This is a genomic window from Pseudomonas sp. MOIL14HWK12:I1 (genome assembly GCF_000510705.1).
Lineage (GTDB): Bacteria > Pseudomonadota > Gammaproteobacteria > Pseudomonadales > Pseudomonadaceae > Chryseomonas > Chryseomonas oryzihabitans.
The window spans coordinates 1-55,565 of sequence record NZ_AZNY01000009.1; the positions used below are offsets into that span (position 1 = coordinate 1).

Below are 55,565 nucleotides of genomic sequence, written 5' to 3' on the forward strand. Positions count from 1 at the left end.
CAGTTGGTTGCGACCGTGTCGCTAACCGAGGCGCGCATTCTACGCTGTCCTCACATCCTGTCAAGCGTTGATTTGAACTTTTTCGTTTCAACTCAACCACTTGCGCTTGCCTGACCGGTCTAACCAATCTCGGCAGCGGGAGGCGAATCCTACAGCATCCCAAGACGCTGTCAACCCCCTCCGCTTCACTTCGCTGTCACCCGAAGGTGAGAACCAAATGGCGAAGAATCCATGGACCCCTCACCCGACTCAGACCTAAGTGCTTGATTTTCAAGCCGCTTCAGCGTCTGCGCCGGAAGTGGGGCGCATTATAGGGGAGTTTTGGGGCAGGTCAACAGGTTATTTCAAGAATCTTTCAGCAGGGATGAAAAAGGCCACCAAAAGGCGAGCTGTCACCTGTGCGAGGTAAGATGCCGGCAGACCATGTTTCGAGGACTGCATGACTTCCATCCTGGCTCGCTATCGACAACAGCTGAGAAACACCCTGGGCGACTGGTTTCCCCGTACCACGCTCTTCCTTAAAGGAGAGCAGGCGCCAAGCGGCCAGAAAAAGGTGCAGCCGACCAAGGCCCGCAAACGGCAGGCCGAGCCCAGAGTCTCGGTCAAGGCGGCGAACGGCGAGCAATCCATTATACAGGCTACCCCGGCCATCCCCTCCCCCGCCGGCATCTATGGTCCCGCACTCACCATCAAGCGCTCCCAGGAGCAGCGGATGAAGGTACGTGTCGAGCAGGCCGTGGCTCAGGGCATCATCCAGCCACCCTCACCTGAGCAGTGGAAGATGATCCTCGCGCGGGCTCCGGCTACCCGTATCTTCGCGGGGGCCGGTTCGGGCAAGACCACGACGCTGGTGCTGCGAGTGGTGTTCATGCTGTGCCATCTCGACATCCCGCGCGAGCAGCTGACTGTCATCTCCTTTACCAAGGCGTCCTGCGAAGAGTTGCGCGCCCAGCTCAAGCGCGTCCTGGCCTTCTGGGAGGCCCCGCTGGATGACGAGGCGGCACGCGAGCTGGTAAGAACCTTTCACTCGGCCCTGGCACAGTTGGCGCGCACCGAACTGAGGGCGACGCAATGGTTCGAGCAGTTGTCCAGCCAATCGAAAGGTGACGACGAACCGGACAACGGCATGCTGGCTGGCGCCAGCCTGAACGAGGCTCAACGGCAGCTCCTGATACAGGCCTACGAGCATAGCTACCGCGAGGACGCCGGCTTTCGGCGTCGGGTACATCTGTTGCTGGAACTGGCGCCGCCCGATGAGGAGGAGCCACCCGGCGCGCCACCCTTGCAGCCCTTCGTCCTCAATGGCGAACGTCAACCGCAACCGCTGCCCGACCTCTTCTATGGCCAGGCCTCATTCGCCGAGACCCTGGGGCTGCGGGTCGGATCTATAAAGAGCAGTCAGCTGGAGTGCTCGACGCGGGACCGGATCTTCCTGGAGGCCATGCAGCAATTCTGGCGACACTTCGGCAAGCTGCTGAAGGAACAGCGGCTGATCACCTTCAATACCGCCTTTGCCGTGCTGACGGATCGCCTGGAAAAGAAACCCAGTCGCGCCCTGATTGCCCGTCTGCAGCCCTTCACCCATTTGCTGATCGATGAATTCCAGGACATCTCGCCGCAGATCGCCCTCTGGCTGCAGCAGGTACAGCGCAGGCTCACCGAGGAGCAGGTTGCGCCTTCGCTGATGGCCATCGGTGACGACTGGCAATCCATCTACGGCTGGAGGGGCAGCTCGCCGGAGCTGTTCATTCACTTCGACCGCTGGTTTCCAGGCCAGACGCCCAGCCAGACGCTGATGCTGGGGACCAACTACCGTTCTTCACCGGACATCGTGGCGGACGGCGAACGCATCCTGACGCAGGTACGCCACAAGCAGCCCAAGAAGACCCAGGCCTTTCGCGCGGCGGATGACCAGGGTCATGGGGTCAAGGTCGTGCCGCAATTCGATATCGCCCGCCAGTTGGCTGCGTTGCTGAACGAGATCGAGGCGCAACGGACGTATGCCGCGGAACGAGAGCGGCCGGAGCGGTGCGCGGTCATGGTGATGAGTCGCCTGAACGCGCCCTTGAAAGCCATCAACGAGCAGTTGGGACGTCAGCCAGGCGTACGCACCTGCACCATTCACCGAGCCAAGGGCCTGCAGGCCGAGGTGGCGATCGTGCTGGACGATGGCCAGCCCCAGCAGCCCCACCCGTTGCGCAACGCCCTCTATGCGACCAGCGGACATTTCCAGCAAAGCTATGACGACGCCATGGCGGACGAGGCGTTGCGCCTGAGCTATGTGGCGGTGACCCGTGGGGTCAGCCGGGTACTGTGGTACACCCGGCAGCCACGGGGTGCGGCGGCGATATTGGCGGGTTGAGTCAGGTGGCGTGGCGAGTGCTGTCACCCGCCGCATGAACGCAGGATGGCTGCCGCACAGCACGGGCGGCAGCCAGACCAGACCAGACCGCTACTCGATCACATCGAAATCTTTGAGGTGCTCTTCGGACAGTTCCAGCCCCAGGCCGGGTTTGTCGTCGTCGAGTTGCAGGTAGCCGCCGACGGGCTGGGGTTCGCCCTTGAAGACGTAGTAGAAGAGTTCGTTGCCTACCTCCACGTCGAATACCGGGAAGAACTCGGCCATGGGCGACGCGGTGCTGGCCATGGTCAGGTGGTAGTTGTGCATCTGGCCGGCGTGGGGGATGACCGGCACCGACCAGGCTTCGGCCAGGGCGTTGATCTTGCGCGCGGCGGTGATGCCGCCGACGCGGTTGGTGTCGTACTGGATGACGTCCACGGCGCGGCGTTCGAGCAGATCCTTGAAGCCGTAGGAGGTGAATTCGTGCTCGCCGCCGGAGATAGGCATGATGCCCATCTTCTTGAGTTCGACGTAGCCTTCGATGTCATCGGCGATGACCGGCTCCTCAAGCCAGCGCGGTTCGAATTCGGCCAGCTTGGGCAGCATGCGGCGGGCGTATTCCAGGGTCCAGCCCATGTAGCACTCCAGCATGATGTCGACGTCGGGACCAGCCAGTTCACGCAAGGCGCGCACCTGCTCGATGTTACGGCGCATGCCGGCGGGGCCGTCCTTGGGCCCATAGCCAAATCTCATCTTGAGGGCATCGAAGCCCTGGTTGAGATAGCCCTGGGCCTCTTCCAGAAACAGATCCAGATTGTCATTGGCGTAGAGCTTGGAGGCGTAGCAGGGGATCTTTTCCTTGGTCCGGCCACCCAGCAACTTGAACACCGGCTTGTCTACCGCCTTGCCCATCAGGTCCCAGAGCGCCAGGTCCACGGCGGAGATGGCGGCCATGCCGATGCCCTTGCGGCCCCAGGCGTGGGTGCGGCGATACATCTTCTGCCAGAGGTATTCGTTGTCGAAAGGATCCTGGCCCAGGACGATGGGGGTCAGGTAGAGGTCGATGATTTCTTTGGCCACCCGCGGCGCCAGGGCACAGTTGCCAAGGCCGACCAGGCCGCTGTCGGTTTCGATCTCCACCACCAGCCAGCCGTGGAAGCGGAAGGAGCCCATGGCGTCGCCGCGCTCATAGAGGATGTCGGTGGCGTTGGTGCAGAAGTGCGCCTGAGGCGGGACGACCTTGCCCTTCCATTCGAAGACGCGGGTGCGAACGCTGGTAATTTTCATGGTGAGGTTCCTTTTTCGAGCATGAGTAAGGCCGTCCGGCCCCAGGGACCGGTTCGGCGGATTCGGGAGGCGCCTGGACGCCGCGGCAGCTATCAGTGGCGGGAAGCGCCCAGGCGGCAGGCGATCTCGAAGGCCTGACGGGTCGCACCGACATTGGCGCGGCCCTGACCGGCGATGTCGAAGGCGGTGCCGTGGGCGGGCGTGGCGATGGGAATGGGCAAGCCACCCTGCACCGTGACCCCACGGGAGAAGCCCATCAGCTTGATCGCGATCTGGCCCTGGTCGTGGTACATGGTCACCACGGCGTCGAAGGCGCGGGCGTCGCCCTGGACCTTGAGAAAGATGGTGTCCGCGGGATAGGGGCCGTCGGCGGCGATGCCCAGCGCCCTGGCGCGCTCGACGGCCGGGCCGATGAGGTCGATCTCCTCGCGGCCGAAGCTGCCGTTGTCGCCATTGTGCGGATTAAGGCCGCAGACACCGATGCGCGGTCGCGCCAGGCCGCTGCGCTTGAGTTCGTTGTCGATCAGCTGGATGGCTTCGATCACCCGCTCCTGGCTGAGCAAGCCAGGGACATCCTTCAGAGCGACGTGGGAGGTCACCCGCGAGGTCCAGAGATCATCGAGCACATTGAATTCGCAAAATGGCCCCTGGTAGCCGAGGTGCTCGGCGAACCAGTGCAATTCGTCGTTGTGGCCCATGCCTGCCAGGTGCAGGGAGCTCTTGTTCAGCGGACCGAAGAGGATGGCGTCGGTGTGACCCGCCTGAGTCAGGTCGAGGGCGACGGCCAGGGTGTCCAGGCTGTAGCGGCCGCCGACGACACTGGCTTCGCTGCGGGGAAAGGCGCCTTCCGCAGCGCCCCGGTAGGGATACAGCAGGGGTACGTCGTCCTGAAAATCGAGGGCATCCAGGCTATCGATGGGGCGGTAGGGATATTCGCAACCGGCGATGCGCATGCCGGTACGGGCCTCCTCCTCGTCGGCGATCAGCACCAGGCGGGCGCGGCTGCGCACCTCGGGATCGGCCAGCAGGCGGGCGATCAGCTCGGGGCCGATGCCGGCCGGATCACCCAGCACCAGGGCCAGGCGGGGAAGCGTGGAATTGCTCATGCGGAAGTCCTCAGGTAGGTGTCCAGGCGAAAGACGTCGGCCACCGGGCGATACAGACGCCGGGCGGTGTCGTGGAAGAGTTGGCGCTGGGCCGTGATGGGCAGGTCGGCCACCAGATGCTTGAAGCCGCCGATGATGGTGTCGTAGCTGCCGCACAGACGATCGACGGGAAAGTTGCTGGCGAACATGGCGCGTTCCAGGCCGAAGACGGCGATGGCCTCGTGGACGATCCAGGCGTTGTCTTCGGCGCGCCACGGCTGGCCGGCGAGGCCCAGGCCGGAGATCTTCAGCGCCACGTTGGGCCATTCGGCGAGGCGGGCCAGGGCCGCGCGCCAGGCGGCCAGACCTTCGGCGCTGCGGTCGGACGGCAGCCCCGTATGGTTGAGGATCAGCTGGGTGGCCGGGAAGTCCCGCGCCAGGCGACAGGCTTCGTCGAGATTCCACCAGGGCGTCTGCAGGTCGAAGTGCAGGCCGTGGCGCTGCAGCTCGGTGTAGCCCTGGCGCCAGCGCTCGTCGCTCATCAGGGTGCGCTGGCTGCCCACCTCTTCCGGGCGCGCCGGGCCACCGGGCTTATGTCTGACGCTGCGCACCCGTTCGAAGGCGGCCTGGGCGGCGAGCAGCTCGGCGGCGTCTGCCGCATCCAGCCAGGCCTGGGCGACCACCGCATGGGGCGCGCCATGGCGGCGTGCCAGGTCATGGACGTAGCGGGTCTCGCCCAGGGGATCACGCGGATCCCACTCGGTCTCGACATAGACCGTCTGGACCACCTGGTGACCGGCCGCGTCGGCCAGGTAGTGCTCGGGCAGATAGTCACCCTTGATGGCGTTGTAGTCGCCATAGCGGAAGGGGATGGTTTCCGTGCCGGACAGCCAGGGGTGGAAGTTGCGCCGGGGCTCCCAGAAGTGATGATGGGCATCGACGATGGGGCCGTCATAGAGCTCAGCCATGCTGCACCTCCCGCTGGTCCAGGGCGATCAACAGGGTGCCGAGGATGAACAGGCCCGAGCAGAGAGCGAAGAAGCCCAGCACCGCGGGATAGCCACCCAGGTGCTGCAGCAGCAGGCCGACCAGGATGGGTACGGCGATGCCGCCGAGGCTGCCGGCCAGGTTCATCACCCCACCGATCAGGCCGACGCGTGCCGGCACCGCCAGCAGCGCCGGGAAGCTCCAGTAGAGGCTGCCCCACATGAGGAAGAAGGCGGTGAGCGACAGCAGCGCCACGGCGGCATAGGGATCGGTCAGCCGCGGCAGCAGCAGGAAGGCAGCCAGGGCCACCAGGCCGGAGCAGGACAGCAGTCCCTTGGCGGCAGGGCCACGACGCACGCCCTTGCGCACCAGCAGGTCGCAGAGGAAGCCACCGACCAGGGAGCCGGCCGCGCCGCAGAGGAAGATGACGAAGGTAGCGGCGCCGATGCCCTTGATGTCGAAGCCGCGAGCCTGGGCCAGGTAGCTGGGCCCCCAGGTCAGCAGGCCGAAGAAGACCATGGCCCAACTGGCGCGACCGATGAGGATGCCGGCCAGGGAGCGGCGGGCGATGCCCAGGCCCCGGGCGCCAGCCTTGGCGGCCTGGGCCACCGAGGTGGTGCGACCTTCGTTGATGCGCGCCAGCTCGGCAGCATTGACCCCGGGGTGGGCGGCCGGGTCGTCCCTGAGATAGCGCCAGGCGAGCCAGGCCATGGCCAGGGTGGCGATACCGGCGATGAAGAAGGCGGTGCGCCAGGAGCCGAAGACGGCGATCAGGTAGGCGATGAGCAGTCCGCCCAGGGCCACGCCCAGCGGTCCGCCGCAGTCCATCAGCACCGCGCCACGGCCGCGCTCGCCGGAAGCCAGCCAGAGGGAATTGAGCTTGCCACCGGCCGGGAACAGCGGCGCCTCGGCGGCGCCCAGGGCGACCCGGGCGAAGATCAGCGACAGCCCGCCGGTGGCGAAGGCGGCGAGGGTCTGGAAGACGCCCCAGAGGCCAGTGGACCAGCCGATGACGCGGCGCGGGCCGTAGCGATCGATCAGCCAGCCGCCGGGAATCTGCAGGAGCGCATAGGCCCAGAAGAAGCTGCTGAGAATCAGCCCCTGGGTGGCCGGCGTCAGCTGGAATTCACGGGCGATGGTGGGCATGGCGATGGACAGCGACACGCGATCCACCAGGTTGATGACCGTAAGGCCGAAGATGATGGCGAAGATGCGCCAGCGGACGCGGGAAGCCTGGAGCGCCGTGGGCACGGCGGCTTCGCCGAGGCGTGAGGAACGGGACGTCGAGAGCATGGCATGGACCCCTGGGATTCTTGTTATGGGTGTTCAGCTGCCGGCTGGCGAGGTCGACTATCAGCCGAGGGGCGATAACCGTCTAATCAAATCTGCGCATAGGTGTATAGCCGCAGGATATAGGTCGGTTTTCGCTCGTCGCTACAGCCCTTTTGCCGTGCGGAGTCAGATGAAGAGCAGCGCCAGGCATAACCCCAGGCTATAGGTGCATGCCTTCTTTTGACTGGTCAGGATCGCCGGGTGCTGCGCACACTCGGCCCACTTAAAACAACGACAAGAAAGAGGTAGTCCCATGCGCAGCACTTCCCTGCTCGCCGCCCTCCCCCTGTGCCTGGCCGCTGTGGTGGCTCCCGTCGCCGAGGCTGCCTGGCAACCCGAGGGCAAGGTGGAGATCGTGGTCGCCGGTGGTCCCGGTGGCGGCACCGACCAGCTCGGCCGACTGATCCAGTCGATCATCACGCAGCACAAGCTGCTCGACGCCAGCACCGTGGTGATGAACAAGGGTGGCGGCAACGGCGCCGAGGCCTTCCTGGAGATGAAGATGGCCAAGGGCGAGGCGGACAAGCTGGTCATCGCCACCAACAACGTCTATCTGCTGCCGCTGACCGCCAAGCTCGGCTACCAGCTCGCCGACCTCACCCCGGTGGCGGCCATCGCCGAGGATGACTTCATCCTCTGGAGCTACGCCGACGCGCCCTGGAAGGACGCCCGGGGCTACCTCGACGCCATCAAGCAGGATCCGGCCGGCAAGCGCATGGGTGGCAGCCAGTCCAAGGACGTCGACCAGACCCTGACCCTGCTGCTCAATCGCACCGAGGGCACCAAGCTCACCTACATTCCCTTCAAGAGTGGCAGCGAGGCGGCGACCCAGCTGGCCGGCAAGCACATCACTTCCAACGTCAACAACCCCAGCGAGAGCCTGAGCCAGTGGCGCGGCGGCCAGGTGGTGCCGCTGTGCGTGTTCAGCCAGGCGCGCATGACCTATACCGCCAAGGTCACCGAGACCCAGGCCTGGTCCGACGTGCCCACCTGCAAGGAGCAGGGGCTGGGCATCGACCAATACCGTTTCCCGCGCACCGTGCTCTTGCCGGGCGGGGTCAGCGAGGAACAACGGGCCTTCTACGTGGAACTGCTGCGCAAGGTCAGCCAGACGCCGGAGTTCAAGGCCTACATCGAGCGCAATGCGCTGGTGCCCACCTTCCTCGAAGGCCAGGCGCTGCAGGACTACATCGCCCAGGACACCGCCCGGGTCACCCCGGTGTTCGAGGACGCGGGCTGGCTCAAGCGCTGATCGGCGCACCGACACAGGAGAGACGGCCATGGCCGGAGATTCTCTGATCACCACCCGCTGGGTAGAACTGGGGTTGGCGGCCTTTACCGCTGGCCTTGGCGGCATCGTGATGGTGGGCAGCCTGGAACAGGGTATCGGCTGGGGCGATGCCGGCCCCGAGCCGGGCTACTTCCCCTTCTACATCGGCCTGCTGCTGACCCTGGCCAGTCTGGCCACGGCGCTGCAGTCCCTGTGGCGCTGGCAGGCGCTGCGCACCAGCTTCGTCGAACGCGCCGCGTTCGGCCAGGTGCTGCGGGTATTCCTGCCGATGCTGGCCTTCGTCGTCGCCCTGCCCCTGCTGGGCCTCTATCTGACGGCCTTCCTGTTCATCGCCTGGTTCATGGCGCGGGATCGCCAGCGGCAAAGACGCTACGGCGCCTGGCAGATCCTCGCCACCGCCAGCGGCGTGAGCCTGGCCAGCTACCTGATCTTCGCCCTCTGGTTCAAGGTGCCGCTGGATGCCGGGCCCCTAGCCGACCTCGCCCGCCTGCTGAGGAGCCTGTCATGAGCGAATTCGATTCCCTGATGCACGGGATGGGCCTGATCCTGTCCTTCCACCACCTCGCCCTGATGGTGATCGGCGTGCTGCTCGGCATCCTGGTCGGGGTGCTGCCCGGCCTGGGCGCGCCCAATGGCGTCGCCCTGCTGCTGCCGCTGACCTTCACCATGAGTCCGACCTCGGCCATCATCCTGCTCTCCTGCATGTACTGGGGCGCGCTGTTCGGCGGCTCCATCACCTCGATCCTGTTCAACATCCCGGGCGAACCCTCGTCGGTGGCCACCACTTTCGACGGCTATCCGCTGGCGCGCCAGGGTCGTGCCGGCGAAGCCCTGACCGCGGCCTTCACCTCGGCGCTGCTGGGCGCCCTGGTCGGGGTGCTGCTGCTGACCTTCCTCTCCAGCCGCATCGCCGCCTTCGCCATGGAATTCAGCTCGCCGGAGTTCTTCGCCGTCTACCTGCTGGCCTTCTGCACCTTCATCGGCATGAGCAAGAATCCACCGCTGAAAACGGTGGCAGCCATGATGATCGGCTTCGCCATGGCGGCGGTGGGCATGGATACGGTGTCCGGCAATCTGCGCCTGACCTTCGACCAGCCGGCCCTGCTCTCGGGCATCAGCTTCGAGGTGGCGGTGATCGGCCTGTTCGGCATCGGCGAGATCCTCTGCACCGTGGAGGAAGGCCTGGTCTTTCGTGGCGAGCAGGCGCGCATCACCCTGCGCACCGTGCTAGGCACCTGGAAACAGCTGCCGCGCTACTGGCTGACCTGGCTGCGCAGCGCCCTGGTCGGTTGCTGGATGGGCGTGACGCCCGGTGGCCCTACCGCCGCCTCCTTCATGAGCTACAGCCTGGCGCGGCGCTTTTCAAAGAACCGCGAGGGCTTCGGCAAGGGCGAACTGGAAGGGGTGATCGCGCCGGAGACCGCCGACCACAGCGCCGGCACCAGTGCCTTGCTCCCCATGCTGACCCTGGGCATTCCCGGCTCCGCCACCGCCGCGGTGATGCTCGGCGGCCTGATGATCTGGGGCCTGCATCCGGGGCCGACCCTGTTCGCCGAACAGCACGACTTCGTCTGGAGTCTGATCGCCAGCATGTACCTGGGCAACGTGGTCAGCCTGATCGTGGTGCTGGCGACGGTGCCGCTGTTCGCCGCCATCCTGCGGATTCCGTTCTGCATCATCGCGCCGATCATCTTTACCGTCTGCGTGATCGGCGCCTACTCGGTGCACAACAGCCTGTTCGACGTCTGGCTGATGCTCGGCTTCGGCATCCTCGGCTATGCCTTCAAGAAGCTCGGCTATCCCATCGCCCCTTTGGTGCTGGCGGCGGTGCTGGGCGACAAGGCCGAAGACGCCTTCCGCCAATCGATGCTGTTCTCCGATGGCCAGCTGAGCATCTTCTGGTCCAACCCGCTGGTGGGCAGTCTGACCACCGCGGCGTTGCTGATGCTCTGCTGGCCGTTGCTCGCGCGGGGCCTGCAGGCGCTGCGCCTGGGCCAGCCGCGGGCCAAGGTACGGCCGTCGTGAACGCCCCGGCCTGGCGCGGACGCACCCCACCGACGCCAGGCCCGGGCTCATGCGCTACCCTAGCCGGCTCCCCTGCCCCAAGGTTCGCCAGCATGACGCGCATTCCCGATGCCCATACCATCCACAGCCGTCTGCGCCTGCGCCAGTTGCGGCTGGTGCTGGCACTGGCGGAATTCGGCTCGCTGCGCCGCGCCGCCGACGACATCGGCATGACCCAGCCGGCCGCCACCAAGATGCTGCACGAGATCGAGAGTCTGCTGGGCGTGGGGCTGTTCGAGCGGCTGCCGCGCGGCATGCGCGCCACGGCCTTTGGCGACACGGTGATCTACTACGCGCGGATGGTGTTCGCCGAACTCTCGGGCATGCGCGAGGAGCTGGTCGCGCTGGAATCGGGCAATCTGGGCCGGGTGGCGGTGGGCGCGATCCCGGCGCTGGCCTCGGGGCTGCTGACCCGCACCATCGCCACCCTCAAGCAGAGCCATCCGCGGCTGTCCATGTCCATCCAGGTGGATACCAGCGACGTGCTGGTCCAGGCGCTGCTGCAGGACCAGCTCGACGTGGTCCTGGGCCGCATTCCTACCGGAGCCCGCGCAGAAGAGTTGCTGTTCGACAGCCTCGGCGAAGAGGTGCTCTGCGTGATCGCCGGCGCCCAGAATCCCCTGGCCCAGGCCACCCACCTCACCTGGGGCGAATTGCAGGAACACACCTGGGTGCTGCAACAGCACCCCAGCCCGATGAGGGCCATCATCAACCAGGCCTTCCACGATGCCCGGGTCGACATCCCCGGCAGCATCGTCGAAACCACCTCCATCATGACCCTGCTGGCGCTGCTGCAGCAGACCGACATGCTCGGGGTCACGCCGCTGTCGGTAGTCAACGACTATCCCGGCCGGCACCTGCTGGCGGTGCTGCCCATCGCCTTCGAACCACGACTGCCGCCCTATGGACTGATCCGTCGCCGCCACCGGGTGCAGTCCTCGGCCATGCAGACCTTCATGGCGGCGGTGCGCAGTGAGCATGGGCGACTGCGCCACGACGACGCCTGAGCGGATGGCGACCGGCCTGGCCGCTGATCGCCCGAAACCCTTTGTTAGACGCCTTGCTTGGCCCGCCCCTTGCAAATTCCCCTGCAAGGCCGACCGTGATCGGCCAAGAACGAGTTCCGCTGCCCACCGACTATCCGCTGACTGCAGCCGCTATCCGCTGGCTGCAATCGGCAGGAAACAAAAGGGTGCGCGGGGCCACGCCTGTGTGCAAGGAGGTAACAATGACCCAAGACGTCACGCCCTCCGAAAGCGGAGAGCGCTTTCGCCAGACCCGGCTGTTCTGCTCGAGCAGCCTGCAATTTCTCGTGGCCGACCGGGATGCGGCCTGTCAGGGCGTCAGCAAGGTGTTCAAGCCCCATGAGTTGAAACCGGTGCAGCGCGGCGAGGTGGTCAGCGCCAGCCTGCACCACATCAGCCGCGGGCGACTGTCGCTCAATCGCCTGGAATACGGCACTGACGTCGATATCGATCCCCAGTGCCTGCAGGACTTCTACCTGGTCCAGATCCCGCTGACAGGAGGCGCCGACATCCATTGCGGCGCGGTGGATTTCCAGTCTTCGCCGCAGGTGGCAGCATTGCTGTCGCCGGAGTTGCCGGTGCGCATGAGATGGTATGGCGGCGCCGCGCAGCTGGTACTGCGCCTGGAGCGCGCCGACCTGGAGCATCACTGCGCCCAGCACCTGCCCCAGCAGGGTCGCCTACCTCAATTCGATCCGCGGCTGGACCTGGGCCAGGCCGGTGGCGCCTACTTCCTGCAACTGCTCGGCCTGCTCATGGACGGCCTGGCCGATCCGGCGCATCCGATCCACCAGCCGCTGGTGCTCAAGCAATTCGAATCCTCGCTGCTCAACGCCCTGCTCTATGGCCAGCCGCATTCGCTGCATGGCCAGCTGGAAGGCACACGGGAGCGCAACGTCTCGCCCTACTTCATCAAGCGCATCGAGGCCTATATCGCCGAACACCTGCACGAGCCGCTCAGCGTGGAAACCCTGGCCGAACATGGCGGCGTCAGCGTGCGTACCCTGTTCGCCGGCTTCCGCACCTATCGCGGCACCACCCCCATGCACTATCTGCGCGACCTGCGCCTGGAGCGGGTCAACGAAGAACTGCGCAGCGGCCGGGTGGAATCGGTGACGGACACCGCCTACAAATGGGGCTTCGCCCACCTCGGCAGGTTCGCTCAGGAATACAAGCGCCGCTACGGCGAGTCTCCTTCGGAAACCCGCCGCTTTCGCGGGGCGCTCTCCGGCTAGTTGAGACGCCGTCCCGCCAGGGTCTGCGACGGTGTCTCGCCGAACGCCTGGCGGTAGTCGCTGGCGAAGCGCCCCAGGTGCTCGAAGCCCCAATCCAGGGCGATGCGCGAGACGCTCGCGCCCTCACGACGCGCCAGCAGCAGGCGCCGCACCTCTTCCAGCCGTAGCCGCTTGAGATAGGCCATGGGCGGCTGGCCGTGATAGCGGCGGAAGCTGGCATAGAGCTTGGACCGGGATACGCCGGCCACGCGCTCCAGACTCTCCAGCGAGGGATTCTCCCGCGCATGGGCTTCGAGATAACGCCGCGCCCGCAGGAGAAACTCGGGATAGCCCGTCCCTACGCCGTCCTCCAGAGCCGCGGAGTAGTTGTGCGGCTGGGCCAGCAGCAGGCCCTTGAGCAGCATCACTTCCAGGTCGTTGGCCAGTGCCGGCTGGCCGTAGAGCGCCTGGACAGCGCTCCAGCCGTCCAGCAATTGGCGCACACCCTGCCACCACGCCGCGACCGCCGGGCGCGCCAGTTCCATCTCGCCGGCAAAGCTCAGGGGCGCCGCCAAGGGCCGGCCCAGCAGGCCCTCCGCCACCTCCTGCAGGGCTTCGCGGCGGATCACCACCTGCAGCTTGAGGCAGTCGGCGGCCATGTCCAGCCGCTGCCATTCGTGGGGCGCGACGACCATTCCGCACTGGCTGTCGGAACGCACGCGCGCGCCGCGGCTGGCCAGCGACTGGCGCCCCTGCAGCGGCAGGCTGAGGCTGTAGGCATCCAGGGCGTCGATGCCGATCTGCACCGCGGCGCCATAGCCGATCCGCCCCAGCACCGTGGCTCGGCCCGGCAGTCGCAGTCCTTGGTGATGGAAACTCAATTCGGCGCCGCTGCGGGTTTCCAGGCGATGCGGACCGGCCACCGCGCTCATCCAGCGACACGCCTCGGCGACCTGGCCACTGTGCGTCTGCACCTCGAAATTCGTCTGCTGCATGCTGGGCTCCTCCGCTGGCTGGTTCCATGCTGCACGCCGCGTGCCGCCGCCACTATCCGCAGAGTGCAGGCCAGTCCAGCGAGCGAAAAAATTCGGCTAGCGATCAGTGAAAAAGCGGATAGAGGGGTTGGGGTGGCGGGGCTTCAATCGAGGCGAGTCTCACCCTAGAGGACACCCCTGATGAGCACCCGCAGCATTGCCCAATGGCAGGATTACATCCAAGGTTGCCTGGACTTCCGTCCGGCCGACGGCGTCTATCGCATCGCCCGCGATCTCTTCACCGAACCCGAGCTGTTCGAGCTGGAAATGGAGCTGATCTTCGAGAAGGTCTGGATCTATGCCTGCCACGAAAGCGAGATCGCCAAACCCCATGACTTCGTCACGATGCGCGCCGGTCGCCAGCCGCTGATCATCACCCGCGACGGCAACGGCGAGCTGCATGCACTGATCAACGCCTGCCAGCACCGCGGCGCCACCCTTACCCGCGTGGCGCGCGGCAACCAGTCCACCTTCACCTGTCCGTTCCACGCCTGGTGCTACAAGAGCGACGGCCGCCTGGTGAAGGTCAAGGCACCGGGCGAATACCCCGATGGCTTCGACAAGGCCACCCGCGGGCTTAAGAAGGCGCGCATCCAGAGCTACAAGGGCTTCGTCTTCGTCAGCCTGGATACCCAGGGCAGCGACTCCCTGGAAGACTACCTGGGCGACGCCAAGGTCTTCTTCGACATGATGGTGGCCCAGTCGCCGACCGGCGAGCTGGAGATCCTGCCGGGCAAGTCCACCTACACCTACGACGGCAACTGGAAGCTGCAGAACGAGAACGGCCTCGACGGTTATCACGTCAGCACCGTGCACTACAACTACGTCTCCACCGTGCAGCACCGCCAGCAGGTCAACGCCGAGAAAGGCGGTGCCAGCAGCACCCTGGACTACAGCAAGCTCGGCGCCGGCGATGCCGAGACCGACGATGGCTGGTTCTCCTTCAGGAATGGCCACAGCCTGCTGTTCAGCGACATGCCCAACCCCACGGTGCGCCCCGGCTACGCCAGCGTGATGCCGCGCCTGGTCGAGGAATACGGCCAGGCCCGCGCCGAGTGGATGATGCATCGCCTGCGCAACCTCAACATCTACCCCAGCCTGTTCTTCATGGACCAGATCAGCTCCCAGCTGCGCATCGTGCGGCCGGTGGCCTGGAACAAGACCGAGATCATCAGCCAGTGCATCGGCGTCAAGGGCGAGGCGCCCGCCGACCGCACCAACCGCATCCGCCAGTTCGAGGACTTCTTCAACGTCTCCGGCATGGGTACGCCCGACGATCTGGTGGAATTCCGCGAAGCCCAGCGCGGCTTTCAGGCCCGCCTGGAGCGCTGGAATGACATCTCCCGCGGCCAGCATCGCTGGGCTACCGGCCCGACCGTGAACAGCGAGGCCCTGGGCATCCAGCCGGTGCTCACCGGCACCGAGTTCACCCATGAAGGCCTCTATGTGAACCAGCATGGCGCCTGGCAGCGCTTCCTGCTCGATGGCCTGGCCACCAAAGCCCTGCAACCGACGGAGGTGTCGGCATGAACCCTGATCTGCAATACGCCGTGGAGCAATTCCTCTATCGCCAGGCCGCGCTCTGCGATGCCCAGGACTGGGACGCCTATCTGGCGCTGTTCGAGGCCGACAGCGTCTTCCACCTGCCGCAATGGATCAGCGAGCACGAGTACGTGACCGATCCCACCCAGGGTCTCTCCTATATCTACTACGCCGACCGCTCCGGCCTGGAGGACCGGGTGTTCCGACTGCGCACCGGCAAGTCGGCCGCCTCCACGCCACTGCCGCGCACCCTGCACCAGATCAGCAACGTGCGCGTCGCCCGGGCTGACGACGGTCTGCTGGAGGTGCGCGCCGGCTGGCTGACGCTCTATGCCCGCCATGGGGTGTCCGAGCAGTTCTACGGCCAGGTGACCTATCACCTGCGCGAGGTGGACGGCGACTTCCGTATCGTCCGCAAGCAGGTGCTGCTGCTCAACGACGTCATCAACTCTGTACTCGACTTCTACCATCTCTGAGGCCACCGCCATGAGCCACAACGTCGCTCTGAGCTTCGCCGACGGCAAGACGCTGTTCATCGCGGTGAAGCCCAACGAACTGCTGCTGGACGCAGCCCTGCGCCAGGGCATCAGCCTGCCGCTGGACTGCCGCGAAGGCGTCTGCGGCACCTGCCAGGGGCGCTGCGAAGCCGGCGCCTACAGCCAGGATTACGTCGACGAGGAAGCCCTTTCCGAGCGTGACCTGGCGCAACGCAAGATGCTCGCCTGCCAGACCCGGGTGACGTCCGACGCCGCCTTCTATTTCGACCACGACTCCAGCCTCTGCCATGCCGAAGAGCCCGAGCGCATCAGTGCCCAGGTGATCTCGGTGGAGCTGGTCTCGGCCACCACCGCCATCCTGCATCTGGACGCCAGTTCTGCCCCCCGGCAGCTGCAATTCCTACCCGGCCAGTACGCCCGGCTGCGTATCCCCGGCACCGATGACTGGCGCGCCTACTCCTTCGCCAACCGGCCCAATGCGCAGAACCAGCTGCAATTCCTCATCCGCCTGCTGCCGGATGGGGTGATGAGCAACTTCCTGCGCGAACGCTGCCAGCCGGGCCTCAACCTGGAACTGGAGGCACCCCTGGGCAGCTTCTATCTCCGCCAGGTGGAGCGGCCGCTGGTGCTGGTGGCGGGCGGCACGGGCCTGTCGGCCTTCCTCGGCATGCTCGACGAGATGGCCGAGAAAGGCGGCTGCGGCCAGCCGGTGCGGCTGTTCTATGGCGTCACCCAGGAGCAGGATCTCTGCGAGGGCGCCCGGCTGGAGGCCTACCGCGCGCGCATCGCCGACTTCGACTACCAGCCCGTGGTCAGCCAGCCGGGTCCGGCGTGGCAGGGCCTCAGCGGCTATATCCCCGAGCACTTCGACCGGCGCTTCCTCACCGACCAGGCCTGCGACCTCTATCTCTGCGGCCCGCCGCCCATGGTCGAGGCGGTCAAGACCTGGCTCGACCAGCAGGGGTTGGGCGAGGAGACGCGTCTGTACAGCGAGAAGTTTTTGCAGAGTGCGTCTTCGCGTTAACGCTGCGCTGCCTCTTTCAATAAGCCCGACAGCTCGCCTGCCGGGCTTCGCATTTGTAAGTCGGGCTGAAACAGCTACACCTTCGAAGCCCGACAGCTCCTCTTCCAGCGGCATTAATCGGCGTCTACCTCTTGGCATGAATCGCTTTGGTGAGAGGTCTCTGTTGGGCTTCGCTGCGCTCAACCCAAGCTACCGCTCAACGCGACGATTCCGATAGGTTGGGTTGAGACAGCTCCATCGTCGAAGCCCGACAGCAACCATTCTTCCGGCGGCATCAATCGATCTCCACCGCTTGGCCTGGATCGCTTGGCGGGGCCTCTCTGTTGGGCTTCGCTGCGCTCAGCCGAACCTAACGCGGCCCTTGGCAGTCACCGCTCCATCGCGGCGATGGTAGCCTCAAGACAGTCGTTACCCAGGTGAGGGCCAGGATCCCACCGGAGCTGAAGGGCCGAACGCCTGCTCGGCTAGCCCCCTCTCCCCTCGGGAGAGGGTTGGGGTAAGGGCACGCATCGCGACGGATTCCAGTGGAAAAGGCTGCGCCGTTTTCCACGCTACGGTTATCGACGTCTACAGAGGTGAGTGATGCCGTAGGAGCGGTCGCAACGGCGGACCGCCATGGCCTCAATGGGCCGGAGGTTGGAATGAGACGGCGCAACCGTCCAAGACCAATAGGACCATAACCTCCGGCGCCACCCCGCATCGTCTGCCGCTATATCTGAACCACCTGGACACGCCCTTGGTTGAGCTTCCCGCCCAAACGCCGTGCAAAAAAAAGCCTGCCATCCCCGGCAGGCTTGAAAAGGACGAAGGGAGCTGAACTCCGTCCGGTCAGAAGTGATGGATGTAGCGCACCTGCACCCGGCTGCCCTCCGGACGGTTCTCCGCGTCCTGCTCGAAATAGGCGTTGGCCACCAGGTGGTCGTTCTTGGAGAAGCTGTACATGGCGCCGGGGCCGATGGCCCAGACTTTCTCGCGGCGCCCGGAGACGTCGTGGCCGTCGACCTGGGTGTCGGTGATCTGCTTGAGCCAGTAGCCGTTGATGCCCAGGCGCAGTTGCGGGGTGACGGCGTATTCGGTGGCGAAGTTGGCGTGCAGCGCCTGGCCGGCCTGGATGTCGGAGACGTCGCCGAAGGCATAGCTCGGCTTGTCGTTCTTGAAGTTGTAGAGGTAGTGGGCGCGCACCGAGACGGTCCAGTTCGGGGTGAACCAGTAGGTGGCGGCCCAATAGGGGTCGAACGACCAGGCATGGTTGCCGGGGTTGATGTCCTTGTCGCGGTCGTACTCGCCGGTGGGCACGTTGATCTGGAACTCGACACGCTGGACGAACCGCGGGCCATTGGCGCCCATCACCGGATCGAACTGGATGAAGGGTCCTATCAGCAGATCGCCCACGCCACCCTGGTCCTTGAGCGCCGCGTTGTTCAGGCCGTCGTCGACCTTCATCCGCGTCACCACCGGCAGCAACATGTTCAGACCCAGGTTGCCGTTGCCCAGGCGCAGGTCCGATACGTAGCTGAGCTGGGTCACCGATACCTGGTAGTCCAGCTTGGTCTTCGGCAGCCCCAGCTTGTCACCGTTTTGATCGGTCAGCCGATGGCTGCTGTAGTTCTGGAAATACTGCTGCAGGTACCAGCCGTTGCCCGCAGGCAGACCGCCGTCGAGAAAGCTGGTGAGGCCGAGGTTGACCACCGGCAGGTCATAGGCCTGGGCGGTTCCGACAACCAGGGCACCGGCGAGGGAAAGATAGCGAATCCGGGTCATGCAAGGCTCCTTGAATACGGCTGTTCGTGCTCGCGAAAGGCAGATTCGAAAGGGCAGCGCCCGCCGACCGAGTGGCATCGACGGGCGCCGCCAAGGCTCAGGCGCCCAGTGCGGGATGGGCGCTGGCGACCCGGTACTGGCCGGCGTGGAAGACCAGCGGTTCGCCGCCGCTGTGTCGGTAGTGCTCGATTTCACCGAGGAAGATCAGGTGGTCGCCGCCCTCGTACTGGACGTGGTTGCGGCAGATCAGGGTCGCCACGGCCTCCTCCAGCAACGGCACGCCAGCGGTGCCCTCGACGTGGGCGATACCGGCGAACTTGTCCTCCGCCGGCCGCGCGAAGTGGCCGGAAAGCTGGTGCTGGTCGCTGCCCAGCACATGGATGGCGAAGTGGCTGGCGGCCAGGAAGTCCGGCAGGCTCGGCGCCTGGCGGGCCAGGCTCCAGAGCACCAGCGGCGGCTCCAGGGACACCGAGGAGAAGGAATTGGCGGTCATCCCTACCTTGCGCCCGTCACGGCCGCGGGTGGTGATCACCGTGACGCCGGTGGCGAATTGCCCCAGCAGGTTGCGCAGCGCCCGCGGGTTGGCCGGGTCGGCGGCGATGAGATCCAGCGCGTCTATCGTCATGGTGGGCTCCTCAGGCAGCCTGGTTCAGGTGTTCACGCAGGAAGCCCTGGCAGGCCTCCGCTTCGAACCACCAGGGGGCGAAACGGCGGGGATCGTCGAAGGCGTTGACGATGCGCGAGGCGATGGCGTGGGACTGGCTGGCGGCGCCGAGCAGATCGAGGATGTGCGGCGGCGGCGGGGTCAGCAGGCTGTTGGTCCATTTCACTACCTGGCCGGCGTAGTCCCAGTAGCGCTCGAAGGTCTGGTGCATCCAATCCGGGGTGAAGGCGGCATCGCCCTGGGCGAGGATGGCCTCCAGATAGACCTTGCTGCACTTGGCGGCATTGTTGGAGCCCTGGCCGGTGATGGGATCGTTGACCACCAGGGCGTCGGCCATGCCGAACACCGGCCGGCCCGAAGGCAGGCGCAGCACCGGCTTGCGCACCATGGGCGTGAAGCGCCCGGCCAGCACGCCGCCGGCATCGGTGAGCTCCAGGTTCTGGCAGCGCTCGGCCTCCCAGGGCGCGAAGCGGCGGACGATCTCCAGGCTACGCTCCAGGTGCTGCTCCGGCGAGGTGACGTCCTGCCAGCAGTCCATGGGGCCGCCGGGCACGCCTTCGAATACCATGATCTCGCAGGGTCCGTTCAGGGTCAGGGCCGGGAAGACGAAGTATTCGCCCACACCGGGGATAAGGTTGAAGGCCACCCGCGAATAGGGCGACGTGGGCGTCATGCCCTTCACATAGGTCAGCGCCAGGGCACGCTGGGGATGCTGGAAGACGGTGCGTTCGGTGTCACGGGCGAACAGGTTGACGATCTCGCCCTTACCGGCGGCGAGCAGGGTCAGGTCATGGCTGGCGGCCAGGGTTTCCAGTTCGGGCAGGCCGACGTCCTGGATCACCAGTTCGCCGCCGCGCCGCTCGAACTCCTCCATCCAGGCCGGCATCTTCAGGCGCTGGTCAACTGCCTGGGCATAGCGCTCCAGGCGCGCGCTCCACTGAAAGGCCGGGCGCTCGGGATGGGCAGGATCGGGGACGGCCAGGCCGATGCCCTCCACCGCCGGGCACTGGTCTTCCCAGAAATTCAGCCCCAGGTCGCGCTCGGTCTGCAACGAGGTGTTGAACATGCACTGGCTGGACATGACCTTGCCAGCGCGCACCTGCTCGCCGGTGCGGTTGGTGGTGAGGGTGACATGATAGCCCTGGGCGAGCAGGCCCAGGCCCAGTTGCAGGCCGGCCTGGCCGGCCCCGACGATGGCGATACGGCGCATGGAGGTTCTCCGGGGAGTCGAGTTGCGGGTGGGGGTGAAGCCGTTGAACAGGCGCCAGAAGGGGTTGTGCATGGCATCACTCCCGTTCGGCGAGACGTGGAATGGCCGGCTGGTTGCGCTCCGGTCCCATGACCGAATAACCGCCGTCCACGGCATAGTCGGCGCCGGTGACGAAACTCGCCGCCGGTGACAGTAGAAAGGCGACCACCTGGGCGACCTCCGCCGGCTCGCCGAGGCGGCCGAGCAGATGGAAGTCGGCGGCGACGCGGTCGGCGTGGGCGCGATCCCCACCGCTGACCTCGGCGATCACCCGCGACCAGGTCCAGCCCGGCGACACCGAGTTGACGCGAATGCCGTCCGGCGCCAGATCCAGCGCCATGCTGCGGGTCAGCTGCTTGAGTGCGGCCTTGGAGACGGGATACAGCCAGCGCCCGGTCTGGGCGCAGTCGGCGGAGATGGAGGTAAAGTTGACCACCGCCCCCCGCCGCGCCTTGAGATCCGTGTGCAGTGCCTTGGCCAGCATCACCGCCGACACCAGGTTCACGTCCAGCGCCTTGAGCCAGTCAGCGCGCGACGAAGCCAGGCCATCGTCGAGATAGGTACAGGCCAGGTTTACCAGGCCAGCCACCGCGCCGAAGCGTTCGCGGATGGCAGCTATCGCGAGCGCCAACGCCGCATCGTCGGTCAGGTCCACGGTCAGGAAGAACGCCGCTTCGCCGAGCACCTCGGCACCGGCCGCGCCGTTCGGGTCGATGTCCAGCAGGGCCACCCGAGCGCCTGCCGCGACCAGTGCCTCGGCCACCGCCTGGCCGATCAGGGTGGCACTGCCGCTGATGACCACCGTCTTGCCATCGAGGGAATGCAGACTCATGGCCTCACTCCTCGATGGACTTGCCGGCGCTGGAAGCCCAGCTCGGCATCAGGGTGTTGGATGGCAGCGTCTCGTCGAGCAGCTTGTGCGCGGTCTCGGCGCCCGCCACCGGTAACCCCTGGGGGTCGAGCAGGCCGATCTGCACCAGCACGCTGGCCTGATCCCAGTAGATGTGCTCGTGGTAGAGCTTGGGTCCGCGAAACTTCACCACCCCCAGCATGGGGATCTCGACATGGCGGCCGGTCGGCGCGACGCCGGGCAGCATCCAGTCGATGGGCTCGTCATGGGTGAAGCTCATGATGAACTCGTCGACGATCTGCGAGGCGCCCACGGTGCGCGAGAGCGGCGTGAGCTTCATGTCCCTGGGGTTGCCGTGCACGAAGTGGTAGCGATAGAAACGCGCCAGTTCGCGATAGCCGACCCCGCCGGTCATGGTCGGGATATGGTTGACGTAGGGCTCGGGCACCATGGTAGCCATGGTCGCCGGCACGTCGCGGGTATCGAATTCGTGGCGGATATGTTCTTCCCACAGCGCCGAGAGATTGTAGTCCGGGCCGATGGTGCGGCGCAGCGCGGCGATGGTGCGCTCATGGGCCAGCAGCGCGGCGGGCTTGTAGTAGTGATGGCCGGCGGGCCGGGCGAAGGCATGGTCGACGCCGGGGTAGACGTAACCCTCGGTACCCGGCCGCTCGGCCAGGGCCGCCAGGATGGCTTCCCGCGCCGGCGCCGGACAGAATTGGTCGGCCTCGGCGAAATGCAGCACCAGGCGCCCACTCAAGTCTTCCAACTCGCCCAGGGCCTTTTCGATACCGACTCCGTAGTAGCCGACGGCGCAAGCCACTTGGCGCAAGCGGCAGGCGGCCAGGTAGGCCAGCTTGCCACCCAGGCAGTAGCCCACCACGCCGAGCCCGGCTTCGCTCACTTCGGGCAGGCTACGCAAATGGTCGAGGGCGGCACCGATGTCCACCACCCCCAGGTTCTCGTCGAAGTCCTGGTAGTGGCCGAAGGCCTTTTCGAAATCCTCGGGGGTGTAGCTTAGTTCGATGCGCGGCGCCTGGCGCCAGTAGAGGTCCGGCACCAGCACGCTGTAGCCCTCCTCGGCCAGTTGGTCGGCCACGGCGCGCATGGCGGCGTTGACGCCGAAGATCTCCTGGCACAGGACGATGCCCGGACCGCGACCGTCGATGGAGGGCACGAAGTAGGCGTCGAAGGCGCCGGACGGCGCAGGTACGTGGATATAGGATCCGGTCATCGCAAGAGACTCCAGGTTGCTCAGGTCTGGAATCATCTTCGGCGCGGTGCGCGCTGCGGGGCTGTCCGCAGACTGCCGCGACCATCCCCTTGGCGCAGCTAATTACGCGGCGGCCGCCACCCGGGCGTCGGGCGAATCCCGCCCAGGCCACGGCTGGTCGGGGCTTCAGGCCTGTTGCGCAGCGGTCTCCTGCACCAGCGCCAGACAATGCGCCAGCAGCGGCGAGCGATCGCCGGCCCGGTAGCTGATGACGATGGGCGAGACCGCCTGAGTATCGCTCAGGGAGACGTAGTCGATGTCGTCGCGGTGCAGCCGGCGCACCGAGGCCGGCACCAGGGTGATCCCCAGTCCGGCCGCCACCAGGCCGATGGCCGTCTGCAATTCGTTGGCCCACTGCGCCACGCGGATGTTCACTCCTTCGCGAGCGAACAGCGCCAGCACATGGTCAGCGTAACTGGGTCGCGGCGCGGAGGGATAGAGCACGAAGGGCTCTTGCGCCAGGCGTGCCAGACTCACCGGCGCGCCCAGCAGCGGATGCCCGGCCGGCAGCACCGCCACCAGCGGGTCCTCGTGCAACACCTCCTGTACCACCGCGGCATCCTCGATGCGGATGCGACCGAAACCGATGTCGATGCGTCCGCTCTTGAGCGCCTCCACCTGCTGCAGGGTGATCAGCTCGGACAGCCCCAGCTCCAGCCCGGCATCGGTGCGCAGTCGGCGGATCAGTTCCGGCAGGGCGCCATAGAGGGTGGACGGCGCGAATCCGATGCCCAGCCAGCGCTTGCGCCCCTCGGCCACCCGCCGGGTGCCGTCGCGTACCTCGTCCAGCTGCGCCAGCAAGCGACTGCCGTGTTCCTGGAAATAGCGCCCGGCCTCGGTGAGGCGCAAGGGCCGGCCGCGCTCCAGCAGGCTCACCCCCAGCTCTTCTTCCAGTTGCTGGATCTGCCGGCTGAGCGGCGGCTGGGCCATGTGCAGGCGTTCGGCCGCGCGGGTGAAGTTGAGGGTCTCCGCCAGGACCAGGAAGTACCTCAGATGCCGCAGCTCCATCATACCTCCAGGGTATCGTAGAACACGCAACGGATATTGGACTGCCGGGGAGGCAACTCGCAAGCTGAAAGCCGTCCCTACAAGAACGCGCGGCAACGACCGCCCCTGATGGATTTGGCCCATGATCAGCATCGAACGCCTGGACACCTGCCTCGTCGACCTGCCCACCATCCGCCCGCACAAGCTGGCCATGCATACCCTGCAGCGGCAGACCCTGGTGCTGTTGCGCCTGACCTGCAGCGACGGCAGCCAGGGCCTCGGCGAAGCCACCACCATCGGCGGCTTGGCCTACGCCGGGGAGAGCCCGGAAAGCATCAAGACCAACCTCGATACCTATCTGGCGCCCCTGGTGATCGGCCAGGACGCCGACAACCTCAATGCCGTGATGCAGCGGGTCGAGCGCAGCGTGCGCGCCAATACCTTCGCCAAGTCGGCCCTGGAGACCGCTCTGCTCGACGCCCAGGGCCAGCGTCGCGGCCTGGGCATCGCCGAACTGCTCGGCGGCCGGGTGCAACAGGGGCTGGAGGTGGCCTGGACCCTGGCTAGCGGCGACACCGGCAAGGACGTCGCCGAAGCCGAACGCATGCTCGACCTGCGCCGCCATCGCCATTTCAAACTCAAGATCGGCGCGGCCGAACCGGCCCGGGACATCGCCCACGTGGCAGCCATCAAGCGCGCCCTGGGCGATCGCGCCAGCGTGCGGGTCGACGTCAACCAGGCCTGGAGCGAAGGTGTGGCCTTGCGCGCCTGCCAGGCCCTGGCCGACGCAGGGGTGGAGTTGATCGAACAGCCGGTGCCGCGCCATGACGTCCAGGCCCTGGCCCGGGTCAGCGCCCGGAGTCCGGCGCCGGTGATGGCCGACGAAGCCATCGAGAGCCTCCCCGACGCCTTCGCCCTGGCCCGTGCCGGCGCCGCCCCGGTGTTCGCCCTCAAGATCGCCAAGACCGGCGGTCCGCGGGCGGTGCTCAAGGTCGCCCACCTGGCGCAGGCGGCCGGCATCGGCCTCTATGGCGGCACCATGCTCGAAGGCAGCATCGGCACCCTGGCCTCGGCCCATGCCTTCGCCACCCTGGAGCGGCTGGACTGGCACAGCGAACTGTTCGGGCCGCTGCTGCTCACCGAGGACATCCTCGTCGAGCCGCCGACCTATCGCGACTTCCAGCTGCTGCTGCCCCAGGGTCCCGGCCTCGGCGTCAGCCTCGACGAAGACCGCCTCGCCCATTTCCGTCGCGATCGCAGCAGCCTCGCCGTCGCCACCGCCTGATCACGCCCCGTGGAGGATTCACCATGCTGTTCATGGTCCGCATGACCGTCGAACTGCCCCACGACCTGCCTGCCGCCGACGCCACGCGACTCAAGCAGGCGGAAAAGGAACTGGCCCAGGAGCTGCAGCGCCAGGGCACCTGGCGCCACCTCTGGCGTATCGCCGGGCTCTACGCCAACGTCAGCATCTTCGACGTGGCCGATACCCAGGCGCTGCACGATACCCTGCTGCAACTGCCGCTCTACCCCTATATGGAGATCGAGGTCACCGCCCTGTGCCGGCACCCCTCCTCCATCCACACCGACGACCGCTGATTGGCCACCCATAACAACAACACCGAGGATCGCTCCATGACCCTAGCCCTTTCCCAGACCGCCGATGTGCAGAAGTTCTTTGAAGTCGCCAGCGGCTTCGAGCAGGACGCCGGCAATCCGCGCCTCAAGACCATCGTGCACCGTATCCTCACCGACAGCATCCGCATGATCGAGGACCTGGAGGTGACGCCCGAGGAATTCTGGCAGGCGGTGAGCTACTTCAACGACCTGGGCGCGCGCCAGGAAGCCGGACTGCTGGTCGCCGGCCTCGGCCTGGAGCACTATCTGGATCTGCTGCTGGATGCCCAGGACGAACAGGCCGGCCGCACCGGTGGCACCCCGCGCACCATCGAAGGCCCGCTCTATGTGGCCGGTGCCCCTCTGTGCGAAGGCGAAGCCCGGCTCGATGATGGCCAGGACGCCGGCGTGCCGCTGTTCATGACCGGCCAGGTGCGCGGCACCGAGGGTCGCCCGCTGGCCGGCGCCCTGGTGGACGTCTGGCACGCCAACACCGGCGGCACCTATTCCTACTTCGATCCGGCGCAGTCCGAATTCAACCTGCGCCGACGCATCCGCACCGACGCCGAGGGCCGCTACGCCTTCCGCAGCATCGTGCCCTCCGGCTACGGTTGCCCGCCGGACGGCCCCACCCAGCGCCTGCTCGACGGCCTCGGCCGCCATGGCCAGCGCCCGGCCCACATCCACTTTTTCATCTCCGCTCCCGGCCATCGCCACCTGACCACCCAGATCAACCTGGCCGGCGACAAGTACCTGCACGATGACTTCGCCTACGCCACCCGCGACGAACTCATCGCCGACATCCACTTCCACGACGACGCCAACGCCGCCCGCGCCCGTGGCCTCGACGGCAGCCAGTTCGCCGAAATCGACTTCGACTTCGAATTGCAGCCCGCCGAAGAACCCACCGCCGAGCAGCGCAGTGCCCGCCCGCGCGCCCTCGAAGAAGCCTGAAGGCACCCTGTCCTCATCGGTCCGCCGGTGAGGACAGGACCATCGATTGCCCCACCTGTCCTGCTTGGGCATAGTGAACCGGCCTGCCAGACGCCGGAGTCACCCACCATGCCCGTCCTGTCGCCCCTCGTCCGCCCCTCTGCCAGCCGGGGTCGCCCATGACCCAGCGCACCATGCTGCTCACCGGTGCCAGTCGCGGAATCGGTCACGCCACGGTCAAGCTGTTCCGCAGCCTGGGCTGGCGTCTGCTCACCGTCTCCCGCCAGCCGTTCTCCGAAGAATGCGCCTGGCCGGAAGCCCGCGACGCGCACATCCAGGCCGATCTCGCCGACCTCACCCAGATCGATCGCCTGGTCGCCACCGTCCGCGAGCGGCTGCCCAGCGGCAAGCTGGATGCCCTGGTCAACAATGCCGGCATCTCGCCCAAGGGGCCGGATGGCGGTCGCCTCGGGGTAGCCGCGTCGGATGCCGAGACCTGGACCCACGTCCTCAACGTCAATCTGGTTTCCACCGCCCTGCTGGCCCGCGCCCTGCTGCCGGAGCTTGAAGCCGCTCGAGGCAGCATCGTAAACGTCACCTCCATCGCCGGTTCGCGGGTGCATCCCTTCGCCGGAGTGGCCTATGCCGCCTCCAAGGCAGGCCTGGCCGCGCTGACCCGGGAACTGGCCCATGAATTCGGTCCCCGTGGCATCCGCGCCAACGCCATAGCACCGGGCGAGATCGCCACTTCCATCCTCTCGCCCGGTACCGATGGCCTGGTGGAAGCCGAGGTCCCGCTCAAGCGCCTGGGTACCCCCGACGAAGTGGCCGAGACCATCTACTTCCTCTGCAGCGAACGCTCCTGCTACATCAACGGTGCCGAGATCCATATCAACGGCGGTCAGCACGTCTAGTTGGCGCCTGTGACCGAGGGCAGTCCGCCTGGATCAATGGCGGGCGGCTCGAGTCACCCACCCGGTTAGCTGAAGAAGACGTCGTGCAGGGAACAGGTCCGTTCTTAACCCGCACTAACTGTTATGTTATAACGTGTTATAAAGTTCTGGAGCATCCCCTACAGGGACGCGCCCGCCCTACGACCTACCCTAGCCGTGATGACCATGACGACCCCAGCCAGCTTCCCCAGCCAGAAACTCCCTGTCACCGTGCTCTCCGGCTTTTTCGGCGCCGGCAAGACCACCCTGCTCAACCATATTCTCAACAACCGCGAAGGCCGGCGGGTGGCGGTCATCGTCAACGACATGTCCGAGGTCAACATCGACGCCGCCCTGGTCCGCGACGGCGGCGCCGAGCTGTCGCGCACCGAGGAAAAGCTGGTGGAGATGAGCAACGGCTGCATCTGCTGCACCCTGCGCGAAGACCTGCTGCTGGAAGTCGAACGCCTCGCCCGCGATGGCCGCTTCGATCAGCTGGTCATCGAATCCACCGGGATCTCCGAGCCCCTGCCCGTGGCCGAAACCTTCACCTTCGCGGGCGAAGACGGGCGCTGCCTGGGCGACGTCGCCCAGCTCGACACCCTGGTCACCGTGGTGGATGCCTTCAACTTCCTGCGCGACTACGCCTCCAGCGATCTGCTGGAATCCCGCGGCGAATCCCTCGGCGAGGAAGACGAGCGCACCGTAGTCGACCTGCTGATCGAGCAGATCGAATTCTGTGACGTCCTAGTGGTGAACAAGCTGGATCTGGTCGAGCCGGCGGAACGTGATCGCCTGTTGGCCATCCTGCGCAGCCTCAATCCTCGCGCGCGGCTTGAGCTGGCCAGCTTTGGCGCCGTCCCCCTGGAACGGGTGCTGCGGACCGGCCTGTTCGACTTCGACAAAGCCGCCCAGGCGCCGGGCTGGCTGCAGGAGCTGCGCGGCGAACATACCCCCGAGACCGAGGAATACGGCATCTCGAGCTTTGTCTATCAGGCCCGCCGCCCCTTCCATCCCGAGCGCTTCTTCGCCCTGGTCGAGGGGGAATGGCCTGGCGTGATCCGCTCCAAGGGCTACTTCTGGCTGGCCAGCCATCCCGCCCATGCCGGCACCTGGTCCCAGGCCGGCGCCGTGGCCCGCCATGGCGTGGCCGGGCGCTGGTGGGCCGCGGTACCCCCCGAGCAGTGGCCGGAGGATGAAGAAACCGTCGCGCTCATCAAGGAGAGATGGCACGCCGATGTCGGCGATGCTCGTCAGGAACTGGTGCTCATCGGCATGGACATGGACGAAGCCGCCCTGCGCGCCCGCCTGGATGCCTGCCTGCTGACCGACAGCGAACTCGCCACCGGCCCCGCGGCCTGGACGCGCCTGCACAACCCCTTCAACGACTGGCCCCAGGCCGTCGATCCCCACTGAGTCGAGCCCTGCCCATGAATGCCATCCTGCCCGATGTCTCCCTCAGCGAGACCGCCACCCTGCCCGCCGCCCTCGACTGGGTCGGCATGCAGGGCATCGACCTGCCGATCCGCCTCGGCCAGGGCGAACTCGACGGCCTGCTGCCCGCCAGCGCCGACGTTCAGGTCGACCTGCCCGCGGCCACCGCCAAGGGCATCCATATGTCCCGCCTCTATCAACTGCTGGATCGCCTGGGCGGCGAAGCTCTCCTGACGCCAGAGCGCCTGCGTCTGCTGCTGAGCGACATGGTCGCCAGCCACCGCAGCTGCGATTCCCGCGCCGCCCGCCTGCGGCTGGACTTCGCCCTGCTGATCCGCCGCCCCGCCCTGGTGACCGCCGAGCTAAGTGGCTGGAAACGCTATCCCGTACGCCTGGAAGCCAGCTGGGTAGCCGGCGCTTTCAAGCTCAGCGCGCGCGTCGAGATCCTTTACGCCTCCACCTGTCCCTGCTCCGCCGCCCTGTCCCGGCAACTGATCGAACGGGCCTTTCTGGCCGAACACGGGACCACCACGCAGCTCGATCCCGCCACCGTCGCCCACTGGCTGAGCCGTCACGCCTCCCTGGCCACCCCGCACAGCCAGCGCAGCCTGGCCCGGGTACGGATCAGCCTGCTGGCCGGGGCAGTCGACTTCGGCTTGCTGCCCCTGATCGACCAGTGCGAACAGGCCCTGGGCACGCCGGTGCAGACCGCCGTCAAGCGCGCCGACGAACAGGCCTTCGCCGCGCTAAATGGCAGCAACCTGATGTTCGTCGAGGACGCCGCCCGCCGCCTGCTGGTCGCCCTGCGTGACAGCTACCGGGACGTGAGCCTCCAGGTGCGCCATTTGGAGAGTCTGCATCCGCACGATGCGTCCGCCTGGGCCTCCAGCTCGCCCGCTTGAACAGGGCGTCTCTGCAGCTTTCCTTTCAAAACGGCCGCTTTACCGCTTTACTGCAAACGAAGCGGTCGCTCTGGACGGCCACTCCCTCTCTCTCGATTCAGGAGCGCTTCTCGATGAAATCCCGCCTTACCGCAGCAGCCATGACCGTTCTGCTGAGCGTCCTCGGCACGGGCGTCGCACTGGCCGAAAGCCCGGTGGAAAAGAGCATCCGCCAGGACGGTCGTGACGTGAGCAAGGACGCCCGCCACGACCGCAAGGAAATCGACAAGGGCGCGGCCCATGCCGCCGACGAAGCCGACCGCACCGATACCCATCTGGACAAGGAACGCCACCGCGAAGACAAGAAGGTGGACAAGGAATATAAGAAGACGCTGTAGCCCGCCCGGGTCGGGGCAGAGCCTGGGGACTGTCTTATCATTGAGCGCTGTGCCTTCCCTTGAGGCTGCGTGAGTCCCCGCCACTGAAAGGCAGGTAATCCCCTGGCCTGCCTACCCCACTGATAAGCGTGCCAGGCGCATCCACCCGGCTGCGGAGCCCGGCAATCGACTCGTGGCCATCCAGATATTTAGTGACCTGCATCACATTATTTTGGCATGACGGAGCTGATGGCCTAGACTGCGCGCCTCTCGAAAAAGGAGTTTCGCATGAAGCCGTCCCATCTCTTGTTCATCACCTTCGCTGCGCTGCAACTGGCCGGTTGCGCCATCGGCCAGAAGATCGACTACCGCCAGACCGCCCCGCAACTCACCGTCAAGGCCGACAAGCCGGTCGCCGTCGCGGTACTCGATGAGCGCCCCTATGTGGTCGCCCAGAACAAGGACGCCACCTACGTCGGCAACATCCGCGGTCTCTACTACAACCCCTGGAGCGTCCGCACCTACAGCGGTAGCCCCCTCTCCGCCGACCTGCAGGACGCCGTGCAAAAGGCCCTGGCCCGCGCCGCCATCACCGCCATGCCCAGCCAGGCCAGCGACCGCGCGCCCCAGGGCCAGAAGCTGCTGGTGCTGAAACTGCGGGAGTGGAAATCCGACGCCTACATGCGCGTCCGCTTCGACTATGACGTCATCACCCAGGTCCTCGACGACCAGGGCAAGCTGCTCGCCAGCGACGAGATCAAAGGCAGCGGCCCGACCAACAACGTCATCCTTTCGGGCACCCAGGTCCTGACCAACGCCATCGACGCACCGGCCATCGCTGCCGCCCTGGCCAAGGGCAACACGCCCTGACTGGGACGCTGCTCCTCGGTCTGGAAAAAGCCCGCTTCGCGCGGGCTTTTTCCATGTCCCGATACTGGAACTGGATCCGCAGCGGAGCGTATCGCACCGCCATCGTTACGAGCACCGAGGCGCACGAGGGGTTTCAGCCGAGTTGCAGTCATCGGCGGCGGTGGCATGTGGGAGCAGGAAGACCGGAGTACAAAGTCGTCAGACAGGATAGCGGGCGAAACCGGTATTCAACTGAGCTGAGCGCAACGCTCAGCTGTGGATCGCGGTATCGCGCTGAATAGCGACGCCTTACCGCGGTGACGGGAGCCAGGGTTGATCGTGAAAACCTAATGCCTCCGCACTTCTACCGCCTGCGGTTGTCAGACCACCTCATTCGACGTGGACCCGGGCTAGGCAAGCAACATGAATGCGCCTGTGAAAGAACAGAAGGTAATCAATGCGATTGCCATAGGAACCTGCGTAGCAGCAATGGTCTTGCTGTTGAGCTTCGCTGAAGCCACAATCGCGGCCAATAGCTGGGTACCGCAGCCCAGTACCGAAACTGAAAAGGATATTTCAGTTGCGCTATCAATTGACAAGGACAGTGACGCTCTTCGAGTCGAGGCCCCACGGCCGGCTAAATAGCGTCCCGCTCAAATCTGCACTCATTCGTCCACGATCGCTGGCCAGCGATCAGGGCCTACTGGCGCTCACCCTGGGTGCCATGTGTATCGGGTTGGCAACTATCTTCGTGGTGGCCATGGTGGCCTGCTGACGATGGCGCGTGACCAGGGTCGTCAGCTTCAGCGGATGACCGATAGTTTGGCGATGCTTCGCACGTCCTGACTCAGGCCGTTCTGCCTGCTCATCTCAAAAGGCAGTTCCCCACGATCGCACTCAGCTCAGCCCTGGCTCTCGTTCGGGGGCCAGGGTTGCCGCGATGCTCACCCTCATCAAGTCCAGGGCTATAGAAGGTCAGGCATCGGCGCTGTTCCGAAAGAACTTCGGAACTCCTCTTTTTTCTCGCCCGAGCGCTCTTGAAATTCGACCCTGCAGACAGCAAAAAGCCCCGTAAGAACGGGGCTTCGCAGATGGCGGAAGCGCAGAGATTCGAACTCTGGGACCCTTGCGAGTCGGCGGTTTTCAAGACCGCTGCCTTAAACCACTCGGCCACACTTCCGTAAGAGGGGCGCATAGTACCTGATGGCAACACACTGTCAAACAGTCGCAAGCGATCCTTAAGCAACATTTGCTATCTTCGGGGTCGTACGGTACATCACACCGTTAATTTAGCTTTGGAGTACACCATGAACGAGCGTCAATACGCCTACAACCCTGCTATCGCGCAACCGCGGGACGTCAGCCGTGTATTGCGCAACACCTATGCCCTGCTGGCCATGACTCTGGCGTTCAGCGGCCTGGTCGCCTTCGTCTCGCAGCAGATGCGGCTGCCCTACCCCAACATCTTCGTGGTCCTGATCGGCTTCTATGGCCTGTTCTTCCTGACCGTGAAGACCCGCGACAGCGGCTGGGGTCTGGTCAGTACCTTCGCCCTCACCGGCTTCATGGGCTACACCCTGGGCCCGATCCTGAACATGTACCTGGGCCTGCCCAACGGTGGCAGCGTGATCGCCTCCGCTGCCGGCATGACCGCCCTGGCCTTCTTCGGCCTGTCGGCCTACGCCCTGATCAGCCGCAAGGACATGAGCTTCCTCAGTGGCTTTCTGATGGCGGGCTTCTGGATCCTGCTGGGCGCCGTGGTGCTGTCCTTCTTCGTCCAGATCAGCGGCCTGCAACTGGCCATCAGCGCGGGCTTCGTGCTGTTCGCCGCCGCGGCCATCCTGTTCCAGACCAGCGCCATCGTGCACGGTGGTGAAGACAACTACATCATGGCTACCATCACCCTATACGTCTCGATCTACAATATGTTTATCAGCTTGCTGCAGATCTTCGGATTCGCCAGCAACAACGATTGATCACCAGCGGTAGCCCAAGAGGCCCGCTTCGGCGGGCCTTTTTACATCCATGAAATTTGCCATCGTTGTCCTTTCTCCACCCCAGGCGCCTTCGGCGCGTCGGGCCCTGCGCTTCTGCGAGGCGCTGCTGGCCGGGGGTCACGAGCTGTCGCGCCTCTTTCTTTACCGCGACGGCGTCCATAACGCCTCTCACGCCCTCGTGAGTGGCCAGGACGAATCCGATCTGCCCGCCCGTTGGCGCGAGCTGATCGAACGCCACCAGATCGACGCCGTGGTGTGCATCGCCGCCGCCCTCAAGCGCGGGCTGCTGGACGAGAACGAGGCGCGGCGCTACGAACGTGAGGGCGCGGTGAACGTGCGGGCGCCCTGGCAGCTGTCCGGCCTGGGCCAGTTGCACGAGGCGGTGCAGGACGCCGATCGCCTGCTCTGCTTTGGAGGCGACTAGCATGGCCAGGAGTACTCTCGTCATCTCCCGCCAACCGGCCCTGAGCGGCCCCGGTCCGCGCGAGGCGCTGGATATCGTACTGGCCGGTGGTGCCTTCGAATTGCCCCTGGCGCTGCTGTTCGCGGGTCCTGGCGTGACCCAGCTGCTGGCGGCCGACAGCGCGGCCCTCGAGCAGAAGGACCTGAGCGCCAACCTCTCTGCGCTGCCGCTGTTCGGTGTCGAGGCCATCTACGCTGAAGCCGCCGCCCTACACCGCCTGGGCATCACGCCGGAGCAGTTGCCCGCCTGGGTGACTCCGCTGGAGCCCGAGGGGCTGATGGCGCTGATCCACGACCATGACCAGGTGATTTCCATTTGACTACCCTGCACCTGTTTTCCCGCTCGCCGCTGCTGGACGCCGGCGCCCTGGACGGCCTGAGCTGGGTCCGCGGCGAGGACACCGTTCTGCTCACCGGCGCTGCCGTCGAGGCCCTGCGCCCTGGCAGCGCGGCGGCGGAGTTGTTGACGCAACTCCCGGCCGAGACGGCCCTCTATGCCCTGGCGGAAGACGTCCAGGCGCGTCGCCTGCAACCCGAGCGGGCCGTGCCCCTGATCGACTACCCCACCTTCGTCGACCTGAGCGTGAGCTGCGCCAAGGTCATCAGCTGGACCTAGCCATGCCTCTCGACCTCGACCCCGAAGGCTATCTGCGCGACCTCTCCCAGTGGAGTCCCGAAGTAGCCCAGCAACTGGCACTCAAGGAAGGCATCGAGCTGACCGAGCGCCACTGGCAGGTGCTGCAGGCGCTGCGTGACTTCTACGCGCAATTCCAGCTTTCACCAGCCAACCGGCCGCTGATCAAGTACATTGCCCAGACGCTGGGCCCGGATCTGGGCACCAGTCTGCAGCTCAACCTGCTGTTCAAGGGCGCGCCGGCCAAGCTCGGCGCCAAACTGGCCGGCCTGCCGAAACCGGATAATTGCCTATGACCCTCACCACGCCCGAAGAACACCCCTTCGCCGTCTATGTCCGGGCCCTGGGAAAGGGCAAGCGCGGCGCCCGCAGTCTGACCGAGGCCGAGGCGGAAATGGCCATGGGCCTGATCCTCGACGGCCAGGTGACCGAAGCCCAGCTCGGCGCCTTTCTCATGCTGCTCAGACACAAGGAAGAGAGCGCCGAGGAACTGGCCGGCTTTACCCGCGCCGTTCGGGCGCGGCTGCAGCCGCCAGGTTTCGCCGTCGATCTCGACTGGCCGTCCTACGCGGGCAAGAAGCGTCACCTGCCCTGGTACCTGCTGGCGGTGAAATGCCTGGCCGGCAGTGGCGTGCGGGTGGTCATGCATGGCGGTGGTACCCACACCGCGGGCCGGCTCTATACCGAACAGTGCCTGGCCGACCTGGGGATGCCGACCGCCACTGACTGGCAGGACGTCGACGCCCTGCTCGATCGCGGTCAGCCGGCCTTCCTGCCGCTGGCCGCCTGGATGCCGGCCCTGCAGCGGATGATCGATCTCAAGGCCGAGCTCGGCCTGCGCTCGCCGATCCACTCCCTGGTCCGGCTGCTCAACCCCAGCCAGGCGCGCTGCATCCTGCAGAGCATCTTCCATCCGGGTTACCAGGAGGTGCACCGCGAGGCCAGTCGTCTGCTGGGTGATGACAGCATCGTCATCAAGGGCGAAGGCGGTGAAGTCGAGCGCAATCCCGATGTCATCGCCCACCTCTACGGCACCCGTGGCGGCGAAGCCTGGGACGAAAGCTGGCCGGCGCTGACCGAGCGTCGCCAGGTCAAGCCGGAGCGCCTCGATCCGGCCCTGCTCGCCGCCACCTGGCGCGGGGAAGCGGAAGACCCCTATGGGCGCCTGGCGGTCATCGCCACCCTGGCCGTGGCCCTGCGCGCCCTAGGCCAGGACCAGGCCAGCGCCCAGCGCGAAGCCGAGCAACGCTGGGAAGCGCGCGACCGGACGCTCTGACGTCGCCTCAGGAACCCGGAGCGGCTCCCCGGGTTCCTAACCGCAACGCAGCGGAGGATGACGATATGGGCTTGTTGGTCGATGGGCAGTGGCAGGACCGCTGGTACGACAATGGCAAGGATGGCCATTTCAAACGGGAAGAGGCCCAGCGTCGGGACTGGATCGCCCGCCCCGAGCAAGCCATTCCGCAAGGCGCCTCGCGCTATGCCCCGGAAGCCGGGCGCTACCACCTCTATGTGTCCCTGGCCTGTCCCTGGGCCCACCGCACCCTGATCTATCGCCAGCTCAAGGGCCTCAGGGACCTGATCGGCGTCTCGGTGGTCAGCTGGCTGATGCGCGAGGAAGGCTGGACCTTCGACCTGGCCAAGGGCTCCAATGGTGACGACCTCTATCACCTTGAGCGTCTCTACCAGCTCTATCAGCGCGACCAGGCCGACTACACCGGCCGAGTTACCGTGCCGGTGCTCTGGGATCGCCAGGAGGAGCGCATCGTCAGCAACGAATCCGCCGAGATCATCCGCATGTTCAACGGCGCCTTCGACGAGCTGACCGGCAATCGCCTGGACCTCTACCCGGAGGCCCTGCGCGGGCGCATCGACGCCCTCAACGAGCGCATCTATCCGACGGTCAACAACGGCGTCTACCGGGCTGGCTTCGCTACCACCCAGGAGGCCTACGAAGAGGCCTTCGACGAGGTCTTCGCCACCCTCGACGACCTGGAAAAGCTGCTGCAGACCCAGCGCTATCTCACCGGCGAATGGCTGACGGAAGCCGATTGGCGCCTGTTCACCACCCTGATTCGCTTCGACGCCGTTTACCACGGCCACTTCAAATGCAATCTGCGGCGCATCCGGGACTATCCGGCGCTACAGGGCTGGCTGAGGGAGCTGTATCAGTGGCCGGGGATCGCCGAGACCGTGGACTTCGAGCACATCAAGCACCACTACTACGGCAGCCATGCGCAGATCAATCCGACCGGTATCGTGCCCAAGGGGCCCGCCCTGGAGCTGGATCTGCCCCATGGCCGCGAGGCCCTGAGCAGTGCCGGCATCCAGGGCGCGGTCTGAGTGTCAGACCGTCGTCTGGGCGCCTTCGAACCAGGCCAGCTTCTCGCGTAGTGCCACCACTTCGCCGACGATCACCAGCGTCGGCGCGTGGACCTCATGCTCGGCAACCAGCTGCGGCAGATCCTGCAGGGTACCGGTGAATACCCGCTGATTGAGCGTGGTGCCCTGTTGCACTAACGCCGCCGGCGTTGCCGGATCCTTGCCATGGGCGATGAGTTGCTCGCAGATGGTGGGCAGTCCCACCAGGCCCATGTAGAACACCAGGGTCTGCCCCGGCGCCACGAGATCGGTCCAGGGCAGATCGGCCGAGCCGTCCTTGAGATGGCCGGTGACGAAGCGCACCGACTGGGCATGGTCCCTGTGGGTCAGGGGAATGCCGGCATAGGCCGCACAGCCACTGGCCGCGGTGATGCCCGGCACCACCTGGAAGGGAATGCCTTCGGCCGCCAGCTCCTCGATTTCCTCGCCCCCGCGACCGAAGATGAAGGGATCGCCTCCCTTCAATCGCAGGACCCGCTTGCCCTCCCGGGCCAGCTTGACCAGCAGGCGATTGAGATCATCCTGCGGCACCGCATGCTCGGCGCGACGCTTGCCGACATAGATGCGATCGGCATCGCGCCGGCACATGTCGAGGATGGTTGGGGCCACCAGGCGGTCGTAGAGCACTACGTCGGCCTGCTGCATCAGCCGCAGGGCGCGGAAGGTCAGCAGATCCGGATCGCCGGGACCGGCGCCGACCAGATAGACCTCGCCGCGAAAGGTGGCGGTCTCGCTGGTCAGCTTGGCTTCCAGCAGCTGTTCGGCCGCCTGGGGCTGGCCGGAAAAGACCTTTTCCGCGACCTCGCCTTGGAACACTTCTTCCCAGAAGATCCGCCGCGCCTGGAGATCGGCGAAGCGCGTCTTCACCCGGGCGCGAAAGCGCTGGGCCAGTTGCGCCAGCTGCCCGTAGGTCGCCGGGATCCAGCTCTCCAGCTTGGCCCGCACCAGGCGCGCCAGCACCGGGGCGTCACCGCCGCTGGAGATGGCGATCACCAGGGGCGACCGATCGACGATGGCCGGGAAGATCACGGTGCACAGCTTCGGCGCATCCACCGCGTTGACCGGCAGGCCCAGGGCCTGGGCGTCGTGGGACACCCTCTCGTTGACCTCGTCATCGTCGGTGGCCGCGATCACCAGGCAATGTCCGGCGAGATGGTCCGCCGCATAGCGCTCGACCCGGCAACTGCCGCCCCGCGCCTCGACGAAGGCGCGCACCTCAGGCTCGATCTCCGGCGCCACCAGGGTGATGAGGGCGCCGGCTTCGGCCAGCAGCACGCTCTTGCGCAGGGCGATATCGCCCCCGCCGATCACCAGTACCGGACGGCCGTCGAGCTTGTGGAAGAGCGGCAGGTAGTCCATCAGCCGATGACCTCGAGGCCACCCATGTAGGGCTTGAGGACGTCGGGAACGCGGATGCTGCCATCGGCCTGCTGATAGTTCTCCAGCACTGCGACCAGGGTACGACCCACGGCCAGGCCGGAGCCGTTGAGGGTATGCACCAGCTCGGGCTTGCCCTCGGCGTTGCGATAGCGGGCCTGCATGCGGCGCGCCTGGAAATCACCGCAATTGGAGCAGGACGAGATCTCGCGATACTTGCCCTGGCTCGGCACCCAGACTTCCAGGTCGTAGGTCTTGGTGGCACCGAAGCCCATGTCGCCGGTGCACAGAGACAGCACCCGGTAGGGCAGTTCCAGGCGCTGCAGTACGGTCTCGGCGTGGCCGGTCAGCTCTTCCAGGGCCTGGAAGGAGGTGCTCGGCTCGACGATATGGACCATCTCCACCTTGTCGAACTGGTGCTGACGGATCATGCCGCGGGTGTCGCGCCCCGAGGCCCCGGCTTCGCTGCGGAAGCAGGGGGTATGGGCGGTGAACTTGAGCGGCAGACGCTTGGCGTCGAGGATCTGGCCGGCGACCAGGTTGGTCAGGGTGACCTCGGCGGTGGGGATCAGGTAGAGATCGCTCTCGCCTTCGCGGCCGATCTTGAACAGGTCTTCCTCGAACTTGGGCAGCTGACCGGTGCCCTGCAGGGTTTCGGCCTGCACCAGGTAGGGCGTATAGGTCTCTTCGTAGCCGTGCTCGCCGGTGTGCAGGTTGAGCATGAACTGCGCCAGCGCCCGATGCAGGCGGGCGATGGGGCCACGCATCACGGCGAAGCGGGCGCCCGAGAAACGTGCGGCGGTCTCGAAGTCCAGCCAGCCGTGGGTCTCGCCCAAGGCGACGTGATCCTTGATCTCGAAGTCGAACTCACGCGGCGTGCCCCAGCGACGGACTTCGACGTTGTCGTCTTCGTCCTTGCCGACCGGCACCGAGGCGTCGGGCAGGTTGGGCAGGCCCAGCAGCAGGGCATCCAGCTCGCCCTGGACCAGATCCAGCTCACGCTTGGCTTCTTCCAGTTCGCTGCCCATGCGATCGACCTCGGCCAGCAACGGCGCGATGTCTTCACCGCGCGCCTTGGCCTGGCCGATCCCCTTGGAGCGGGCATTGCGCTCGGCCTGCAGGGTCTCGGTGCGGGTCTGCACGGCCTTGCGACGAGCTTCCAGCGACTCCACCAGGCTGACGTCCAGGACGTAGCCACGGGTCGCCAGACGCGCGGCCACCTCCTCGGTTTGGGTGCGAACCAGTTTCGAATCAAGCATGTCCGTTTCTCTTGCTTAGGAATGGGGGCAACGGCGCGGGCGGGGGGTCAGGAACGCCGCCGGCGCTGGCGCGGGCTGGACCGGTCGAGGTCCGCCAGGTGCTGCAGTTTATCGCGGATCTTCAGCTCCAGCCCACGGGGAACCGGCTCATAGTAGCGGCGCGGCTCGAGCTCTTCGGGAAAGTAGTCCTCGCCCGCGGCATAGGCCTCAGGCTCATCGTGGGCATAGCGGTATTCGTCGCCGTAGCCGAGATTCTTCATCAGTTTGGTCGGCGCGTTGCGCAGGTGCAGCGGCACCTCGCGCGAGCCGTTCTGGCGCACATCGGCCAGGGCGGCCTTGTAGCCCAGGTAAACGGCATTGCTCTTGGGCGCGCAGGCCAGATAGACGATCGCCTGGGCGATGGCCAGCTCGCCTTCCGGACTGCCCAGGCGCTCCTGGACATCCCAGGCGTCCAGGCACAGGCTCAGGGCGCGCGGATCGGCGTTGCCGATGTCTTCGCTCGCCATGCGCACCACTCGCCGGGCGATGTACAGCGCATCGCAGCCACCGTCGATCATCCGCGCGAACCAGTAGAGGGCACCATCGGGATTCGAGCCGCGCACCGATTTGTGCAGCGCGGAGATCTGGTCGTAGAAGGCCTCGCCCCCCTTGTCGAAGCGCCGGCGCTGATCGCCCAGCAGACTCTGGAACAGTTCGGCGTCCAGAACACCACCGTCCTCGGCCAGGTCCGCGGCGTTCTCCAGCAGGTTGAGCAGTCGGCGACCGTCGCCATCGGCGGCGGCCAGCAGCAGCGCCAGGGCGTCGTCGGGCAGGCTCAGCTGGCGCTCGCCCAGGCCCTTGGCGCTGGTCAGGGCGCGGCGTGCCAGGCCGCCGAGGGCCTCGTCGTCCAGGCTCTTGAGCACATAGACCCGCGCTCGCGAGAGCAGCGCGTTGTTGAGCTCGAAGGAGGGATTCTCGGTGGTCGCCCCGATAAAGATCAGGGTGCCGTCCTCGACATAGGGCAGAAAGGCGTCCTGCTGCGACTTGTTGAAGCGATGCACCTCGTCGACGAAGAGGATGGTGCGGCGACGATACTGGGCAGCCTGCTGCTTGGCCACCTCCACCGCGTGGCGGATCTCCTTGACCCCGGAGAGTACCGCCGACAGCGTTTCGAAATGGGCATCGGAGACCTGCGCCAGCAGCCGCGCCAGGGTGGTCTTGCCCACCCCGGGCGGCCCCCAGAAGATCATCGAATGCAGCGCACCCTGCTCCAGCGCCTCGCGCAGGGGCTTGCCCCGCGCCAGCAGGTGCTGCTGACCCGCGTATTCATCGAGGGTCTCGGGACGCATGCGGGCAGCCAAGGGCTGCCCGACGGGTGCGGTGCTGAAGAGATCCATGGGGTGCGATCACTCCTGGATGACGTCGGCTCCCTTGGGCACCTGGAAGGTGAACTGGGACGCGGCCACCGGCTCGTTGAGCTTGACGTTGAAGAAGAGGATGTTGGTTCGCTGACCGGCACCGTCGATCAACTGCATGTCGTTGATCACGCCGTTGCGGAAGGACAGCCGCAGGCTGTCGAACAGGGTGTCCTTGGTCTTGGGCTTGAGCACGAAGTCGACGACGTTGCCGGCGTCCTTGCTGGTGACGTCGAAGCTGCTCTCGATCTTGGAGATGTCGCCCGACAGGAGCAGCGCCGGCGTCTGGGTCAGGCGCAGGTCCAGCTTGCGAATGGTGACCTGCTCCAGGTCCGGGTCGTACAGCCATACCTGCTTGCCATCGGACACCAGCAGCTGCTCCTGGGGGGCATCGGAATGCCAGCGGAACAGCCCGGGACGCTTGAGGCTCATGTTGCCGGCGGTTTCCTGCAGGCGGGTACCCGAGCCATCCAGGGTCAGTTGCGAGAAGCGCGCGGTCAGGGTCTGGGCCTTGTCCAGCAATTGCGACAGGCGACCCACCGACGCCTGGTCGGCATGGGCGGAAAAGCTTACGGCGGCCAGGGCGGCCAGGGCGAAGCAACGCAGCTTGTGCATCGAGGTCCTCATGGATGTCAGTCTCTCACCGGAGCAGGCGCTGTGACCTCACGCGAGCCGTTGGTGTTCATGGGCGATACGACACCGGCCATTTCCATGGTTTCGATCATGCGTGCCGCCCGGTTGTAACCGATCTTGAGCTTGCGCTGGACCGCGGAGATGGAAGCCCGGCGACTCTCGGTAACGAAGCGCACCGCTTCGTCGTAGAGGGGATCGTCCTCGTCGCTCTCGCCGCCTTCGCCACCACCCCCCTCGAAGCCTGCCCCGCCGCCCTCGTCCGGGCCGCTGAGGATGTCTTCGATGTAGTCGGGGGCGCCGCGCTCCTTCCAGGCCTCGACCACGCGATGGACCTCGTCGTCGGACACGAAGGCGCCGTGGACGCGAATCGGCAGGCCGGTACCCGGCGGCAGATAGAGCATGTCACCGTGACCAAGCAGCTGTTCGGCGCCGCCCTGGTCGAGAATGGTCCGGGAGTCGATCTTGCTCGACACCTGGAAGGCCATCCGCGTCGGGATGTTGGCCTTGATCAGACCGGTGATGACGTCCACCGAGGGACGCTGGGTGGCCAGGATCAGGTGGATGCCGGCCGCTCGCGCCTTCTGCGCGATCCGCGCGATCAGCTCTTCGACCTTCTTGCCGACGATCATCATCATGTCGGCGAATTCGTCCACCACCACCACGATGGTCGGCAGGGTCTTCAGCAGCGGCGCCTCGTCGTCCATGCTCTCGCGACGATAGAGCGGATCGGTCAGCGGAGTGCCCGCTTCCTCGGCGTCCTTCACCTTGCGGTTGAAGCCGGCCAGGTTACGCACGCCCATGGCCGCCATCAGCTTGTAGCGCCGCTCCATCTCCGCCACGCTCCACCGCAGAGCGTTGGCGGCCTCCTTCATGTCGGTGACCACCGGACAGAGCAGGTGCGGAATGCCCTCGTAGATCGAGAGTTCCAGCATCTTGGGATCGATCATGATCAGCCGCGCGTCTTCCGGGCTGGACTTGAACAGGATCGACAGCAGCATGGCGTTCACGCCCACCGACTTACCGGAGCCGGTGGTACCGGCGACCAGCAGGTGCGGCATCTTGGCCAGGTCGGTGATGACCGGCTTGCCGCCGATGTCGTGACCCAGGGCCAGGGTGACGGGCGACTTGGCCGCGGCGTACTCGGGCGATTCGAGCACCTCGGAGAAGCGCACCATCTGGCGATCCTCGTTGGGAATCTCGATACCCACGGTGGTCTTGCCGGGAATGACTTCCACCACCCGGACGCTGAACACGGCGAGGGAGCGCGCCAGGTCCTTGGCCAGGTTGGAGATGCGACTGACCTTGACCCCGGCCGCCGGCTGAATCTCGAAGCGGGTGATCACCGGGCCGGGATGGACGCTTTCGACCAGTACCTCGACGCCGAACTCCTTGAGTTTGACCTCCAGCAGGCGCGACATGTTTTCGAGGAATTCCGGCGAGTAGCTCTGCTGTTTCTTCTCGGCGCGATCCAGGATCGACAGCGGCGGCAGGGTGCCCTCCAGGTCCGCATCGACACGGGTGACGGCGGCTGCCGGCGCATAAGGCGCAGGGGCTGGCGCCGGCGCAGCCTTGCGCGGCGGCGGGCTGGGCATGGCCACGCTGGCAGCCGCCGCGACGGGTGCGGCTGCAACTGGTGCGGACTCCGCCGGCTCGGCGACGAAGCGACTGGGCGCCGGCATCTCGATGCGCGGCGCGGCGCGCTCGACCCGTGGCGGGGGCGCGATGTCGAGCAGGTCGTCGAGGTCTTCGTCGGCGACCGGAACCGGCACGTCACGCGCCTTGCTCTTGCGGGCCACCGGCGATGACACCGGCTCGTCGAAGACGTCCAGCTCCGGCGCCTGACGGCGACCGCCGGCCAGGCGGCTGAAACCACCCTGCACCAGATCCAGCAGATCGAGCACGACCTTGCCGGTGAAATCCATCACCTTGAACCAGGACAGGTCGGTGAAGACGGTGAGCCCCAGCAGGAACAGCGCGAGGAACAGCAGCGTGCTGCCCTGGACATTGAGGGCGGCGACCGACAGCTGCCCGAGGCTCTCGCCCAGCGCGCCGCCGGCGGACGCCGGCAGCGCCGAAGCCGCATGGAAATGGATATAGGCCAGTACCGAACCCGAGATCACCAGCAGCACCAGGCCGGTCAGCCGCCAGGAAAACAGCCAGCCGCTCCATTCCCAGGGCAGATGCCGCTTGCGGAAGATCTGCCAGGTCTTGACGGCGAGCAGTACGGGAAACACAAAGGCGAAATAGCCGAGGGCCATGAACAGCACGTCGGCCAGCCAGGCGCCGGCGCGGCCCGCAGTGTTATGGACCTGATCGATGCGACTGGTGTGGGTCCAGCCCGGATCTGAGGGGTCGTAGCTCAGCAGAGCCATGAGCAGATACAGGCACAAGGCGGCCAGTGCGATGAGCACCACCTCCTTGAGACGATAATGCAGATGCTCACGCCATTGGTTGACGTGGCTGACAGAACTGGATTGCTTCAAGCGCGCTTTTCCCGCACACGGAACGTGTGACCGTGAATCAAAAACAGTGCGCCATTCTAGATCGCCCGGGCCCTGCTTCTACAGTCCCACGGCGAAACATGGCACGATAGCGGCCGGCCGTACCGGAACCGCCTTCAGGCACAACATTGGAGCATTCTTTCGTTGTCCTGACAAAGAGTTATGACGATTTCTTGAGCTTGTTACGCACAAGCGGCACAGCTTCGGCTCCACCCATCAGAAGGCGCCCTCCCCTACCATGGTGAAATGGCTGACCCGCGAAAGCCCTGACTTTCCGCCGCTGCAGCAGGCGCTACGCGAACCCAACGGCCTGCTGGCCATCGGCGGCGACCTGAGTGCGGCGCGCCTGATCAGCGCCTATCGACATGGCTGCTTTCCCTGGTACCAGGCCGGCCAGCCCCTGCTCTGGTGGTCGCCGGATCCGCGGACGGTGCTTTTTCCGCCGGATCTGCACGTTTCCCGCAGCCTGGCCAAGACTCTGCGCAAGACGCCGCTGCGGGTCACCTACGACCAGGCATTCAAGCGGGTGATCCTGGCCTGCGCCGGTCCGCGCCGCGATGCGGACGGCACCTGGATCACCGCGGAGATGCGTCAGGCGTACCAGCAGTTGCACACCCAGGGCTGGGCCCACTCCGTGGAGGTCTGGGACGGCGACCAGCTCGTCGGCGGCCTCTATGGCATCGCCATGGGCAAGCTGTTCTTCGGCGAATCCATGTTCAGCCACGTCGACAACGCCTCCAAGATCGGCTTCGTGACCCTGGTCCGGGACCTGGCGGCCTGGGGCTTCGTGATGATCGACTGCCAGATGCAAACCGCACATCTGCAGAGTCTCGGCGCGAGCTGTCTCTCTCGGGAACGCTTTGCCGAATACCTGGCCAAATACCTGGATCAGGCCAGCATGGCCGCCTGGCCTACCTCCTGCGGGTGACTTACACTCAGGCTAGGCTTATGTAGAGGTTCGACATGACCGAGCTGGCGAGACTCAAGTTCTACGCAACCCAGCCTCACGCTTGCAGTTACCTGCCCAACGAGCAGGCGACCACGCTGTTTCTCGACCCCTCGCAGCCTATGAACGGCCAGATCTACGCGGAGTTGTCCGAACTGGGCTTCCGCCGCAGTGGCGACCACCTCTATCGCCCTCACTGCCAGCTCTGCAAGGCCTGTGTCCCCGCCCGCATTCCCGTCGCCCGCTTTCGCCCCAGCCGCAAGCAGAATCGCGTCCTCAAGCGCAACCTCGACATCAAGGTCAGCCGCTGCGACCCGGGCTTCACCGAAGAACGCTATCAGCTGTACGCCCGCTACATCAGCGCGCGGCACGCCGACGGCGACATGTTCCCGCCGAGTCGCGGCCAGTTCTCCACCTTCCTGGTCAGCAACCTGCCCTACGCCTTCTTCTATGAGATGCGGGTGGAAGATCGTCTGATCGGAATCGCCGTCACCGATGTCCTGCCCAACGGCATGTCGGCCGTCTATACCTTCTACGATCCCAGCGAGGAGAAGCGCAGCCTCGGCGTCTTCGGCATCCTCTGGCAGATCGCGGAATCCCGGCGCCTCGGTCTGGATGCGGTTTATCTCGGTTACTGGATCAAAGGGTGTCGCAAGATGTCCTATAAGACCGAGTATCGCCCCATCGAGCTCTTCGTCAATCAGCGCTGGGTCGCCCTGGCCTGACGAAATAGCGCTTTTTCTGAATTTCTGTCAGAATATGGGCCTTTTTCGCCCGGACTGCTCTGGGCCTATCTTGTCACCGAGGGCTTTTCTATATATGTCGAAAGAAGACAGCTTCGAAATGGAAGGTACTGTCGTCGACACCCTGCCCAACACCATGTTTCGCGTGGAGTTGGAAAATGGGCACGTCGTCACCGCGCACATCTCCGGAAAGATGCGTAAGAACTACATCCGCATCCTCACGGGGGACAAGGTTCGCGTGGAGCTGACGCCTTACGATCTGAGCAAGGGCCGGATCACCTACCGCGCGCGCTAAGCGAATCCTTTCATGAAAAAGCCCGGCGATGCCGGGCTTTTTCATGAGCGATTGTAAACCGCGACCTGCCCTCAGGCAGGCTCGGCCGTGGTCTCGAACTCGAACTCCAGCTCGTCGTTCACCGCATCGATGTGCACGATACCGCCATGATCGGCCAGATCGCCGAACAGGATCTGCTCGGCCAGCGGCCGCTTGATCTTGTCCTGGATGAGGCGCGCCATGGGACGAGCACCCATCTGCACGTCATAGCCACGCTCTGCCAGCCAGCCACGGGCCGCATCGCTGACCTCGAGCTGCACACGCTTGTCCTCGAGTTGCGCCTGCAGTTCGGTGAGGAACTTGTCGACAATGCTCTTGATGACTTCGGTGCTCAGGCGGCCAAACTGGATGATGGTATCCAGACGGTTGCGGAACTCCGGCGTGAAGCTCTTCTTGATGACTTCCATGGCATCCGAGGTGTGATCCTGCAGCGTGAAGCCGATGGAGGCACGGGATGCGGTTTCGGCACCGGCGTTGGTGGTCAGGATCAGGATCACGTTGCGGAAGTCGGCCTTGCGACCATTGTTGTCCGTCAGGGTGCCATGGTCCATGACCTGCAGGAGCAGGTTGAACACCTCGGGGTGGGCCTTCTCGATCTCGTCGAGCAGGAGCACGCAGTGCGGCGTCTTGGTGATGGCCTCGGTCAGCAGACCACCCTGGTCGAAACCGACGTAGCCGGGAGGCGCACCGATCAGCCGGGACACGGTGTGCCGCTCCATGTACTCGGACATGTCGAAGCGCACCAGCTCCACACCCATGGCCTTGGCCAGCTGCCGCGCCACCTCGGTCTTGCCCACGCCAGTGGGACCGGCGAAGAGGAAGGAACCGACCGGCTTGTCAGGCGACTTCAGACCGGCACGGGACAGCTTGATGGCGGTGGACAGGGATTCGATCGCCAGGTCCTGACCGAACACGGTCAGCTTGAGGTCACGCTCCAGGTTGCGGAGCAGCTCCTTGTCGGAACTGTTGACGGTCTTGGGGGGAATCCGCGCGATCTTGGCGACGATGTCCTCGACCTGCTGCACGTCGATGCGCTCGGCGCGACGATCCTCGGGCTGCAGGCGCTGATAGGCACCGGCTTCGTCGATGACGTCGATGGCCTTGTCAGGCATGTGGCGGTCGTTGATGTAGCGGGCGGCCAGCTCGGCTGCCGCACGCAGCGCCTCATCGGTGTACTCGATGTGGTGATGCTGCTCGAAGCGCCCCTTAAGGCCGCGCAGGATGCCGTAGGTGTCGTCTACCGAGGGCTCGACCACGTCGACCTTCTGGAAGCGCCGAGCCAGTGCCCGGTCCTTTTCGAAGATGCCGCGGAATTCCTGGAAGGTGGTGGAGCCGATGCAGCGGATCTCGCCGGAGGACAGCAGCGGCTTGAGCAGGTTGGAGGCATCCATCACCCCGCCCGAGGCCGCGCCGGCACCGATGATGGTGTGGATCTCGTCGATGAAGAGCACGGCATGGGGCCGCTTCTTCAGCTCGGCCAGCAGCGCCTTGAATCTCTTCTCGAAGTCGCCACGGTACTTGGTGCCGGCCAGCAGGGCACCGAGGTCCAGGGAGTAGACCACGCTGTCCGCCAGCAGGTCGGGGACCTGACCGTCGACGATGCGCTTGGCCAGGCCTTCGGCGATGGCGGTCTTGCCGACCCCGGCCTCACCCACCAGCAGCGGATTGTTCTTGCGACGCCGGGCGAGGATCTGGGCAACGCGCTCGACTTCGTGCTCGCGGCCGACCAGTGGATCGATGCGGCCCTGCCGCGCCTGCTCGTTGAGGTTGCTGGCGTAGGCTTCGAGCGGATTGTTGGAGGAACTGGGCTCGGCACCCTCCTCCTCGGCGGCGTCCTGATCCTGTTCGGCTTCAGGGGCGGCGCCGGGCACCTTGGAGATGCCGTGGGCGATGAAGTTGACCACGTCGATCCGCGCCACGCTCTGCTGCTTGAGCAGGAACACCGCCTGGCTTTCCTGTTCGCTGAAGATGGCGACCAGGACGTTGGCCCCGGTCACTTCGCGCTTGCCCGAGCTCTGCACGTGGAAGACCGCACGCTGCAGGACCCGCTGGAAGCCCAGCGTCGGCTGCGTTTCGCGCTCGTCATCCTGCTGTGGAATCAGGGGCGTGGTGGAATCTATGAATTCCAACAGATCGCGACGCAGGCGATCGATGTTGGCGCCGCAGGCTCTCAACACGGTGGCGGCCGCTTCGTTGTCCAGCAGCGCCAGCAGGAGGTGCTCAACGGTCATGAATTCATGACGCTTCGTCCTCGCCTCCTTGAAGGCGAGATTCAGGGTGACTTCGAGCTCACGATTCAACATAGCTTCACCTCATAGCCCAAGCAGCACAGTAGCCCAAGCAGCACAGATCTAACTTTCGATTTCGATTTCACACAGCAGCGGGTGGTTGCACTCCCTCGCATATTGATTGACTTGCATGGCCTTGGTTTCAGCGACATCGCGAGTAAATGTTCCGCAGACCGCCTTTCCCTGAGTATGCACAGTGAGCATCACCTGGGTAGCCGCTTCGCGGTTCATGCTGAAGTAGCGTTCCAGCACCTCGACGACGAACTCCATCGGGGTGTAGTCATCGTTATACATCAGAACGCGATATCTGGCTGGCCGTTTTAGTGCAGGTTTGGCTTCCTGCACCGCCAGGCCACCGTTGTCGCCGTCCTGATGTTCGTTGTCGTCCGCCGCCAGTCGGATGGGGTCGATTACACGCATTCTGATCGATTCCGAATTACGGGATGAATAGCAGGAAAAAAAGAGCTTGATCCACGTCTCAGCCGCCTAGTGCCTTGCCTTGACTAAGACTGAAAGGGTGTTACAAACATCCTGTACCCGACGAGGTACCAAGGGTTCCGTTGTAGTGGCGCCTGTGTGGATTCACTGGAACTGTAGTCGAATGATACTCCAGGCTTGGAGTCCTTTGCAGAGGGAGCCGATATGCTCAGTGGCAAGGTCAAATGGTTCAACAACGCCAAAGGATATGGCTTCATCGTTGCAGATAACAGTGATGAAGACCTATTCGCTCATTACTCGGCCATTCAGATGGACGGTTACCGCACACTCAAGGCGGGTCAGGCGGTCAACTTCAATATCGTTCAGGGTCCCAAGGGCCTGCACGCCGTCGAGATTCGCGCGGCCGAAGTGAGCGCACCCGCCGCAGCGCCAGTCACCAATACCCTCGATGTACGGGATACGGTCAGCTCGGAAGCCTGATCTCACGCCCCTTCGGGGGCGCCATCCCCGCCTTCGCGCCGCTGTCCTTCGCTGTGCCCAAGATCGCGTTCCGGAAACACCAGGTCCCTGACCCGGTTCTTCAGCGTTCTGGCATCGGGAAAGCCGCCATCCCGCTTGCGCTCCCAGAGCACCTCCCCGCCACAGGCGATCTCGAACACGCCACCGGTTCCCGGTAGCAGCGTCACCCCACCCAGATCGGTACCAAAGGTGCTGAGCAGCTCCTGAGCCAGCCACCCCGAGCGCAGCAGCCATTGGCACTGGGTGCAGTAGTGGATGGTGATGACAGGTTTGGCGTTCGCCACGGTACACCTCGCAAGGCCTGGGCTCCCTATAATACGCAGCCCTCGATCCCGTCCGCCATGTGGTCCGTCCTATGCGCCTGTTGCTGCCCGTAGTCTGCCTTCTGCTGTCCGCCCTGGCCTGGGGTGCGCCACCGCCCAAGGTGGGACTGGTGCTGTCCGGCGGCGCGGCCCGGGGGCTGGCGCATATCGGCGTGCTCAAGGCGCTGGAGGAACAGGGCATCCAGGTCGACGCCATCGCCGGCACCAGCATGGGCGCGGTGATCGGTGGTCTCTATGCCGCCGGCTACAGCGCTGAGGAACTGGAACGCATCGCGCTGGACATGGATTGGGGCCAGGTGCTCTCCGACCAGCCGCCACGCAAGGACGTGCCCTTCAGGCGCAAGCAGGACGACCGCGATTTCCTGATCAAGCAGAAGCTGAGCTTTCGCGACGATGGCACCCTGGGCCTGCCGATCGGGGTGATCCAGGGCCAGAACCTGGGGATGATGCTGGAAAAGCTGTTCGTGCATACCAGCGACACCCGGGATTTCAACCAGTTGGCCATCCCCTTCCGCGCCGTGGCCACGGACATCACCACCGGCGAGAAGGTGGTGTTCGACCACGGCCACCTGCCCCGGGCCATCCGCGCCAGCATGTCGATTCCGGCGGTGTTCGCCCCGGTGGAGATCGACGGCCGGCTGCTGGTGGACGGCGGCATGGTCGACAACATCCCCATCGACGTGGCGCGGGACATGGGCGCGCAGCGGGTGGTGGTGGTCGACATCGGCACCCCGCTGCTCAAGCGCAAGGACCTGACCACGGTGCTGGACGTGCTCAATCAGTCCACCACCCTGATGACCCGCAACAACTCCCAGGCGCAACTGGCGACCCTGGGCAAGCAGGACCTGCTGATCCAGCCGCCGCTGGCCAGCTATACCAGCGCCGACTTCAGCGAGGTCAAGGCGCTGATCGATGCGGGCTACCGGGCGACGATGGCCATGGCCGGCGAGCTCGCGGTGCTGCGCAAGGACGCGAAGAACGAACGCACCACCGCGGTGGCGGCCGCGCGTGCACCCAGCAGCCGCACCCCGGTCATCGACGCCATCCGCATCGAAAACGATTCCAAGGTCGAGGACGAGGTCATCCGCCACTACATCCGCCAGCGCCTGGGCGAACCCCTTAACGTGGAGCGCCTGCAGGATGACATGAGCACCCTCTATGGCCTGGACTACTTCGACCAGGTGGAATACCGCATCCGCCGGGATGGCCCCGGTGACAACGTGCTGGTGATCTACGCCCGCGGCAAGCGCAGCGGCACGGACTTCCTGCGGCTGGGTCTGAATCTGTCGGATGACCTGCGAGGCGACAGCGCCTTCAACTTCGGTGCCAGCTATCGCATCAATGGCCTCAATCGCCTGGGTGGCGAATGGCTGACGCGGGTGCAGATCGGGGAGCACCAGGAGCTCTACAGCGAGTTCTACCAGCCGCTGGACGTCGGCTCACGCTATTTCATCGCCCCCTATATCGGCGGCGAGGCGCGCAACATCGAGCAGCTGGAACGCAACGACCCCATCGCCGAATACCGCCGCGAACGCTATGGCTTCGGCCTGAACGTAGGGCGGCAGATCGGCAACAAGGCCGAGATACGCCTGGGCATCGGCCACGACTGGGGCAGCACCAAGGTGCATGTCGGCCCGCGAGAGACACCCGAGGAATCCTTTACCGAAGGCTTCTACGAATTGCGCTATTCGCTGGACGATCTGGACGACGTGAACTTCCCGCGGGAGGGCCAGGATCTGGCCTTGACGCTCAAGCAATTCGATCCGAGCCTGGGCTCGGATTCGCGCTATCGGCAGCTGGATCTGCACCTGAACAAGGCGCTCAGCTACGGCTACAACACCTTCGTGCTGGGTGGCGGCCTGGGCCGCACCCTGTCGACCGACAGCGACACCAATGTGGTGACCAGCAGCTTCCTGCTGGGCGGAGCCTGGCAGCTCTCGGGCTATCGGCAGGACGCCCTGTCCGGGCAGAACTACGGTCTGGCGCGACTGATCTATTACCACCAGCTCACGCAGCGCTCGCTGTTCCCGCTGGACACCCCGGTGTACCTGGGTGGCAGCCTGGAGCAGGGGCGGATCTGGAACCGCGACGACGACTACGACAGCGGCAACATCAGCGCAGCCAGCCTGTTCCTCGGCCTGGATACGCCACTGGGGCCGCTCAAGTTCACCTATGGCCTGAGCGACCAGGGCGAGCACGCCTTCTACATCAACCTGGGCAACAGCTTCTGATCAGGCGATGCGGGACAGCAGGATCTCGGCCCGCTCGCGCTGACTGTCGCTGCCCTCGCTGACGATCTCCTGCAGCAACGAGGTCGCGTGCTGGACGTCGCCCTGGTCGAGACAGGCCTCGGCCTCGGCGAACCGCCGGGCGATGGTGTCGGCCATGAAGTGCTCGTCGAGACTCAGGTCCAGTTCCATGACCGCCGGCAACTCGCCCAGGCCTTCGGGGAAGTCGTCCTCGAGGCTGACCTCCAGGGCATCGACCTGCTTCCACCCGGAATCGGCATCCAGCTCCTCGGTCAGGGCAATGGCCTCATCGAGACTGAGGTCGGCCAGATCCAGGTCATAGTGCTCTTCGGTCACCGGGGCAGGCGTCGCCGGCTCGGCGAATCGCAATTCCGCCGACCACTCGCTCGCTGGCGCATCGAACGCCGGCAGGTCGAGGTCCAGATCATCTTCCAGCAGGGGGTCCACCGGTTCGGCGGACATCCCGGGAAACTGGGCATGCAGCACTGTCAGGCTCGCCGCCACGCCGCCCAGCGCGAGAAAGCGCTGTTCGTGCTGCCGGAACGCCTGGGCCTCGCCCAGGGTGGCCAGTACCCGGAGCAGCAGCAGCCGCAGATCCTGCCGCCGATCGTCTTCGGCGAGACCGCTTTCCAGCACTTCTCGCGCCTGGCCGTAACGGCCATAGGCGATGTAGATCTCCGCACGACCGGCATGATCGTCGACCGGCGCCGGGCTGGCGACGGTCCCCGGCCTGGCCTTGGCAGGCACCGGCTGGGTAGCGGCCAGGACGGGCTCGGGCAGGGGCTCCGCCCTGTCGAGCTGCTCGACCTCGTCCTCCACGTCGACAGCAGCCTCTTCGGCCTGCCGCCGACGCCACCAGAGCACCCCGGCCAGGGCCAGAATGGCCGCGGCGCCAGCCAGCAACAGCGAGCGCAGGGACAGCAGGCCTTCGTCGGCGCTGCCGGACGTGGAATCCGCAACGGGTGCCGCCTGCGGCGCTGGCGTTGCAGGTGCCGCGGGGGCGGCCACCGGCGTCGGCGCGGCCAGGGCCACCGAACGCGCCTGCTTCAATTGCTGCTGCAGACCGTCGCGGTCCTGCTGAAGCTGTTCGATCATCGCCTCTTTCTGCGCCAGCAGCGCGTCGTAGCGCTCCTGCAGCTGGGTGAGCTGACCCTCCAGATCGCCGACCTGCCGACCCAGGTCCTGGGTCACCAGCAGCGGCTTGGTGTCCTCGGCAGGGCTTGCGGCGGGCTGCGGCGCCGTTACGGGTGGCGCCGCCCCTTCGCTTGCCGGGGCTGGGGCCGCGACGGGCGCTGGTGCGGCTGCCGAGGCCGCGGGTGCAGGTGCCAGCACCGGCGCGGCGGCGACCGGTGCCGCGGGCACCGGGGTGGGCGCCGGCGATGGGGCGGTCTTGGCCACCACGGGTTGCCGCGGCGCAGGCTCGCTGACCCCCACCGGTAGCCGCAGGCGCTGCCCGGCCTTGAGTCGCCCGGGATCGTTGTTGGCGAAGGACGCCGGATTGAGCGCGAACAGATCGGCCATGAGCTGCTCCGCCGACCGGTTCGCCATGGGCCCCAGGCGCTTGGAGATGCTCCAGAGGGTGTCCTTGGGACGCGTCTGGTAGACGCCTTCCCCGGCAGCCAGATCCGGCGAAGGTGCCAGCCCCTGGCGCGGCGCCGAAACGGCTTGTCGAGCCATCGAGCCCGTGGCGGGGGCCGCAGCGGCGGCGCGCGCGGGTGCAGCCTGGACCCGCGCCGGCGCCGTACTGGCGACGCTGGTAGGGGCGCCACCGCTGCGCGGGGGATCCACCAGCAGGGTGAATTCGCGCAGCTGCTTGCCGCCTGGCTGTTCCAGCTGGACGATGAAGCCGAGATAGGGCTCGACCAGCGAGCGGCGCGAGGTGACCTCGATGTAGCTGCCGGCCGCCGTGCGCAGGTGCGGGGTGAACACCAGGTCATCGAGGAACTGGGTGCGGTCCACGCCAGCCTGGGCGAACGCCTCGTTCGCCGCCAGATGGATGCGGAAGTCCCCGGCATCGGCATCGCCGATATTGACCAGCTCTATCCGCGCGCGCAGGGGCTCGTTCAGAGCGGACTGCAGGGTGATGCCCCCCAGGCCGAGCGCGAACGCCGCTTGAGGAAGAGTGGTCAGCGCGGCGGCCGACAGGATGACAAAGGCAAGGGGACGGCGTTTCGCGACCATGGATACCGCTGCGTCAGGTATTCGAGTAAACCGGTGTTTTAGCGCGGTGGCTCACAAAAATCGCCTCCGCTACGCTGGAACGTAGCATCGATACCGACAGACGGCAAACCGATGGCCGCACGCGCCGAAAAGCCCACCGCGAAGGCGACTGGGCGCGATAGGCGACCCAGACGCCTCGGCCGAAGTGGGTGTTGATGGCGGGGGGCGCTACCCGCGAGGGGCAAGCCGCCAGACGGCAGTCAACCGCGCTCGAGATTGGCCAGGACGCGCTGGTGGACCTGTTGGCAGATGGCGATCTCTTCGTCGTCCAGGCCGCTGAGCAGCTCCTTGCGCAGGGCTTCGGCGATGGTCTCGATCTTCTCGATCAGCGGACCGGCCTCCTGGGTCAGCATGATGCGCTTGGCACGCCGGTCCTCGGTGACCGCCAGGCGCTTGACCAGCCCCTGCTTTTCCAGACCGTCCAGCAGCCGTGCCAGGGTCGGCCCCTCGATGCTGATGCTCTGGGCGAGCTCACGCTGGGTGGGCTGGACGCCCTTCATCCGCGCCAGGTTCAGCAATACCTGCCAACGCGCCTGAGACAGCCCCAGATGACTCAGGCGCCGGTCGAGCTCGGCGCGCCAGGCACGGGACACGTGGAAGATCTGGCGGCCAAACAGGTGTGGATCGGTAGGGGTCATTCAGGCTAAACCTTGTACTTGGATTTTCTCATTATTCTGTTTACCGGCATGGCGGGGCAACCGCCGCGCCTCGCTAGTCCGCCAATTCCGCCTGCAGGGCTGCCCGCACGCAGTACAGCGCACCCGCCGCCACCCGCCCTTCGAAGCGCGCGGCGACCTGGGCTACCGGCGGCAATTCGCCCTCATCTTCGAGGAAGGCATCCTGGATTTCCGCCAGCAGATCCTCTGGCAGGTCCAGGGCCTGCTCCAGGGCGATCTGCTGCCCGGCGATGGCCTCGGCCAATAGTGCATAGACATTCTTTTCCGAGCAATTGAGCTGGCGCGCCGCCTGCTCGGGCGTCATCCCGGCGCGTACCAGGGTCAGCACCTCGTGGCGCACGTCGGCGACCGGCGCGGGCGCGGCGTCGCCGTCATTGAGCGCGTCGAGAAAGGCCTGGCCATAGCGCTCCAGCTTGCGCGCGCCCACGCCGCTGACCCGGCTCATCTCGTCCAGCGAGCGCGGCTGGCTGCGCAGCATCTCCAGCAGGGTGGCGTCGGGGAAGATCACATAGGGCGGTACCGAGTGCTCCTCGGCCAGCTTGCGTCTCAGGGTGCGCAAGACCTCCCAGAGTTCGCGTTCGTCGGCGCGCACCAACTGGCTGGCGGCACTGGCCGAACCACTGCCACTGCTGCCCCGCCCGCGCTGGGGCTTGGGATCACGGCGCAATTCGATGCGCACTTCGCCGCGCAGCAGGGGGCGGCAGCTTTCGGTCAGGCGCAGGCCGCCGAACCCGTCGACATCCACCTCGGCCAGGCCACGGGCGACCAGCTGGCGGAACAGGGTGCGCCATTCGTCTTCGCCGCGGGCCTTGCCCAGGCCGAACACGGCCAGGCGCTGATGGCCGAGGCTCACGATCTTTTCGGTTTCCCGACCGAGCAGGATGTCGACCAGGTGCCCTACCCCATAGCGCTGACCGCTGCGGTAGATGGCCGACAGCGCCTGGCGCGCCGGTTCGGTGGCGTCCCAGGTCTCCACGGTGTCGATGCAGTTGTCGCAATGGCCGCAGGGCTGGGGCAGGTGCTCGTCGAAATAGGCCAACAGCACCTGGCGCCGGCAGCGGGTTTCTTCGCACAATGCCAGCATGGCTTCGAGCTTGTGCCGCTCGATGCGTTTGTGGCGCTCGTCGCCTTCGGAGTTCTGCATCATTTGCCGCAGCAGCAGCACGTCCTGCAGGCCGTAGGCCATCCAGGCGTCGGCCGGCAGGCCGTCACGGCCGGCACGCCCGGTTTCCTGGTAGTAGGCTTCCAGGCTCTTGGGCAGATCGAGGTGGGCAACGAAGCGCACGTTGGGCTTGTCGATGCCCATGCCGAAGGCGATGGTGGCGACCATGATCAGCCCTTCCTCGTTGAGGAAACGCTTCTGGTTGGCGGCGCGCACGTCATTGGGCAGGCCGGCGTGATAGGGCAAGGCCGGAAAACCCTGGTTGCTGAGCTGCTCGGCCACCTCCTCCACCTTCTTGCGCGACATGCAGTAGACGATGCCGGCATCGCCGCGACGCTCGGCCAGAAAGGCCAGCAGCTGCTTGCGTGGCGACTCCTTGGGCACGATGCGATAGAAGATGTTGGGTCGGTCGAAGCTGGAGAGAAAGCGCTCGGCCTGCTCCAGGTGCAGGCGGCTGGCCATCTCTTCGCGGGTACGGGAATCCGCGGTGGCGGTGA

Annotated in this window: 51 protein-coding genes and 1 tRNA gene (1 of these 52 running past the window's edge); 29 read left to right on the forward strand and 23 right to left on the reverse strand. The window is 65.8% G+C overall.

The window, feature by feature from the left end:
• The first annotated feature begins 439 nt into the window (after positions 1–439).
• Positions 440–2,362, forward strand: coding sequence for a UvrD-helicase domain-containing protein (locus PSEK12I1_RS0107295; protein WP_027601118.1), 1,923 nt, complete (start codon positions 440–442; stop codon positions 2,360–2,362).
• Between the two features lie 90 nt (positions 2,363–2,452).
• On the opposite strand, the gene PSEK12I1_RS0107300 is transcribed toward PSEK12I1_RS0107295, so the two are convergent.
• The 4 genes from PSEK12I1_RS0107300 to PSEK12I1_RS0107315 all read right to left on the reverse strand — a co-directional run bounded on the left by PSEK12I1_RS0107300 (position 2,453) and on the right by PSEK12I1_RS0107315 (position 6,993).
• Positions 2,453–3,628, reverse strand: coding sequence for an L-rhamnonate dehydratase (locus tag PSEK12I1_RS0107300; protein ID WP_027597829.1), 1,176 nt, complete (start codon positions 3,626–3,628; stop codon positions 2,453–2,455).
• A 92-nt stretch (positions 3,629–3,720) separates the two neighbouring features.
• A complete protein-coding gene (locus PSEK12I1_RS0107305) occupies positions 3,721–4,734 on the reverse strand; it encodes a 4-hydroxythreonine-4-phosphate dehydrogenase PdxA (RefSeq protein WP_027601119.1) in 1,014 nt (337 codons plus the stop codon).
• Positions 4,731–5,681, reverse strand: a complete 951-nt coding sequence (locus tag PSEK12I1_RS0107310; protein WP_027601120.1) for an amidohydrolase — start codon at positions 5,679–5,681, stop codon at positions 4,731–4,733. Before PSEK12I1_RS0107310 ends, PSEK12I1_RS0107305 begins: the two co-directional genes overlap by 4 nt.
• On the reverse strand, positions 5,674–6,993 hold the full coding sequence (locus PSEK12I1_RS0107315) for an MFS transporter (RefSeq protein WP_027601121.1): 1,320 nt from the start codon (positions 6,991–6,993) through the stop codon (positions 5,674–5,676). The genes PSEK12I1_RS0107310 and PSEK12I1_RS0107315 overlap by 8 nt, the downstream gene beginning before the upstream one ends.
• Positions 6,994–7,285: 292 nt before the next feature.
• On the opposite strand from PSEK12I1_RS0107315, the gene PSEK12I1_RS0107320 reads away from it, so the two are divergent.
• From PSEK12I1_RS0107320 to PSEK12I1_RS0107340, 5 genes are all read left to right on the forward strand, one after another.
• The gene (locus tag PSEK12I1_RS0107320) at positions 7,286–8,284 is read left to right on the forward strand and encodes a tripartite tricarboxylate transporter substrate binding protein (protein WP_027601122.1); all 999 of its coding nucleotides are present in this window, start codon (positions 7,286–7,288) and stop codon (positions 8,282–8,284) included.
• 28 nt (positions 8,285–8,312) lie between these two features.
• Positions 8,313–8,831 (forward strand): tripartite tricarboxylate transporter TctB family protein, encoded by a 519-nt coding sequence (locus PSEK12I1_RS0107325; protein ID WP_027601123.1) that lies wholly within the window; start codon positions 8,313–8,315, stop codon positions 8,829–8,831.
• Positions 8,828–10,348, forward strand: coding sequence for a tripartite tricarboxylate transporter permease (locus tag PSEK12I1_RS0107330; protein WP_027601124.1), 1,521 nt, complete (start codon positions 8,828–8,830; stop codon positions 10,346–10,348). The genes PSEK12I1_RS0107325 and PSEK12I1_RS0107330 overlap by 4 nt, the downstream gene beginning before the upstream one ends.
• Before the next feature lie 92 nt (positions 10,349–10,440).
• On the forward strand, positions 10,441–11,394 hold the full coding sequence (locus tag PSEK12I1_RS0107335; protein WP_027601125.1) for a LysR family transcriptional regulator: 954 nt from the start codon (positions 10,441–10,443) through the stop codon (positions 11,392–11,394).
• A gap of 221 nt (positions 11,395–11,615) precedes the next feature.
• On the forward strand, positions 11,616–12,647 hold the full coding sequence (locus PSEK12I1_RS0107340) for an AraC family transcriptional regulator (protein WP_027601126.1): 1,032 nt from the start codon (positions 11,616–11,618) through the stop codon (positions 12,645–12,647).
• Here the strand turns inward: PSEK12I1_RS0107340 and PSEK12I1_RS0107345 are convergent.
• Positions 12,644–13,621, reverse strand: coding sequence for an AraC family transcriptional regulator (locus PSEK12I1_RS0107345; RefSeq protein ID WP_027601127.1), 978 nt, complete (start codon positions 13,619–13,621; stop codon positions 12,644–12,646). The genes PSEK12I1_RS0107340 and PSEK12I1_RS0107345 overlap by 4 nt on opposite strands.
• Before the next feature lie 180 nt (positions 13,622–13,801).
• Between PSEK12I1_RS0107345 and antA the strand changes: the two genes are divergently transcribed.
• The 3 genes from antA to antC are packed head-to-tail and all read left to right on the forward strand — an operon-like array spanning position 13,802 to position 16,723.
• A complete protein-coding gene (gene antA, locus PSEK12I1_RS0107350) occupies positions 13,802–15,190 on the forward strand; it encodes an anthranilate 1,2-dioxygenase large subunit (protein ID WP_037006819.1) in 1,389 nt (462 codons plus the stop codon).
• Positions 15,187–15,678: an anthranilate 1,2-dioxygenase small subunit gene (gene antB / locus PSEK12I1_RS0107355; RefSeq protein WP_027597818.1), complete on the forward strand. Its 492-nt coding sequence runs from the start codon at positions 15,187–15,189 to the stop codon at positions 15,676–15,678. Before antA ends, antB begins: the two co-directional genes overlap by 4 nt.
• Before the next feature lie 10 nt (positions 15,679–15,688).
• Complete coding sequence (gene antC, locus PSEK12I1_RS0107360) at positions 15,689–16,723, forward strand: anthranilate 1,2-dioxygenase electron transfer component AntC (protein WP_027597817.1); 1,035 nt, start codon at positions 15,689–15,691, stop codon at positions 16,721–16,723.
• Positions 16,724–17,551: 828 nt separating this feature from the next.
• Here the strand turns inward: antC and PSEK12I1_RS0107365 are convergent.
• From PSEK12I1_RS0107365 to PSEK12I1_RS0107390, 6 genes are all read right to left on the reverse strand, one after another.
• Positions 17,552–18,484, reverse strand: coding sequence for a transporter (locus PSEK12I1_RS0107365; protein WP_037006821.1), 933 nt, complete (start codon positions 18,482–18,484; stop codon positions 17,552–17,554).
• Positions 18,485–18,581: 97 nt separating this feature from the next.
• Positions 18,582–19,109, reverse strand: a complete 528-nt coding sequence (locus tag PSEK12I1_RS0107370; protein ID WP_027601130.1) for a flavin reductase family protein — start codon at positions 19,107–19,109, stop codon at positions 18,582–18,584.
• A 10-nt stretch (positions 19,110–19,119) separates the two neighbouring features.
• Complete coding sequence (locus tag PSEK12I1_RS0107375; protein ID WP_027601131.1) at positions 19,120–20,358, reverse strand: styrene monooxygenase/indole monooxygenase family protein; 1,239 nt, start codon at positions 20,356–20,358, stop codon at positions 19,120–19,122.
• 76 nt (positions 20,359–20,434) lie between these two features.
• Positions 20,435–21,229: an SDR family oxidoreductase gene (locus PSEK12I1_RS0107380; protein ID WP_027601132.1), complete on the reverse strand. Its 795-nt coding sequence runs from the start codon at positions 21,227–21,229 to the stop codon at positions 20,435–20,437.
• A 4-nt stretch (positions 21,230–21,233) separates the two neighbouring features.
• Positions 21,234–22,481 (reverse strand): dienelactone hydrolase family protein, encoded by a 1,248-nt coding sequence (locus PSEK12I1_RS0107385; RefSeq protein ID WP_027601133.1) that lies wholly within the window; start codon positions 22,479–22,481, stop codon positions 21,234–21,236.
• 165 nt (positions 22,482–22,646) lie between these two features.
• Positions 22,647–23,528: a LysR family transcriptional regulator gene (locus PSEK12I1_RS0107390; protein ID WP_027601134.1), complete on the reverse strand. Its 882-nt coding sequence runs from the start codon at positions 23,526–23,528 to the stop codon at positions 22,647–22,649.
• A 121-nt stretch (positions 23,529–23,649) separates the two neighbouring features.
• Between PSEK12I1_RS0107390 and PSEK12I1_RS0107395 the strand changes: the two genes are divergently transcribed.
• The 8 genes from PSEK12I1_RS0107395 to PSEK12I1_RS0107430 all read left to right on the forward strand — a co-directional run bounded on the left by PSEK12I1_RS0107395 (position 23,650) and on the right by PSEK12I1_RS0107430 (position 30,551).
• Positions 23,650–24,792: a muconate cycloisomerase family protein gene (locus PSEK12I1_RS0107395; RefSeq protein WP_027601135.1), complete on the forward strand. Its 1,143-nt coding sequence runs from the start codon at positions 23,650–23,652 to the stop codon at positions 24,790–24,792.
• 23 nt (positions 24,793–24,815) lie between these two features.
• Positions 24,816–25,106, forward strand: a complete 291-nt coding sequence (gene catC, locus PSEK12I1_RS0107400) for a muconolactone Delta-isomerase (protein WP_027601136.1) — start codon at positions 24,816–24,818, stop codon at positions 25,104–25,106.
• A 36-nt stretch (positions 25,107–25,142) separates the two neighbouring features.
• The gene (gene catA, locus PSEK12I1_RS0107405) at positions 25,143–26,078 is read left to right on the forward strand and encodes a catechol 1,2-dioxygenase (protein WP_027601137.1); all 936 of its coding nucleotides are present in this window, start codon (positions 25,143–25,145) and stop codon (positions 26,076–26,078) included.
• Positions 26,079–26,236: 158 nt separating this feature from the next.
• Positions 26,237–26,971, forward strand: a complete 735-nt coding sequence (locus tag PSEK12I1_RS0107410; RefSeq protein ID WP_007162330.1) for an SDR family NAD(P)-dependent oxidoreductase — start codon at positions 26,237–26,239, stop codon at positions 26,969–26,971.
• A 198-nt stretch (positions 26,972–27,169) separates the two neighbouring features.
• A complete protein-coding gene (gene zigA, locus PSEK12I1_RS0107415) occupies positions 27,170–28,405 on the forward strand; it encodes a zinc metallochaperone GTPase ZigA (protein WP_027601138.1) in 1,236 nt (411 codons plus the stop codon).
• Positions 28,406–28,419: 14 nt separating this feature from the next.
• Positions 28,420–29,325 (forward strand): GTP cyclohydrolase FolE2, encoded by a 906-nt coding sequence (gene folE2 / locus PSEK12I1_RS0107420; RefSeq protein WP_027601139.1) that lies wholly within the window; start codon positions 28,420–28,422, stop codon positions 29,323–29,325.
• A gap of 113 nt (positions 29,326–29,438) precedes the next feature.
• Complete coding sequence (locus PSEK12I1_RS0107425) at positions 29,439–29,702, forward strand: hypothetical protein (RefSeq protein ID WP_027601140.1); 264 nt, start codon at positions 29,439–29,441, stop codon at positions 29,700–29,702.
• 267 nt (positions 29,703–29,969) lie between these two features.
• A complete protein-coding gene (locus PSEK12I1_RS0107430; protein WP_027601141.1) occupies positions 29,970–30,551 on the forward strand; it encodes a hypothetical protein in 582 nt (193 codons plus the stop codon).
• A gap of 1,071 nt (positions 30,552–31,622) precedes the next feature.
• Here PSEK12I1_RS0107430 and PSEK12I1_RS0107440 read toward each other — a convergent pair.
• A tRNA-Ser gene (locus tag PSEK12I1_RS0107440) sits at positions 31,623–31,710 on the reverse strand.
• Positions 31,711–31,837: 127 nt separating this feature from the next.
• Between PSEK12I1_RS0107440 and PSEK12I1_RS0107445 the strand changes: the two genes are divergently transcribed.
• From PSEK12I1_RS0107445 to PSEK12I1_RS0107475, 7 genes are all read left to right on the forward strand, one after another.
• A complete protein-coding gene (locus tag PSEK12I1_RS0107445) occupies positions 31,838–32,506 on the forward strand; it encodes a Bax inhibitor-1/YccA family protein (RefSeq protein ID WP_007162313.1) in 669 nt (222 codons plus the stop codon).
• Between the two features lie 49 nt (positions 32,507–32,555).
• Complete coding sequence (gene tusD, locus PSEK12I1_RS0107450) at positions 32,556–32,951, forward strand: sulfurtransferase complex subunit TusD (protein WP_007162312.1); 396 nt, start codon at positions 32,556–32,558, stop codon at positions 32,949–32,951.
• 1 nt (position 32,952) lies between these two features.
• Positions 32,953–33,309: a sulfurtransferase complex subunit TusC gene (gene tusC / locus PSEK12I1_RS0107455; protein WP_027601143.1), complete on the forward strand. Its 357-nt coding sequence runs from the start codon at positions 32,953–32,955 to the stop codon at positions 33,307–33,309.
• Complete coding sequence (gene tusB / locus PSEK12I1_RS0107460) at positions 33,306–33,605, forward strand: sulfurtransferase complex subunit TusB (RefSeq protein ID WP_007162310.1); 300 nt, start codon at positions 33,306–33,308, stop codon at positions 33,603–33,605. The genes tusC and tusB overlap by 4 nt, the downstream gene beginning before the upstream one ends.
• 2 nt (positions 33,606–33,607) lie before the next feature.
• Positions 33,608–33,919, forward strand: a complete 312-nt coding sequence (locus PSEK12I1_RS0107465; RefSeq protein WP_007162309.1) for a TusE/DsrC/DsvC family sulfur relay protein — start codon at positions 33,608–33,610, stop codon at positions 33,917–33,919.
• The gene (locus PSEK12I1_RS0107470) at positions 33,916–34,899 is read left to right on the forward strand and encodes a glycosyl transferase family protein (protein ID WP_027601144.1); all 984 of its coding nucleotides are present in this window, start codon (positions 33,916–33,918) and stop codon (positions 34,897–34,899) included. The genes PSEK12I1_RS0107465 and PSEK12I1_RS0107470 overlap by 4 nt, the downstream gene beginning before the upstream one ends.
• 65 nt (positions 34,900–34,964) lie before the next feature.
• On the forward strand, positions 34,965–35,966 hold the full coding sequence (locus PSEK12I1_RS0107475; RefSeq protein ID WP_027601145.1) for a glutathione S-transferase family protein: 1,002 nt from the start codon (positions 34,965–34,967) through the stop codon (positions 35,964–35,966).
• 3 nt (positions 35,967–35,969) lie between these two features.
• On the opposite strand, the gene cysG is transcribed toward PSEK12I1_RS0107475, so the two are convergent.
• From cysG to PSEK12I1_RS0107500, 5 genes are read right to left on the reverse strand one after another with little or no spacing between them, the layout of a single operon-like run.
• A complete protein-coding gene (gene cysG / locus PSEK12I1_RS0107480; RefSeq protein ID WP_007162306.1) occupies positions 35,970–37,364 on the reverse strand; it encodes a siroheme synthase CysG in 1,395 nt (464 codons plus the stop codon).
• A complete protein-coding gene (gene serS, locus PSEK12I1_RS0107485) occupies positions 37,364–38,641 on the reverse strand; it encodes a serine--tRNA ligase (RefSeq protein WP_027597797.1) in 1,278 nt (425 codons plus the stop codon). Before serS ends, cysG begins: the two co-directional genes overlap by 1 nt.
• 47 nt (positions 38,642–38,688) lie before the next feature.
• Positions 38,689–40,017 (reverse strand): replication-associated recombination protein A, encoded by a 1,329-nt coding sequence (locus PSEK12I1_RS0107490; RefSeq protein WP_027601146.1) that lies wholly within the window; start codon positions 40,015–40,017, stop codon positions 38,689–38,691.
• A gap of 9 nt (positions 40,018–40,026) precedes the next feature.
• Positions 40,027–40,650, reverse strand: a complete 624-nt coding sequence (gene lolA / locus PSEK12I1_RS0107495) for an outer membrane lipoprotein chaperone LolA (RefSeq protein ID WP_007162303.1) — start codon at positions 40,648–40,650, stop codon at positions 40,027–40,029.
• 17 nt (positions 40,651–40,667) lie between these two features.
• Positions 40,668–43,151 (reverse strand): DNA translocase FtsK, encoded by a 2,484-nt coding sequence (locus tag PSEK12I1_RS0107500; protein ID WP_027601147.1) that lies wholly within the window; start codon positions 43,149–43,151, stop codon positions 40,668–40,670.
• A 256-nt stretch (positions 43,152–43,407) separates the two neighbouring features.
• Between PSEK12I1_RS0107500 and aat the strand changes: the two genes are divergently transcribed.
• From aat to infA, 3 genes are all read left to right on the forward strand, one after another.
• Entirely contained in the window at positions 43,408–44,097 is a 690-nt protein-coding gene (gene aat, locus PSEK12I1_RS0107505) for a leucyl/phenylalanyl-tRNA--protein transferase (protein ID WP_027601148.1), read from the forward strand.
• Positions 44,098–44,132: 35 nt separating this feature from the next.
• Positions 44,133–44,840, forward strand: coding sequence for an arginyltransferase (locus PSEK12I1_RS0107510; RefSeq protein WP_027601149.1), 708 nt, complete (start codon positions 44,133–44,135; stop codon positions 44,838–44,840).
• Positions 44,841–44,934: 94 nt separating this feature from the next.
• Positions 44,935–45,153, forward strand: coding sequence for a translation initiation factor IF-1 (gene infA, locus PSEK12I1_RS0107515; protein WP_002553999.1), 219 nt, complete (start codon positions 44,935–44,937; stop codon positions 45,151–45,153).
• 71 nt (positions 45,154–45,224) lie between these two features.
• Here the strand turns inward: infA and clpA are convergent, their stop codons facing one another.
• Positions 45,225–47,495 carry an ATP-dependent Clp protease ATP-binding subunit ClpA gene (gene clpA / locus PSEK12I1_RS0107520; protein WP_027601150.1) on the reverse strand — a complete coding sequence of 757 codons (2,271 nt, stop codon included), beginning with the start codon at positions 47,493–47,495 and terminating at the stop codon, positions 45,225–45,227.
• Between the two features lie 48 nt (positions 47,496–47,543).
• Entirely contained in the window at positions 47,544–47,900 is a 357-nt protein-coding gene (clpS, locus tag PSEK12I1_RS0107525; protein ID WP_007162298.1) for an ATP-dependent Clp protease adapter ClpS, read from the reverse strand.
• A gap of 222 nt (positions 47,901–48,122) precedes the next feature.
• On the opposite strand from clpS, the gene cspD reads away from it, so the two are divergent.
• On the forward strand, positions 48,123–48,398 hold the full coding sequence (gene cspD / locus PSEK12I1_RS0107530) for a cold shock domain-containing protein CspD (RefSeq protein WP_007162297.1): 276 nt from the start codon (positions 48,123–48,125) through the stop codon (positions 48,396–48,398).
• Positions 48,399–48,400: 2 nt separating this feature from the next.
• On the opposite strand, the gene PSEK12I1_RS0107535 is transcribed toward cspD, so the two are convergent.
• Positions 48,401–48,721 carry a SelT/SelW/SelH family protein gene (locus tag PSEK12I1_RS0107535; protein WP_027601151.1) on the reverse strand — a complete coding sequence of 107 codons (321 nt, stop codon included), beginning with the start codon at positions 48,719–48,721 and terminating at the stop codon, positions 48,401–48,403.
• Between the two features lie 71 nt (positions 48,722–48,792).
• Between PSEK12I1_RS0107535 and PSEK12I1_RS0107540 the strand changes: the two genes are divergently transcribed.
• Positions 48,793–50,991 (forward strand): patatin-like phospholipase family protein, encoded by a 2,199-nt coding sequence (locus tag PSEK12I1_RS0107540; RefSeq protein ID WP_027601152.1) that lies wholly within the window; start codon positions 48,793–48,795, stop codon positions 50,989–50,991.
• Here the strand turns inward: PSEK12I1_RS0107540 and PSEK12I1_RS0107545 are convergent, their stop codons facing one another.
• From PSEK12I1_RS0107545 to recQ, 3 genes are all read right to left on the reverse strand, one after another.
• Positions 50,992–53,190: a FimV/HubP family polar landmark protein gene (locus PSEK12I1_RS0107545; RefSeq protein ID WP_027601153.1), complete on the reverse strand. Its 2,199-nt coding sequence runs from the start codon at positions 53,188–53,190 to the stop codon at positions 50,992–50,994.
• A 239-nt stretch (positions 53,191–53,429) separates the two neighbouring features.
• Positions 53,430–53,867, reverse strand: a complete 438-nt coding sequence (locus PSEK12I1_RS0107550) for a MarR family transcriptional regulator (protein WP_007162293.1) — start codon at positions 53,865–53,867, stop codon at positions 53,430–53,432.
• 73 nt (positions 53,868–53,940) lie between these two features.
• On the reverse strand, positions 53,941–55,565 hold the 3' portion of the coding sequence (gene recQ, locus PSEK12I1_RS0107555; protein ID WP_027601154.1) for a DNA helicase RecQ. The gene runs 514 nt beyond the window's last position; only the last 1,625 of its 2,139 coding nucleotides appear in the window; the start codon falls outside the window, past its right edge — the gene reads right to left on this strand; the stop codon is at positions 53,941–53,943.

Coding starts and splice junctions, on each gene's coding strand:
- PSEK12I1_RS0107295 (WP_027601118.1), top strand. CDS start 440: ATGACTTCCATCCTGGCTCGCTATCGACAACAGCTGAGAAACACCCTG.
- PSEK12I1_RS0107300 (WP_027597829.1), bottom strand. CDS start 3,628: ATGAAAATTACCAGCGTTCGCACCCGCGTCTTCGAATGGAAGGGCAAG.
- PSEK12I1_RS0107305 (WP_027601119.1), bottom strand. CDS start 4,734: ATGAGCAATTCCACGCTTCCCCGCCTGGCCCTGGTGCTGGGTGATCCG.
- PSEK12I1_RS0107310 (WP_027601120.1), bottom strand. CDS start 5,681: ATGGCTGAGCTCTATGACGGCCCCATCGTCGATGCCCATCATCACTTC.
- PSEK12I1_RS0107315 (WP_027601121.1), bottom strand. CDS start 6,993: ATGCTCTCGACGTCCCGTTCCTCACGCCTCGGCGAAGCCGCCGTGCCC.
- PSEK12I1_RS0107320 (WP_027601122.1), top strand. CDS start 7,286: ATGCGCAGCACTTCCCTGCTCGCCGCCCTCCCCCTGTGCCTGGCCGCT.
- PSEK12I1_RS0107325 (WP_027601123.1), top strand. CDS start 8,313: ATGGCCGGAGATTCTCTGATCACCACCCGCTGGGTAGAACTGGGGTTG.
- PSEK12I1_RS0107330 (WP_027601124.1), top strand. CDS start 8,828: ATGAGCGAATTCGATTCCCTGATGCACGGGATGGGCCTGATCCTGTCC.
- PSEK12I1_RS0107335 (WP_027601125.1), top strand. CDS start 10,441: ATGACGCGCATTCCCGATGCCCATACCATCCACAGCCGTCTGCGCCTG.
- PSEK12I1_RS0107340 (WP_027601126.1), top strand. CDS start 11,616: ATGACCCAAGACGTCACGCCCTCCGAAAGCGGAGAGCGCTTTCGCCAG.
- PSEK12I1_RS0107345 (WP_027601127.1), bottom strand. CDS start 13,621: ATGCAGCAGACGAATTTCGAGGTGCAGACGCACAGTGGCCAGGTCGCC.
- antA (WP_037006819.1), top strand. CDS start 13,802: ATGAGCACCCGCAGCATTGCCCAATGGCAGGATTACATCCAAGGTTGC.
- antB (WP_027597818.1), top strand. CDS start 15,187: ATGAACCCTGATCTGCAATACGCCGTGGAGCAATTCCTCTATCGCCAG.
- antC (WP_027597817.1), top strand. CDS start 15,689: ATGAGCCACAACGTCGCTCTGAGCTTCGCCGACGGCAAGACGCTGTTC.
- PSEK12I1_RS0107365 (WP_037006821.1), bottom strand. CDS start 18,484: ATGACCCGGATTCGCTATCTTTCCCTCGCCGGTGCCCTGGTTGTCGGA.
- PSEK12I1_RS0107370 (WP_027601130.1), bottom strand. CDS start 19,109: ATGACGATAGACGCGCTGGATCTCATCGCCGCCGACCCGGCCAACCCG.
- PSEK12I1_RS0107375 (WP_027601131.1), bottom strand. CDS start 20,358: ATGCGCCGTATCGCCATCGTCGGGGCCGGCCAGGCCGGCCTGCAACTG.
- PSEK12I1_RS0107380 (WP_027601132.1), bottom strand. CDS start 21,229: ATGAGTCTGCATTCCCTCGATGGCAAGACGGTGGTCATCAGCGGCAGT.
- PSEK12I1_RS0107385 (WP_027601133.1), bottom strand. CDS start 22,481: ATGACCGGATCCTATATCCACGTACCTGCGCCGTCCGGCGCCTTCGAC.
- PSEK12I1_RS0107390 (WP_027601134.1), bottom strand. CDS start 23,528: ATGGAGCTGCGGCATCTGAGGTACTTCCTGGTCCTGGCGGAGACCCTC.
- PSEK12I1_RS0107395 (WP_027601135.1), top strand. CDS start 23,650: ATGATCAGCATCGAACGCCTGGACACCTGCCTCGTCGACCTGCCCACC.
- catC (WP_027601136.1), top strand. CDS start 24,816: ATGCTGTTCATGGTCCGCATGACCGTCGAACTGCCCCACGACCTGCCT.
- catA (WP_027601137.1), top strand. CDS start 25,143: ATGACCCTAGCCCTTTCCCAGACCGCCGATGTGCAGAAGTTCTTTGAA.
- PSEK12I1_RS0107410 (WP_007162330.1), top strand. CDS start 26,237: ATGACCCAGCGCACCATGCTGCTCACCGGTGCCAGTCGCGGAATCGGT.
- zigA (WP_027601138.1), top strand. CDS start 27,170: ATGACCATGACGACCCCAGCCAGCTTCCCCAGCCAGAAACTCCCTGTC.
- folE2 (WP_027601139.1), top strand. CDS start 28,420: ATGAATGCCATCCTGCCCGATGTCTCCCTCAGCGAGACCGCCACCCTG.
- PSEK12I1_RS0107425 (WP_027601140.1), top strand. CDS start 29,439: ATGAAATCCCGCCTTACCGCAGCAGCCATGACCGTTCTGCTGAGCGTC.
- PSEK12I1_RS0107430 (WP_027601141.1), top strand. CDS start 29,970: ATGAAGCCGTCCCATCTCTTGTTCATCACCTTCGCTGCGCTGCAACTG.
- PSEK12I1_RS0107445 (WP_007162313.1), top strand. CDS start 31,838: ATGAACGAGCGTCAATACGCCTACAACCCTGCTATCGCGCAACCGCGG.
- tusD (WP_007162312.1), top strand. CDS start 32,556: ATGAAATTTGCCATCGTTGTCCTTTCTCCACCCCAGGCGCCTTCGGCG.
- tusC (WP_027601143.1), top strand. CDS start 32,953: ATGGCCAGGAGTACTCTCGTCATCTCCCGCCAACCGGCCCTGAGCGGC.
- PSEK12I1_RS0107465 (WP_007162309.1), top strand. CDS start 33,608: ATGCCTCTCGACCTCGACCCCGAAGGCTATCTGCGCGACCTCTCCCAG.
- PSEK12I1_RS0107470 (WP_027601144.1), top strand. CDS start 33,916: ATGACCCTCACCACGCCCGAAGAACACCCCTTCGCCGTCTATGTCCGG.
- PSEK12I1_RS0107475 (WP_027601145.1), top strand. CDS start 34,965: ATGGGCTTGTTGGTCGATGGGCAGTGGCAGGACCGCTGGTACGACAAT.
- cysG (WP_007162306.1), bottom strand. CDS start 37,364: ATGGACTACCTGCCGCTCTTCCACAAGCTCGACGGCCGTCCGGTACTG.
- serS (WP_027597797.1), bottom strand. CDS start 38,641: ATGCTTGATTCGAAACTGGTTCGCACCCAAACCGAGGAGGTGGCCGCG.
- PSEK12I1_RS0107490 (WP_027601146.1), bottom strand. CDS start 40,017: ATGGATCTCTTCAGCACCGCACCCGTCGGGCAGCCCTTGGCTGCCCGC.
- lolA (WP_007162303.1), bottom strand. CDS start 40,650: ATGCACAAGCTGCGTTGCTTCGCCCTGGCCGCCCTGGCCGCCGTAAGC.
- aat (WP_027601148.1), top strand. CDS start 43,408: ATGGTGAAATGGCTGACCCGCGAAAGCCCTGACTTTCCGCCGCTGCAG.
- PSEK12I1_RS0107510 (WP_027601149.1), top strand. CDS start 44,133: ATGACCGAGCTGGCGAGACTCAAGTTCTACGCAACCCAGCCTCACGCT.
- infA (WP_002553999.1), top strand. CDS start 44,935: ATGTCGAAAGAAGACAGCTTCGAAATGGAAGGTACTGTCGTCGACACC.
- clpA (WP_027601150.1), bottom strand. CDS start 47,495: ATGTTGAATCGTGAGCTCGAAGTCACCCTGAATCTCGCCTTCAAGGAG.
- clpS (WP_007162298.1), bottom strand. CDS start 47,900: ATGCGTGTAATCGACCCCATCCGACTGGCGGCGGACGACAACGAACAT.
- cspD (WP_007162297.1), top strand. CDS start 48,123: ATGCTCAGTGGCAAGGTCAAATGGTTCAACAACGCCAAAGGATATGGC.
- PSEK12I1_RS0107540 (WP_027601152.1), top strand. CDS start 48,793: ATGCGCCTGTTGCTGCCCGTAGTCTGCCTTCTGCTGTCCGCCCTGGCC.
- PSEK12I1_RS0107545 (WP_027601153.1), bottom strand. CDS start 53,190: ATGGTCGCGAAACGCCGTCCCCTTGCCTTTGTCATCCTGTCGGCCGCC.
- PSEK12I1_RS0107550 (WP_007162293.1), bottom strand. CDS start 53,867: ATGACCCCTACCGATCCACACCTGTTTGGCCGCCAGATCTTCCACGTG.